At 40.7% G+C, this 57,671-nt stretch carries 50 protein-coding genes, 5 tRNA genes and 1 pseudogene (2 of these 56 cut by a window edge); 40 read left to right on the top strand and 16 right to left on the bottom strand.

Annotation, left to right across the window (positions count from 1 at the left end; all coding sequences use genetic code 11):
* Together H6A27_RS01975 and H6A27_RS01970 are read left to right on the top strand one after the other, a co-directional pair.
* On the top strand, positions 1-352 hold the 3' portion of the coding sequence (locus H6A27_RS01975) for a site-specific integrase (protein ID WP_204507478.1). It extends 899 nt beyond the left edge of the window; the window shows 352 of its 1,251 coding nt (coding positions 900-1,251); its start codon lies beyond the left edge, outside the window; its stop codon occupies positions 350-352.
* 14 nt (positions 353-366) lie between these two features.
* The gene (locus tag H6A27_RS01970; RefSeq protein WP_204507484.1) at positions 367-741 is read left to right on the top strand and encodes a virulence RhuM family protein; all 375 of its coding nucleotides are present in this window, start codon (positions 367-369) and stop codon (positions 739-741) included.
* 78 nt (positions 742-819) lie between these two features.
* Here the strand turns inward: H6A27_RS01970 and H6A27_RS01965 are convergent, their stop codons facing one another.
* Positions 820-1,113, bottom strand: a complete 294-nt coding sequence (locus H6A27_RS01965; protein WP_204404250.1) for a helix-turn-helix domain-containing protein — start codon at positions 1,111-1,113, stop codon at positions 820-822.
* A gap of 30 nt (positions 1,114-1,143) precedes the next feature.
* Positions 1,144-1,440 (bottom strand): helix-turn-helix domain-containing protein, encoded by a 297-nt coding sequence (locus H6A27_RS01960; protein ID WP_204507477.1) that lies wholly within the window; start codon positions 1,438-1,440, stop codon positions 1,144-1,146.
* A gap of 504 nt (positions 1,441-1,944) precedes the next feature.
* Between H6A27_RS01960 and H6A27_RS01955 the strand changes: the two genes are divergently transcribed.
* The 5 genes from H6A27_RS01955 (at position 1,945) to H6A27_RS01935 (ending at position 7,688) form a co-directional block, all read left to right on the top strand.
* A complete protein-coding gene (locus H6A27_RS01955) occupies positions 1,945-2,556 on the top strand; it encodes a TetR/AcrR family transcriptional regulator (protein WP_141427651.1) in 612 nt (203 codons plus the stop codon).
* 130 nt (positions 2,557-2,686) lie between these two features.
* Positions 2,687-3,508, top strand: coding sequence for a class I SAM-dependent methyltransferase (locus H6A27_RS01950; protein ID WP_204507476.1), 822 nt, complete (start codon positions 2,687-2,689; stop codon positions 3,506-3,508).
* A 10-nt stretch (positions 3,509-3,518) separates the two neighbouring features.
* Positions 3,519-5,321, top strand: coding sequence for an ABC transporter ATP-binding protein (locus tag H6A27_RS01945; protein ID WP_204507475.1), 1,803 nt, complete (start codon positions 3,519-3,521; stop codon positions 5,319-5,321).
* Positions 5,322-5,328: 7 nt separating this feature from the next.
* The gene (locus tag H6A27_RS01940; protein WP_122120994.1) at positions 5,329-5,949 is read left to right on the top strand and encodes a class I SAM-dependent methyltransferase; all 621 of its coding nucleotides are present in this window, start codon (positions 5,329-5,331) and stop codon (positions 5,947-5,949) included.
* A gap of 8 nt (positions 5,950-5,957) precedes the next feature.
* Positions 5,958-7,688: an ABC transporter ATP-binding protein gene (locus H6A27_RS01935; protein ID WP_204507474.1), complete on the top strand. Its 1,731-nt coding sequence runs from the start codon at positions 5,958-5,960 to the stop codon at positions 7,686-7,688.
* A gap of 414 nt (positions 7,689-8,102) precedes the next feature.
* On the opposite strand, the gene H6A27_RS01930 is transcribed toward H6A27_RS01935, so the two are convergent.
* Both H6A27_RS01930 and H6A27_RS01925 read right to left on the bottom strand, forming a co-directional pair.
* Complete coding sequence (locus tag H6A27_RS01930; RefSeq protein ID WP_204507473.1) at positions 8,103-8,882, bottom strand: DUF6261 family protein; 780 nt, start codon at positions 8,880-8,882, stop codon at positions 8,103-8,105.
* 278 nt (positions 8,883-9,160) lie between these two features.
* On the bottom strand, positions 9,161-10,117 hold the full coding sequence (locus H6A27_RS01925; protein ID WP_204507472.1) for a hypothetical protein: 957 nt from the start codon (positions 10,115-10,117) through the stop codon (positions 9,161-9,163).
* 29 nt (positions 10,118-10,146) lie between these two features.
* Here H6A27_RS01925 and H6A27_RS01920 point away from each other — a divergent pair, with 29 nt between their 5' ends.
* From H6A27_RS01920 to H6A27_RS01915, 3 genes are all read left to right on the top strand, one after another.
* On the top strand, positions 10,147-10,626 hold the full coding sequence (locus H6A27_RS01920; protein ID WP_338083590.1) for an AAA-type ATPase lid domain-containing protein: 480 nt from the start codon (positions 10,147-10,149) through the stop codon (positions 10,624-10,626).
* Between the two features lie 5 nt (positions 10,627-10,631).
* Positions 10,632-10,772 carry a helix-turn-helix domain-containing protein gene (locus tag H6A27_RS15090; RefSeq protein ID WP_289540518.1) on the top strand — a complete coding sequence of 47 codons (141 nt, stop codon included), beginning with the start codon at positions 10,632-10,634 and terminating at the stop codon, positions 10,770-10,772.
* Positions 10,773-11,524: 752 nt separating this feature from the next.
* Positions 11,525-11,680, top strand: coding sequence for a hypothetical protein (locus tag H6A27_RS01915; RefSeq protein WP_204507471.1), 156 nt, complete (start codon positions 11,525-11,527; stop codon positions 11,678-11,680).
* A 251-nt stretch (positions 11,681-11,931) separates the two neighbouring features.
* Here H6A27_RS01915 and H6A27_RS01910 read toward each other — a convergent pair.
* Positions 11,932-13,038 (bottom strand): annotated as a pseudogene (locus tag H6A27_RS01910) (phage integrase SAM-like domain-containing protein); the annotation flags it as partial.
* A 417-nt stretch (positions 13,039-13,455) separates the two neighbouring features.
* Between H6A27_RS01910 and H6A27_RS01905 the strand changes: the two are divergent.
* Together H6A27_RS01905 and H6A27_RS01900 are read left to right on the top strand one after the other, a co-directional pair.
* Positions 13,456-14,238 carry a 4Fe-4S binding protein gene (locus H6A27_RS01905; protein ID WP_204404311.1) on the top strand — a complete coding sequence of 261 codons (783 nt, stop codon included), beginning with the start codon at positions 13,456-13,458 and terminating at the stop codon, positions 14,236-14,238.
* Between the two features lie 21 nt (positions 14,239-14,259).
* A complete protein-coding gene (locus H6A27_RS01900) occupies positions 14,260-15,147 on the top strand; it encodes a DMT family transporter (protein ID WP_204507470.1) in 888 nt (295 codons plus the stop codon).
* Positions 15,148-15,255: 108 nt separating this feature from the next.
* On the opposite strand, the gene H6A27_RS01895 is transcribed toward H6A27_RS01900, so the two are convergent.
* Positions 15,256-17,034, bottom strand: coding sequence for an aminopeptidase P family protein (locus H6A27_RS01895; protein ID WP_204507469.1), 1,779 nt, complete (start codon positions 17,032-17,034; stop codon positions 15,256-15,258).
* A 171-nt stretch (positions 17,035-17,205) separates the two neighbouring features.
* Here H6A27_RS01895 and rpsU point away from each other — a divergent pair, with 171 nt between their 5' ends.
* From rpsU to rpoC, 17 genes are all read left to right on the top strand, one after another.
* Positions 17,206-17,397: a 30S ribosomal protein S21 gene (gene rpsU, locus H6A27_RS01890; protein ID WP_154043738.1), complete on the top strand. Its 192-nt coding sequence runs from the start codon at positions 17,206-17,208 to the stop codon at positions 17,395-17,397.
* A gap of 76 nt (positions 17,398-17,473) precedes the next feature.
* The gene (locus H6A27_RS01885) at positions 17,474-18,355 is read left to right on the top strand and encodes a tyrosine-type recombinase/integrase (RefSeq protein ID WP_204404317.1); all 882 of its coding nucleotides are present in this window, start codon (positions 17,474-17,476) and stop codon (positions 18,353-18,355) included.
* Between the two features lie 16 nt (positions 18,356-18,371).
* Complete coding sequence (hpf, locus tag H6A27_RS01880) at positions 18,372-18,671, top strand: ribosome hibernation-promoting factor, HPF/YfiA family (RefSeq protein WP_154043740.1); 300 nt, start codon at positions 18,372-18,374, stop codon at positions 18,669-18,671.
* 91 nt (positions 18,672-18,762) lie between these two features.
* A tRNA-Thr gene (locus H6A27_RS01875) sits at positions 18,763-18,836 on the top strand.
* A 12-nt stretch (positions 18,837-18,848) separates the two neighbouring features.
* Positions 18,849-18,931: transfer RNA gene (locus H6A27_RS01870), tRNA-Tyr, on the top strand.
* Positions 18,932-18,944: 13 nt separating this feature from the next.
* Positions 18,945-19,017, top strand: a tRNA-Gly gene (locus H6A27_RS01865).
* Between the two features lie 22 nt (positions 19,018-19,039).
* Positions 19,040-19,111, top strand: a tRNA-Thr gene (locus H6A27_RS01860).
* A 51-nt stretch (positions 19,112-19,162) separates the two neighbouring features.
* Positions 19,163-20,347: an elongation factor Tu gene (gene tuf, locus H6A27_RS01855; RefSeq protein ID WP_204404319.1), complete on the top strand. Its 1,185-nt coding sequence runs from the start codon at positions 19,163-19,165 to the stop codon at positions 20,345-20,347.
* A 57-nt stretch (positions 20,348-20,404) separates the two neighbouring features.
* A tRNA-Trp gene (locus H6A27_RS01850) sits at positions 20,405-20,477 on the top strand.
* A 16-nt stretch (positions 20,478-20,493) separates the two neighbouring features.
* Positions 20,494-20,688 carry a preprotein translocase subunit SecE gene (gene secE / locus H6A27_RS01845; RefSeq protein ID WP_204404321.1) on the top strand — a complete coding sequence of 65 codons (195 nt, stop codon included), beginning with the start codon at positions 20,494-20,496 and terminating at the stop codon, positions 20,686-20,688.
* 12 nt (positions 20,689-20,700) lie between these two features.
* On the top strand, positions 20,701-21,243 hold the full coding sequence (nusG, locus tag H6A27_RS01840) for a transcription termination/antitermination protein NusG (RefSeq protein WP_204404323.1): 543 nt from the start codon (positions 20,701-20,703) through the stop codon (positions 21,241-21,243).
* A gap of 58 nt (positions 21,244-21,301) precedes the next feature.
* Positions 21,302-21,745 carry a 50S ribosomal protein L11 gene (gene rplK, locus H6A27_RS01835; RefSeq protein ID WP_154043744.1) on the top strand — a complete coding sequence of 148 codons (444 nt, stop codon included), beginning with the start codon at positions 21,302-21,304 and terminating at the stop codon, positions 21,743-21,745.
* Positions 21,746-21,761: 16 nt separating this feature from the next.
* Positions 21,762-22,460: a 50S ribosomal protein L1 gene (gene rplA / locus H6A27_RS01830; protein ID WP_204390630.1), complete on the top strand. Its 699-nt coding sequence runs from the start codon at positions 21,762-21,764 to the stop codon at positions 22,458-22,460.
* Between the two features lie 14 nt (positions 22,461-22,474).
* Entirely contained in the window at positions 22,475-22,990 is a 516-nt protein-coding gene (gene rplJ / locus H6A27_RS01825) for a 50S ribosomal protein L10 (protein WP_204404325.1), read from the top strand.
* Between the two features lie 78 nt (positions 22,991-23,068).
* Complete coding sequence (gene rplL / locus H6A27_RS01820; RefSeq protein ID WP_007567329.1) at positions 23,069-23,446, top strand: 50S ribosomal protein L7/L12; 378 nt, start codon at positions 23,069-23,071, stop codon at positions 23,444-23,446.
* A 135-nt stretch (positions 23,447-23,581) separates the two neighbouring features.
* Entirely contained in the window at positions 23,582-27,394 is a 3,813-nt protein-coding gene (gene rpoB, locus H6A27_RS01815) for a DNA-directed RNA polymerase subunit beta (protein ID WP_204404327.1), read from the top strand.
* Positions 27,395-27,415: 21 nt separating this feature from the next.
* Positions 27,416-31,702 carry a DNA-directed RNA polymerase subunit beta' gene (gene rpoC / locus H6A27_RS01810; RefSeq protein WP_204507468.1) on the top strand — a complete coding sequence of 1,429 codons (4,287 nt, stop codon included), beginning with the start codon at positions 27,416-27,418 and terminating at the stop codon, positions 31,700-31,702.
* A gap of 91 nt (positions 31,703-31,793) precedes the next feature.
* Here rpoC and H6A27_RS01805 read toward each other — a convergent pair whose 3' ends face one another.
* Complete coding sequence (locus tag H6A27_RS01805; protein WP_204507467.1) at positions 31,794-32,804, bottom strand: ATP-dependent 6-phosphofructokinase; 1,011 nt, start codon at positions 32,802-32,804, stop codon at positions 31,794-31,796.
* 148 nt (positions 32,805-32,952) lie between these two features.
* Between H6A27_RS01805 and H6A27_RS01800 the strand changes: the two genes are divergently transcribed.
* From H6A27_RS01800 to H6A27_RS01760, 9 genes are all read left to right on the top strand, one after another.
* The gene (locus H6A27_RS01800) at positions 32,953-34,458 is read left to right on the top strand and encodes a GH3 auxin-responsive promoter family protein (RefSeq protein WP_204404333.1); all 1,506 of its coding nucleotides are present in this window, start codon (positions 32,953-32,955) and stop codon (positions 34,456-34,458) included.
* A gap of 46 nt (positions 34,459-34,504) precedes the next feature.
* Entirely contained in the window at positions 34,505-36,442 is a 1,938-nt protein-coding gene (locus tag H6A27_RS01795; protein ID WP_204507466.1) for an Ig-like domain-containing protein, read from the top strand.
* A complete protein-coding gene (locus H6A27_RS01790; RefSeq protein ID WP_204507465.1) occupies positions 36,439-37,245 on the top strand; it encodes a DUF3108 domain-containing protein in 807 nt (268 codons plus the stop codon). Before H6A27_RS01795 ends, H6A27_RS01790 begins: the two co-directional genes overlap by 4 nt.
* 56 nt (positions 37,246-37,301) lie before the next feature.
* Positions 37,302-38,282, top strand: a complete 981-nt coding sequence (locus H6A27_RS01785) for a lytic transglycosylase domain-containing protein (protein WP_204507464.1) — start codon at positions 37,302-37,304, stop codon at positions 38,280-38,282.
* A 49-nt stretch (positions 38,283-38,331) separates the two neighbouring features.
* Positions 38,332-41,442, top strand: coding sequence for a beta-galactosidase, LacZ type (gene lacZ / locus H6A27_RS01780; protein WP_204507463.1), 3,111 nt, complete (start codon positions 38,332-38,334; stop codon positions 41,440-41,442).
* A 329-nt stretch (positions 41,443-41,771) separates the two neighbouring features.
* Positions 41,772-42,902, top strand: a complete 1,131-nt coding sequence (gene glf / locus H6A27_RS01775; protein WP_204507462.1) for a UDP-galactopyranose mutase — start codon at positions 41,772-41,774, stop codon at positions 42,900-42,902.
* A 95-nt stretch (positions 42,903-42,997) separates the two neighbouring features.
* A complete protein-coding gene (locus H6A27_RS01770; protein WP_239469528.1) occupies positions 42,998-44,032 on the top strand; it encodes a glycosyltransferase family 2 protein in 1,035 nt (344 codons plus the stop codon).
* 107 nt (positions 44,033-44,139) lie between these two features.
* Complete coding sequence (locus H6A27_RS01765; protein WP_239469527.1) at positions 44,140-45,015, top strand: lysophospholipid acyltransferase family protein; 876 nt, start codon at positions 44,140-44,142, stop codon at positions 45,013-45,015.
* A 38-nt stretch (positions 45,016-45,053) separates the two neighbouring features.
* The gene (locus H6A27_RS01760; RefSeq protein ID WP_204404345.1) at positions 45,054-46,046 is read left to right on the top strand and encodes a Stealth CR1 domain-containing protein; all 993 of its coding nucleotides are present in this window, start codon (positions 45,054-45,056) and stop codon (positions 46,044-46,046) included.
* 66 nt (positions 46,047-46,112) lie between these two features.
* On the opposite strand, the gene H6A27_RS01755 is transcribed toward H6A27_RS01760, so the two are convergent.
* From H6A27_RS01755 to typA, 7 genes are all read right to left on the bottom strand, one after another.
* A complete protein-coding gene (locus H6A27_RS01755; RefSeq protein ID WP_204404347.1) occupies positions 46,113-47,165 on the bottom strand; it encodes a glycosyltransferase in 1,053 nt (350 codons plus the stop codon).
* 65 nt (positions 47,166-47,230) lie between these two features.
* Positions 47,231-48,031, bottom strand: a complete 801-nt coding sequence (locus tag H6A27_RS01750) for a glycosyltransferase (protein ID WP_204404349.1) — start codon at positions 48,029-48,031, stop codon at positions 47,231-47,233.
* 102 nt (positions 48,032-48,133) lie between these two features.
* Entirely contained in the window at positions 48,134-49,726 is a 1,593-nt protein-coding gene (locus H6A27_RS01745) for an ArnT family glycosyltransferase (RefSeq protein ID WP_204507461.1), read from the bottom strand.
* A 10-nt stretch (positions 49,727-49,736) separates the two neighbouring features.
* Positions 49,737-50,366 carry a lipid-A-disaccharide synthase N-terminal domain-containing protein gene (locus H6A27_RS01740; RefSeq protein ID WP_204404353.1) on the bottom strand — a complete coding sequence of 210 codons (630 nt, stop codon included), beginning with the start codon at positions 50,364-50,366 and terminating at the stop codon, positions 49,737-49,739.
* Positions 50,367-50,378: 12 nt separating this feature from the next.
* The gene (locus H6A27_RS01735; RefSeq protein WP_204404365.1) at positions 50,379-51,110 is read right to left on the bottom strand and encodes a glycosyltransferase; all 732 of its coding nucleotides are present in this window, start codon (positions 51,108-51,110) and stop codon (positions 50,379-50,381) included.
* Between the two features lie 88 nt (positions 51,111-51,198).
* Positions 51,199-52,242: an NAD-dependent epimerase/dehydratase family protein gene (locus tag H6A27_RS01730; protein ID WP_204507460.1), complete on the bottom strand. Its 1,044-nt coding sequence runs from the start codon at positions 52,240-52,242 to the stop codon at positions 51,199-51,201.
* Positions 52,243-52,338: 96 nt separating this feature from the next.
* Positions 52,339-54,141: a translational GTPase TypA gene (gene typA, locus H6A27_RS01725; RefSeq protein ID WP_204507459.1), complete on the bottom strand. Its 1,803-nt coding sequence runs from the start codon at positions 54,139-54,141 to the stop codon at positions 52,339-52,341.
* 159 nt (positions 54,142-54,300) lie between these two features.
* Between typA and rpsO the strand changes: the two genes are divergently transcribed.
* The gene (gene rpsO, locus H6A27_RS01720) at positions 54,301-54,570 is read left to right on the top strand and encodes a 30S ribosomal protein S15 (protein ID WP_204507458.1); all 270 of its coding nucleotides are present in this window, start codon (positions 54,301-54,303) and stop codon (positions 54,568-54,570) included.
* 258 nt (positions 54,571-54,828) lie between these two features.
* Here rpsO and H6A27_RS01715 read toward each other — a convergent pair whose 3' ends face one another.
* Both H6A27_RS01715 and H6A27_RS01710 read right to left on the bottom strand, forming a co-directional pair.
* Positions 54,829-55,308 (bottom strand): S-ribosylhomocysteine lyase, encoded by a 480-nt coding sequence (locus H6A27_RS01715; protein WP_204507457.1) that lies wholly within the window; start codon positions 55,306-55,308, stop codon positions 54,829-54,831.
* A gap of 32 nt (positions 55,309-55,340) precedes the next feature.
* Positions 55,341-56,039: a 5'-methylthioadenosine/adenosylhomocysteine nucleosidase gene (locus H6A27_RS01710; protein WP_204507456.1), complete on the bottom strand. Its 699-nt coding sequence runs from the start codon at positions 56,037-56,039 to the stop codon at positions 55,341-55,343.
* A gap of 122 nt (positions 56,040-56,161) precedes the next feature.
* On the opposite strand from H6A27_RS01710, the gene H6A27_RS01705 reads away from it, so the two are divergent.
* Positions 56,162-57,671, top strand: partial view of a glycosyltransferase family protein gene (locus H6A27_RS01705; protein ID WP_204507455.1) — the 5' portion only. The gene runs 980 nt beyond the window's last position; 1,510 of the gene's 2,490 nt are visible here — the first part of the coding sequence; the start codon lies at positions 56,162-56,164; the stop codon falls past the right edge of the window.

The following is a 57,671-nucleotide window of genomic DNA, read 5'->3' as shown; positions in this document are numbered from 1 at the left end:
CTACAACACGACCGACGACACGAAGCCCGTGTTTCCGCTTCCAAGCCGTGACGAGATGTGGTTCGAGATACACGAGCTGGGCGTGGCGATAGGACGGAAAGAAAACTTGTCCTACCATCAAAGCCGCCATTCGTTCGGAACTTTCTTGATTTCGGAGGGCATACCCATCGAGAGCATTGCCAAGATGATGGGTCACTCAGGTATAAGGACTACCCAGCGGTACGCGGAGGTTACTGACAAGAAGATTTCAAAGGACATGGACAACCTGATGGCGGTCAGAATGATGTACGGAACGGGCAAATGGTACAAAAGACCAGAACTGCCAAAAGAAACAAACATTGATAATAAATAATATGAGGCATGACAATGGAACGGGGAATAATCACAATCACAGAAAACGGGGCGGTCACGATGCCGACCGCTCCCGTTTGGATGACACAACAGGAAATGTCCGATGCGTTCAATGTGTTCGGCTGCGACATCCGCAAGACTATACACACTATCTACAAAAACATGGAATTGTTGGAAAGCGAAACGAAGCGGTACATCAAACAGGACAACGGGATAAACTACGATGTTTACAGCCTTGAAATGGTGATAGCCGTTTCCTTCAAGTTAAGAGGTCGGGAGAGCATGGCTTTCAGACGGTTTATCATGGGCAGGCTGACCATGATAAACAGACAGCCCGTCAACCTTTTCTTTTCGCTCTCCCCGTCGCGTGGAAAGAGAGCGGGAAATTGAGCAGACCTCAGACGGCGTATAAGGCTATCTCTTACGCCGTTTGAGGGTAACACCGTTTTACAGGGGATTTCCGTCAGACTATCTGAACGCTTCCCGGTAATTGGCGGCAAGCATACTTTCGATGTCCGATTCCTTGTATAGAATCTTGCCGCCCAACTGGTAATAGGCGATTATGCCGTTGTTGCGGTAGTCCTGCAAGGTGCGTCGGCTCACTTTCAGCCGCGCCGACACCTCCCTGTCCGTCAGGAAACGTTCACCGCCCAATGTCGGACGACTGTTTGCCATGAAGTTCTCGATGCCGTCCAGCAGACGGTCAAGGCTGTCGCCGAACTCGGCGACAAGCGCATGGTTCTTGGTAATCATTTCACTCATTGTTACGTTGGATTTAGTGGTACATAATAATCAAACGGCTTTGTCTGCCAGCTTACCTTTAACGGGCTTGACGATGCGCAACACATCCTCCGATCGGTAAAACACCTTGTGGTTTATATGCGAATAGGCCAGCGTGCCGTTATCACGCAGCGTCTGTAAGGTGCGCGGACTGATGTTCAACTGTTGGCAGACCTCTTGGTTGTCCATCCAGCGGTTTAATGACTTGCCGCCTTGTTTGGCAAGAAGTTCGTTCACACGGTCTGAGAAACGGCTGAACTTCGCCGCCATTTCCTCAAACGCCTCTTTCTGAAAAATCAATACTTCCATTGTCGATACTGTTTTTAATGTTGATACTCGATTTTGGACGCAAAGTAAATGAGCATTACGCATCAAACGATGGGTTGGCACAATCGTGGCAGCTTGTGGCAGGGAGTGGCGTTATCCGCCGACCCCGTGACGGCTGTTCCAAGCGTCCGTGATGCAAAGGAAAGCGAAGTCCGGCACAATCCAACCGCTTCGCACCTGCGTGGCAGCATTTGGCATCGGTGTGGTAGCCTGTGGCGTTCATCAGGTTCAAATAAGCCTGCTAATAAACCTGAGCTTGATGTAGAATGAAGTATGACTTTATTTTATGGAATACGATTGACTTAAAGAAACAGGAGTATCCATTGGGGCAAAGTTTTTATGGGAGCAGGTTTGTATTTCGGGCATACCGAAACGGTTTGCTCCCCATGTTTTGGAAGACGCAAAATACCTAAAAATAGGTATTGCACGACAATTTCAAGCCTTATACCTTTGCAAAAAATTAAAATCAGACATTGTTCGTTATAAATGCAAGTGCTGAAAGAGGACATAAGGGGTCGGATATTGACGATTGCCAGACAGCAATTCGAGAAGAAAGGCTATTCCAAGACTTCCATGCGCGAAATAGCGGAATTGTCGAGTGTTGGTGTTGGGAATATCTATAACTACTTCACAAGCAAAGATGAATTATTCCGTGAAGTGGTCCGTCCTGTTTTGTGCGCTTTGGAAGCCATGCTGCAAGAACACCACGGCATACGGGGCGAAGATATTATGATGATGCGGTCGGAAAAATACCTGAAATCCTGCATTGACGAATATGTTTCGCTTATAGACAAACACCGTTCGCTAATGGAAATACTGTTGTTCCGTGCGCAAGGTTCTTCATTGGAACGCTTCCGTGAGAATTATACCGACCGTTCCACGGAATTGGTTAAGGCGTGGTTCGCGTCCATGCAGCGGAAACATCCCGAAATCAATACGGCTGTGTCCGATTTTATCATTCATTTGCATACGGTATGGATGTTCACGATGTTCGAGGAGCTATTGATGCATTCCGTACCCCGGCAAGAGATGGAGGCTATTTTGCACGATTATATCCTGTTTGAAATCCAAGGTTGGAGGGCTATTATCAAGATATGAGATACAGACAACGTACATACGAACATTCAACCGCATCAGAACGGTTGGTAAGGAGGAAATCTTCACGGAGGTTTCCTCCTTTTTTTATGAACAATTCTGAATATCGTTCACTATTAAACACTCCAAAAATATGAGACAGAAATACGAGTTTAAGAGTATTGTAGCGGAAACATTGCTTATTCCGCTATACATGAGAGCCAAAGAAAGTCGCCGGAATAATCCCATTCTATATGACAAGGCTGCGGAATGGCTGGCGGACAGTTTGGAATACGATTATTCCCAGTTCGACGGGGCAAAGTTGAGCGAAGTGGGATGTGTGGTGCGTGGATGGTATTTTGACTGCGCTGTGCGCCGATTTATTAAAGCACATTCGCATCCGGTCGTGGTCAATGTGGGATGTGGACTGGATACCCGTTTCCAGCGTATCGGAAGTCAGAAAGCAGTCTTTTATGATTTGGATTTGCCTGAGGTCATTGCTCTACGCCGGGAATTGATACCCGAACAGCCGGACAATGTCTATATTGAAGCGTCTTTGTTGGAGACCGACTGGATGGATGACCTGCGCCGGAAGCACCCCGAAGCAGAATTTATCTTCATCGTGGAGGGGGTACTGATGTACTTCTACGAGAAGCAAGTAAAATCCTTCCTGCATCACGTGGCAAGCCGTTTCGGGGGAGGTGAATTGTGGTTTGACGTGTGCGGCACGATAATGAGCCGACATGGTGTGAAGCCCGATTCGCTCCGCAAACACGAGGCTCAAATCCGTTCCGGCATAAGCAACGGGTATGTGGTGGAACAATGGGAACCGTCTTTAAAGCTCATTGAACAGGCTAACTATATGAAGTTCTTCCGTTCACGCTGGGGATTCTTCTTTGGGCAGATATTGGGGCGCATCCCTTGGCTTTGCTACAAATTCAGTTCATTGCTCGGATATAAAATCATTTCAAAATAGCGTAATAACAATGGAGAAATCAAAAAAGAAAGAAGGCTTGTCCCGTCTGTTCGAGATAGCGGGACAAAGGAAAGGTCTACTTATATTAGCAGGTCTGCTGTCGGCTGGCAGCGCGGTGTGTATGCTTGTGCCTTATTGGGCAGTTTATGAAATTTTGAAAGAGTTGCTGTCGAATGGCTCCAATCTTTCCGCTTTGGACGGAACGGACATGATGCGTTGGGGATGGATTGCATTTGGAGGGCTTGTTGGCGGATTGATATTGCTCTATGCCGCCCTGATGTCCTCACATGTGGCTGCATTCCGTATCTTGTATGGGTTGCGTGTCCGTCTGTCTGAACATATCGGCAAACTGCCTTTGGGATATTTGAACAATACCTCTACGGGAGCCATCAAGAAAACAATGGACCAGAATATCGAGAAAATAGAGGGCTTCATCGCCCATACCATTCCGGATTTGGTCAATGTAGTGGCTACGGTGGCGGTCATGCTGGTCATCTTTTTCTCATTGGATGTATGGCTGACGGTGGTCTGCCTGGCGGTCGTGGTGCTCAGCCTTTTCCTCCAATTCTCCAACTTCATGGGTAAAAGGGCAAGAGAGTTCATGTCCATCTATTACGATGCGCAGGAAAAGATGAGCGCATCTGCCGTGCAGTATGTACGGGGAATGCCCGTAGTCAAGATTTTCGGGCAGAGCGTCCGTTCGTTCCGTCAGTTCAATGCCGAGATTCAGGCGTACAAGACATTCGCCTTGAAATGCTGTGACACCTACCAGAACGGAATGATTGCCTTTACCGTCTTGCTCAATTCGATGGTGACGTTTATTCTTCCTGTTGGCATCCTGCTGATGCAAGCCAGTCCGCAATCCTTGTCATTGGCGGTAGTATGGCTGTTCTTCATTATCATGGGGCCGGGTATGGCTTCTCCCGTTTATAAACTGACATTCTTGGGAGGCAACACGCGCGACATCGATGAAGGTGTAAACCGTATCGACCGCATACTTGAAAAGAAATCTGTGCCGGAGCCGGAACATCCGCAAGTGCCTGCCGCCTACGATGTGGAATTCCGACATGTGTCATTCTCTTACGAAAACACGGAACAGGGCACACGGACGGAAGCCCTGCGTGATGTCAGCTTCAAAGCTCCACAAGGAAAGATAACCGCCCTTGTCGGTCCTTCAGGAAGCGGAAAATCAACGGTTGCCAACCTAATACCCCGGTTCTGGGATGTGGAGCAAGGGGAAATTTGTATAGGAGGCATTGACATTCGTCAGATAGATACGGCAAAACTGATGGACATGGTTTCATTTGTATTTCAAGACACTTTCCTTTTTTACGACACATTATATGAGAACATTGCCGTAGGTTCTCCAGATGCTACAAAAGAAAAGGTAATAGCCGCTGCGAAAGCTGCCCAATGCCACGATTTCATAGAGCGTTTGCCGCAAGGCTACGAAACAAGGATAGGCGATAAAGGTGTATTCCTGTCCGGCGGTGAAGCCCAACGGATATGTGTAGCTCGTGCCATATTGAAGAATGCTCCGATACTGGTGTTGGACGAAGCCACTGCCTTCGCTGACCCTGAAAACGAGCATAAAATGCAGATGGCTTTGCAGTCACTGATAAAGGACAAGACGGTCATTGTGATTGCCCATCGCCTTTCTTCCATCATCTCCGCACATCAGATTGTCGTCATGAAAGAAGGAAGCATTGTGCAATGCGGAAGGCATGAACAATTATCCGTGACGGAGGGTGTATATAAAAATATGTGGGATGCCTATACGAGCGCATACCATTGGACATTGAACAAAAACTAAAAGCAATATGAGAAAGAAGAATTTCTTAAACAAGGTCTTGCAAAACACAAGTTGTCCGCAAGGATTTTGGGGACGGATGATTTTGCGAGGAATGAATTGTTTTCATGCATCTTTAGCTAATCGTGGCATGAAGCAAGTGGAATGGCAGCCGAATTGGAATGTTCTTGATATAGGCTGTGGCGGTGGTGCGAATTTGAAACGTTTATTGAATTTATGTCCGAAAGGAAATATCTACGGCATAGACCTGTCAGAAGAAAGTGTTTCATTCGCCCAAAAGTACAACGAAAAAGACTTGAATAAAAGATGTTTCATACAACAAGGGAATGTTTGTTCATTACCTTATGAGGATGGATTCTTTAATGCTATCACGGCTTTTGAAACGGTCTATTTCTGGTCGCCTGTAAACATAGCGTTGTCTGAAGTGGCGCGTGTTCTCCGAGAAGGAGGTTGTTTCCTTATTAGTCTGGAAGCGAGCGACCCCGAACTTGGAAAAATGTGGACGGAACGGATAGACGGTATGGTTGTCTATACTCCGGCAGAATTGGAAGAACGGTTGCATGAAGTCGGATTTTCATCCATCAGAACAATCCGTAAAAAGGAAGAAATACATATTATAGCATATAAATAAAATAAGATATGAATGCAATAAAGAATATTACAATAGGTCACACGGAAAGACTTTACAAGCCGGTGGGTTACACCATGCTTGCCAACTTAGTGAATATAGTACCGTTTTGTCTTTCTATAGAAGCGATACGTATCATTTTCAGTGCATTTGACAGGAGCGGACAGCCGCTTGACACGACCCGCATGTGGTGGATATTCGGCATTATGGCTGTTTATATGCTGGTCATGGCTTTGGCAGAACGGGCATCCTACCGAGCCAATTTTAGAGGAGCATACGAAATGAGTGCTTCCGGGCGTTTGTCGCTGGCGGAGCACTTGCGGAAACTATCGTTGGGCTTTTTGTCGAAACGTGATCCGGGTGATTTGTCGTCTATGCTTGTTACGGACTTCATGATGGCAGAAACCGGAATTTCGCACCACCTGCCCCAACTTATGGGTGCCATAGTCATGCCCGTACTGGCTTTTGTTTCGCTTGTATGGATAGATTGGAGGATGGCGGTCAGTATGTTTGCCGCCTTGCCGCTTGCCTTGCTCGTCCTGTGGGCAAGCACAAAGGCACAGCGGAAGTTAAGCGGCAGGCAAATTCAAGCGAAAATCAATGCAGGGAACCGGTTGGAAGAATACTTGCAGGGTATTCGTGTAATGAAAGCGTACAATCTGATAGGTGACCGCTTTGTCAGGTTGCGCGATGCTTTTGCGGAACTTCGCCGTGCTTGCATCCGTCAGGAGGCCTTGTTAGGCCCATTCGTCTTGTTGAGCATCACTTTAGTACGTGCCGGGCTGACAATGATGGTGCTATGTGGAACTTACCTTCTGTTGGGAGGGCAACTTTCAATCCTTGTATTCGTGCTGTTCCTTGTAGTCGGTTCTCGTGTGTTCGACCCGCTGACTTCCGCACTGACAAACTTTACCGAGTTCCGCTATTTTTCCATTGCCGGTGGACGCATCCTTTCCTTGATGAACGAGCCGGAGATGAAAGGAGAACGGCAATCCCCGGCAGCGGGCGATATCCGGTTTGAACACGTATCGTTTGCCTATCAAGACAAGGAAGTGTTGCATGATATAAACATTACGCTCCCGAAAAACTCCTTGACGGCTCTTGTCGGACCTTCGGGAAGCGGGAAAAGTACGGTGATGAAGCTTTGCGCCCGTTTCTACGACCCACAGAAAGGATGTATCTTTTTCAATGGTGTTCCGATGAATGAGATAAATCCAGAAAGTCTGATGAGCCACATCTCTATGGTATTTCAGGATGTCTATCTGTTTCAGGACACCATACGCAATAATATCCGCTTTGGTAAAACGGATGCGACGGAAGAAGAAATTATAGCCGCAGCTAAAAAAGCCTGTTGCCATGATTTCATCATGCGGTTGCCCAAAGGATATGACACCTTGGTAGGCGAAGGCGGGTGCACCCTTTCGGGCGGAGAAAAGCAACGCATATCCATAGCCCGTGCCATGCTGAAAGACGCACAAATCATCCTGCTTGACGAAGCGACCGCCTCACTTGACCCCGAAAATGAAGTGGAAGTACAGAAAGCCATAGACACACTCATCAAAGGGCGTACTGTCATCGCCATTGCCCACAGACTTAAAACTATTAAGGGCGCAGACCAAATTATCGTGTTGGATAACGGACGGATAAGGGAAAAAGGTACGCATGAAACATTGATGCAGGCCGATGGGTTGTATGCCCAACTATGGAATATTCAGGAACAAATTTCAGGTTGGAAACTGTAAAAACGGTATAAAAATCAATAGGATGCCTGTTTTTATAGAGCAGGCATCTTTAAAATGATAGATTCTTAAATGAATTTACGGTATAAAGTGTTAGTAGGATATTTTATCTTAATTGTACTTATCGGCTTTATGGCATCAATGTACAGATAGCCTGTTACAAGCATTGAAGTTCCATTGTGCAGCATATGTGTATCCAGCGCAGATAGACACTCTTCGCTCTCTACTGGCAAACAAGGAAGAACATCTGCGGCACATCATGTCGGTATTTGAGCGGCAGGAAGAAGCCGACAGCCTTTTAGTGAATCTCTTGCCAGAAGTAGCTAAACGTGCTACCCGTTTACAGAAAAAGCCCCTGCAAACGCATTGTGGCTTGTAGGGGCTTGCAGGGGCTAATCCTAAATCTTACCCAACGAATCAAAGCTCGCCCGGCTTCTTATCCTCCTTTTTCGCCCGCGTAGTGCGTGCTTTTGAGATAGCTTTCTGACGCTCAATCATTGCGTTCACGTGGTCGATGAAAGTAGCATATTCCGCATCACCATTTATCATTGCCAACGCATTGACGGTATCAACCAATGAACGGTAAGCTGCTTCTGCGGCGGTGCGGGTTTCCTTCACGATACCCACCTGACGGGCAGCGTCGGCTTCCGTGCGCTGGGCGGCTGCAGCGAGGAAGGCATCTTCTTTCGTCTTCAAATCGGTAATCCATACATCGAGATTCAACGCGGTGCGCTTGCTTGAATCAAGAGCTTCCAAGTCCTGCAACAGATTGTGTAATACACCGCTTTCCTCGGTCTGCGCCAGCTTCGTGGGGTCGCCATACTTGTCGAACAATGATTTCGCTTCGGCGGCATTGGCGGCTACTTCGGCGGTCGGATGGGCGCACATCGCCGTCACATAATTGTTCGCACCACGCCAAGATGCGTCACGGGCGTCATCCGTCGCGGTCGCCGTGGCGGTGGCGGGATTCGTGGAGGATGCCTTCAACGCATCGTCGAAAGCATCGACAGCGGTGGTGAAATCGTTAACCTTTGCCTCCAACACGGGATTCGTAGCGGACAGCTGGCTTATCTCGCTTGGGGTTCCTGTCTCCTCGCCGATAGGCAGGTTCGCCGTTTCCGCCACGACCTGTTTCTGATAACCGAACGACTCCTCGGTGCGAAGTTGCTTGATGTTTAATGTGAGAATCTTTTTCATATCCGTGATATTTTAGAATTTCTGTAACAAATGTAGCTAAATCTTTCCGGCGAGCCAAGTTCAGAGCGGGGAAAGTTCCAATCCGTCCCGATTTTGCCTTTCCCCAGCGGGGAAAGTGCTTATCCTGCAGGATTGGCATCGTCCCCGCCGGGGAAAGCGGTTATCCTGACGGATTAGGGCTGTCCCCGCAGGGAAAAGTGGTTATCCGGCAGGATTTGTGTTGTCCCCGCTGGGGAGGGCGGTTGTCGGAGCGGATTGGAGGTGTCGACTGAAATAATTTATCTCACTTTCAGATAGAGGTCTTTGTTCGGCTTGCCGTGCTCGTTGAGAGAATAGTGCAGCACGAAATTGCAGCGGTGCATAAATTCGGCTCCGATATAGTTGGCGTTTACCACGCGACTGTTCACTACCTCACAAGAATCAACCCGTGTTCCGGCAACCGTGACGGGAATCTTGAAAACGGTGAGCGTATCGGTCAATTTCCCTCCGTGCTGTTTGATTTTTTCTTCGTAAGGAAAGTACGTTTTCAGCCGGTCTGCAAGTGCGTTGTTTATCTCCAATACTCCTGTATAACCCAAATCGAGCGTAAAGCGTATTTCTTCATTCAATCCATTCATATAAACCGGAATGGAATCCTCGCGTAATCCTTGAGGGAGATAGGTCATTCCTGCGGTCTCCTTTGCCAGCAGGTCTTTGTTATTGGAATGGAAAAGCGTCATCGTGCCCGCTTCCGTGTCGAATTTCCACGTGCCAATAGCCAACATTTCCGTTCCGAACACGCCTTCATCTATCACATCATATATCACGTTATCTTTGCGAATGCCGTTGAACATCGGTTCTTGGATGCTTGCCTCACCAAAAGCAATAGAAGTGAATGTGTATAACTTAGGAGTATGTTCCTCTTGATACGCATTGGCGCTTGTCATCGGCAGATCCCCCCAGTATTCGCCGCCATAGGCTTGGATGGAATCTTCGCGCATAAGGCTTGTCGCTTGCGTGTCGATACGGAGCGGAACTTTGTGCGTGCCGTTGAGGGTACAATCAATCAGAAACCAACCCTCTTTGCTGTACTGAATCGGATATTGATAGCACGCGTTTTCCGGCAGGGCTGAACGGTATGCAAGCGTATGCGAACTATAACGGATGAAAGGATAAGCAAACCAAGCGGCTCCGGCAGCAATCAAGACTATCACTATCGCTGCGATAATCAAATTACGTTTTGTCTTTTTCTTCATTTCATTTTCTGTTAAATGTTAGTTTTCGGGTGGCGAAGATAACGAAAAGTAAGGAAAGGGGCAAGGTTGTCGCCGAGAAAATACATACGATGAGCAAACGGTACAGACCCATAGGCGGCAACAAGGAAAAGACTGCTGACGTGCGCATCATAGCCGCCACCAACGAGGATATGCAGTCAGCAGTAGCCGAAAAGCGTTTCCGTCAGGACTTGTTTCATCGGATTAAGGAATACACGTTGCACATACCGCCGTTGCGTGAGTGCCGTGAGGACATCATGCCGCTTGCGGAGTTCTTCCGTGAACTTGCAAACAAGGAGTTCGGCAAGCAAGTGAAAGGCTTTAATGCGGAAGCAAGGAAACGGATGCTCGTTCATCCGTGGGCTGGCAACGTAAGGGAGCTGAAAGGTACGGTGCGCTCGGCGGTGCTGTTCACCGACGGGGATTGGGTTACGGCTGAAAACTGGAGTTCGAGGAAAGTCAGTTATCTGGTGAAGCGTCATTATCCCTGAAAAACGTGGAAATAGAAAAGAAGCAGATAATCCGTGCTTTGGAGCAAGCGAATGGCAATCGCTCTTTGGCTGCCGAACTGCTCGGCATCGGGCGCACCACGCTGTACGACAAAATGAAAAAGTATAATATCAGACACAAGGAATAAGACATGATTACCGCAGGTCAGGAACAGGTTGCCCTACTTCGGAGGAGCAACCGCAGCAAGGCTTTCGGGGAGTAACCCGTAAGGTTTTGAGTAACTCAAAACATACCTTGCTGCTGCCACTTTTCGGCAGTAACCGAAAAGCCTTCGGGTAACTCGAAGGACACCTTGCTGTGCTTTTGAGAGCACAAGAAATCCGTCAATAAACGGATTTGAACAAGTGTTGTAATTTCGGCTTTCAAAGCATCGTTTCCCGATGCCCAAACTGCCCAAAAGAAGAAAGGGAATGAGGGCAGTGTGCAAGCCTGCACTTTATTGAGCTTACAGAGAACAAAGCCGGATTTTCATCCATCTGAGAAACAGACAATAGTGTCAATTCGATGTCGATATGTGCCAATCACAGCCAAAACAGACATTAGACCAATAAGGAAATGCTATTTTGGGCAAATACAGCCTCGCTTGTTTACAAGCTCAGCGAACCAATGGTTTGCTAAAACAATGAAGAACAGAACCCGACAACCAAGAAAGTAATTCAATGCAGATAGGAAGCAACATAGTTTCAATGATATGCTGGTTTGCTGTCGTGTTGTTGTGCAGGTTTACAACAGCGAAACTTCAAATAAAGGTATCAGCAATGGATTGTGGCTTTAGAGAGGTGGAGTTTGAATGATATAAATCGGTGGTACAATACATCCGTCTATCAACGTAGTAATGAAGCAACAAAGGAATGGTGCAATAAACAAAAGCGTATAGGCATGGCATACACACACTGGCCTGCAAGCATGACCGCGCTCCAACCTGCCTGCCGTCCTGCTTGCCTGCCGACCGGTCTGCCGGCACGCCTGCCTGTCGGCACACAGACAGGCAAACCTACCAACGGGCTATTCGCAAACGGGCAGGCTCAAATATAATGTAGAAACGGTATGGAATTAAAAGCAGGACAGTACTACTGATTTTCATCACCAAGATGTGCAACAAATATACAATAATGATAAGATGTTTGATTTTCTCTATTTTTCAGAGGAATAGCTTTGGTTATAAGGAAGAAAAACATTATTTTTGCAAATGAGAAAAGCGTTCTTTTGATTGATGCAGAACATTGCAGAATAGAGAAGCCCGCTGGTTTCCAAATCGTTACCTGTTAAGCTGACAATCTTTGTAAGTTTCTTATTTTTAGCAAATAAGAGAAAGTGATATGTCTTGCGACATGCCAGCTTATGTGCTTATCTATCCCGGCTCTTTTCACCCAACGCTTGACGGATTTGCAGCAACTTTCATACGAAGGCAGGTTGAAGATGAGAGCGTCTTTGTTACCGTCTGCCGGCGGTTCTCCCACAAGCGAAAGAAGACCGTCATTGAGCGGAATGACCACACCGCTACTGGCGGAATGACCTTTGGTCTTGTTCTGCTCAAATTTTAGCAGCTTATTAGCGTAGTCGATATTCTTATAGGTAAGGTCTTTCACATCACAGAAGCGCAAGCCACAATACAGGCAAAAGATAAACGCACGCCTTACGTTGGGGTTCTCGTTGTCATAATGGCACGCAATCAACCGCTGGATTTCTTCCGGCGAAAGCACGTCCTTGCGTAGTATCTGGCTATCCGCCTTGCAGGTAACGCCTTTGCAGGGGTCTTTCAGCATCACATCGTGGTCAATCGCATAGTGGATAACCTTCTTGAAACGCTGGAAGATGCTTTTAGCCCCTTCGCCCACGCTCCGGGATTGCAGATAAGCTACGAACTGTTCCATCATGTCTTTCGTGATAAGTTCCGGCTTGATGCCGAACTCGTGCATCGGGTAATGCTCCTTCAAAAAGTCCTTGAAACGGCTTAGGGCGATTTGCACCATCCGAATGTCTTTCTTGGTATAGTCATTGATATAGGCTTGAAAATAATCCAAGAAATTCACGTTCCGGTCTTTTTTCAGGCGAGAGCCCAACATACTTTCCTTAAACTCCTGTTCACGTTCGGCACGTATTTTTACAGCAAGCTCCAGTGTTTCCTTGTTCTGCTGGCGTTCCGAGGGGTACGTGGCTTCTCTATCAGATACAGGCTGAGGTTCTCTTTTCGCCTGTGATGCTTGATAGCGAACTTCGGCTTTCCCTGCATCTTACCGCTTTCATAATACACCTGATTACCGTTTTCATCCAATACAGGCTTTTCCTCTCTACCCAAATAATACTCCAGATACAAACTAATTCTGCCGTCCGACAGCCTGTTTTGCTCCAATTTAGGGTTTTCTTTCGTTTTTATTTTCTAACTTTGCCATTGTTTAGAGGTTTTATCCCGATTTAGATACCGTAACCGGGTGATTACACTAAATAATTGATTTTCTTTTGTTTTCCGATATTGCAAAGGTACAAAAGAAAATGGAATTTCAAAGTGTACTAAAAGTGTACTGAATAACAGGAAATGGGCAAAATATGGCAAAAATGGAGAAAATAAGAAATATACAAATGGCTGATAATAAGGAAAATAAATTCTTTTGTTTTCCTATGATTTCTATGCCTTGTACCGGGTCTGGGTACAGAAGTTGAAGGAGTTGTGATTACAACTCCTTTTTTTGTGATATATTATTTATTCTCGTAAAAAAATTCCTCTTTTGTTTTTTCATTGTATAATTTGTTTACTTTTGTGCTATGAAATTATTTCTATAAAATAAACCCTAAAAAATGATAGCTTCATTATGAACAAGATAATAAAGGCTGTAAATCTGATATATTATTCTCCGACGGGTACCTCAAAAAAAATTGCTCATGCCATAGGTGACGGATTGAAGGTTAATAATTTGCTTGAGTATGACATTACTTTTGGTGATATTTCAATTTCATCTGTTCCTGCAGACTCTCTTTCAGTGTTTGTTACACCTGTTTACGGCGGTAGGGTGCCGGCTCAGTTTCTTGAGCGCCTGAGCTCACTGAATGGCGATGGGGCGATGTGTGTGCCGGTGGTAGTATATGGAAACAGGCATTATGATGATGCGTTGCTTGAGCTGAAGAATGAGGCTGTCCGACGTGGCTTCCGTCCGGTGGCTGCAGCGGCTTTCATAGGTGAGCATAGTTATAGCCGACCTGAAATGCCTGTCGCCCAGGGACGGCCTGATTATTTCGACCTCAGCATGGCCGAGCATTTCGGTAAAGAGGTCATCGACAAGATTGTGTCTGTGCCTGAAATAGGAGAACTGTCTGTCCCGGGAAATTTCCCATACAAGGAACTTAAGCCTAAACAGCCTGTGGCTCCTGTCAGTACTGATGCCTGCTGTTCATGTGGAGTGTGCATAGCGTCATGTCCTACGCATGCTATTTCGGAAACTTCTGCCGGTGAGATTATAACTGACGTTGATAAATGTACATTATGTTGTGCATGCGTTAAGGTGTGTCCCAATGCGGCAAGAAAGTTTGATACTCCTTTTACGAAATTCCTTTATGATAATTTCAGTGAAAGGAAGATTCCGGAGTTTTTCTTTTAAAATGTATTTTGTTGGGATCGTATGGATGGTGTGATGAAAGGGAATGGTGATATTCGGTTTCACGTACTCGCTTTAGGTATTGTTTTCGTCTGGTCTGTAACCTTTATATCAACTAAGATATTGTTGATGTCGGGGCTATCACCGTCTGATATACTTTTCTATAGATTCGTATTGGCTTATATCGGGCTTTGCATATTCAGTCGTCCTTTTGTGCTTATGGCCAAAAGCATTAGGGATGAATTTATGATGTTTCTTTGTGGGCTGTTCGGTGGAACTCTGTATTTTATAACGGAGAATACGGCGCTTGAGTTTACCATGATTTCCAATGTGGCTCTTATATGCAGTACCACGCCTTTGATAACGCTACTTCTGCAGTCTGTTATTGAAAGAAAAAAGCCAAGAGCCGGACTTGTTACGGGCTCATTGTTGTCATTGTTAGGGGTTTCAGCTGTAATATTCAATACTAATTTTATTATAAAGATTAGTCCGTTGGGTGATTTGTTATGTCTTGCGTCGGCTTTGTCGTGGACTTTATACACTCTTATTATAAAAAGATTGAGTACAAGATATTCGGCCTTGTTTATTACAAGGAAAACTTTCTTCTATGGCATTTTGACATTGATTCCGGTCTTGGCCTCACGAGGGCTTAATGTCTCTACCGATATTTTGTTTTCTTCGGCTGTAATATCGCGCTTGGTATTTCTCGGGCTGATAGCGTCTTTTGCCTGTTTCATGTTGTGGAGTGTTTGTCTGAAAAAGCTTAATGCGGTAGTGGTGTCAAACTATATATATTTAATGCCTGTTATTTCAATTCTTGCATCTGCCATTGTGTTGGGGGAGACCTTGAATTATATGGTCTTTATAGGTGCTTTTTTCGTGCTGTTGGGGATGATAGTAGCAGGCAAGTAGGCGTTTTAAAAAAACGACAGGACGTTTAAGTTAAAACGTCATGTCGTTTAAGGTCAAATGACAGCTCATTTTGGTTAACAGAATTTAGCATTCTGGAGCGGCTGTCGTTTATAACGGTAAAGTTTTGGCTTTTAGCCAGTTATTTTCTTCGTCTGTCAGAAATGGCGAAAGCTTCAAGTAAACCATATTATGATAATTGTTTAACCATGAAATTTCTTCATGCGACAGCATTTCCGGAATTATAGGCTCCTTGTTTATCGGACATAGTGTAAGTTGCTCGAACTTATAAAAAGCTCCATACTCGGTAACTTTTCCTGGAACTATCAGCATTGTGTTTTCTGTACGTATTCCGTATCGTCCGTCTCTGTATATTCCCGGTTCGTTTGTTATGGTCATTCCCGGTCGTAATATAGCCGGAACATTGTTCATCCTTATCTGATGAGGACCTTCGTGGACATTAAGGAAATGTCCTACTCCATGCCCTGTTCCGTGTCCGTAGTTTATTCCTTCGTTCCACATCGCTATCCTGGCCAGTACGTCGAGTTGTGTGCCGCATGTCCCTTCCGGAAATTCTGCCATAGCGAGTCGTATGAATCCTTTCAGAACTAAAGTGTAGTCTTTTTTCTGCTCTTCTGAAACCGGGCCGAGTGGTATGGTGCGCGTAATGTCGGTCGTCCCGTCAAGGTATTGTGCTCCGCTGTCAAGCAGGAGGAAGCCTTCAGGCTTGAGCTTTGATGCGGTCTCTTCTGTCGCTTCGTAATGTACTATAGCTCCGTGTTCCTGATATCCGGCAATTGTATCAAAGCTGATGCTTCGAAAATGTTCCATCTCGGAGCGGAACTTGTATAGTTGTCTGTCTATGCTTGTTTCTGTCAGTTCGGTTTTTGATACCGACTCTTCCAGCCACTTCAAGAATCTTGTCATTGCCACTCCGTCGCGTATCATTGCCGCATGAAATCCGTTTATTTCGGTGCTGTTCTTTACCGATTTGAAATTACATACAGGCGAGTTTGCTATATTTACATTATTGTGATTGGCTGCGGCATTGTATATTGCAAAATTTATAGTAGGGGACATCCATATATTACAGCCATGACATTCGTTAAGGTCAAACTCTATTTCGCCGTATTCCTTTATATTTATACCGTGTGAATGGAGATAGGATGTTGCGGCTTCAGATAATTTCTCTTTATCTATATATAATGTTGCCGACTCGTTATATATAATAAGGTATGATACAAATAGAGGGTTGCAGTGAATGTCTTCACCTCGCATGTTTAGTGTCCATGCTATTTCGTCTAAAGATGATAACAGCACTGAGCTGTTTTTATCCAAAGACAATGCTTCCCTTATTCTTGACAGTTTGGAGCCAGTGTCTTCGCCGGAGAATTTTTCGTCTAAAACGAAAGGTTTGGATTTCGGAATTTCAGGACGGTCGCTCCAGATGTATTGGTATGGGTCTTCAGTCATTACAAGCTCAAGCCCTTTTTCTGACAGTTTATTCTTCAGACTGCTTATTGTGTCAAGTGATGTGGTATATCCGTCGAACCCTATTTTATCTCCTTTTTGTAAGATTTCTACCAGCCATTCGCTTATGGATGGCGTTTCCGGAAGCCGTTCCTTGAAGAGTTTTAGCCCGGTCCCGTTGAGTTGTTCTTCTGCCTGAAGGAAGTATCTCGAGTCAGTCCAAACCCCTCCGGCGTTTGTGGTGATTACTGCAGTGCCTGCCGAGCCGGTGAAGCCTGTAACCCATTTTCGTGATTCCCAATGTTCGGGGACATATTCTCCTGAATGAGGGTCTGTGCTGAAGGTGATATATGCCGATAGGCCTTTTTTATCCATAAAGTGTCTCAATGAGGCTATTCTTCCTATAATAGTATCTTTCATGTGTATATATAATTGTTGTGGGTTATTATACCTACAAAGATAATGCTAATTATGCGTTTTCAGGAAAAAATGCATGGAAAGTTTTGTATATTAAGAAAGTATGTGTAATTTTGCACCGCAAATTTTACTGCAGAAAAATATTTAACAACAACATAATTAATTTTTTAAAACATGATCGTAGTTCCAGTAAAAGAAGGCGAAAACATTGAAAAAGCGCTGAAAAAATTTAAGAGAAAATTCGAAAAAACAGGTGTTGTAAAAGAACTTAGAAGCAGACAGCAGTTTGACAAACCGTCTGTTTTGAAAAGATTGAAGATGGAACGTGCTATTTACGTTCAGAAATTGCATCAGGTAGAAGAGTAATAATTTCGCGGAATTTTTTTTGAATTATTGAATTCTTTTCATATATTCGTTGCTGAATTAATATTGCAATGTTTCTATGATATTAGAATCTTTTCTGCAATACCTAAGGTATGAACGTAACTATTCTGAAAAGACTGTTGTCTCTTATGGAATAGATTTAAGGGAGTTCCAAAGGTATTTAAGCGGACTTGATGGCGGATTAAGGCTTGAGACTGCCGACTCCGATGTTGTTCGTGGGTGGGTCGTCCGGCTTATGGAAAGCGGAGTGTCCGGGTCTTCTGTTAATAGGAAGCTCAGTGCTTTGCGGACATTTTATAAGTATCTCTTGAAAAGAAGGCTTATAACGGTAGATCCCGTTTCTGTCGTTAAAGGTCCGAAGCGCAAGAAACCGTTGCCGGCTTTCGTAAAGGAAGCTGATATGGATAAATTATTGGATGGCGGTTTTTTTGACGATACTTTCGAAGGTGTTCGTGATAAACTTGTGCTGACAATGTTTTATGAAACCGGCATAAGACTTTCTGAATTAATATCCTTGGGGGATGCTGACGTTGATTTGTTCTCTTGCGCGCTTAAAGTGACGGGAAAACGTAATAAGCAAAGAATAATCCCTTTTGGCGGTGAACTGAAATCGGCTATTGAAGCTTATCTCAAGTGCAGGAATGTTGCGGTGGGCGGCGTATGTGAGGCTTTTTTCGTAAGAAAGAATGGTAAAAAGCTGTATCCGATGCTTGTCTATAAATTAGTGAAGCAAAACCTGTCGAAGGTTGTTGTGATGAAGAAGAGAAGTCCTCACGTGCTGAGACACTCGTTTGCGACTGCGATGCTTAATAATGAAGCGGAGCTTGAAGTTGTAAAAGAATTGTTGGGGCATGAGAGTGTTACTACAACTGAAATCTATACTCATACGACCTTTGAGGAATTAAAGAAAGTTTATAAACATGCTCATCCAAGAGCGTAAAGAAAAGGAGGTTTTTATGGAAGTAAGAATTCAATCAATTCATTTCGATGCATCAGAAAAATTGGAGGCTTTTATTCAGAAAAAAGCTGAAAAGCTCGAGAAGTTTTGCGACGATATAAAGAAAGTTGAGGTGTCTCTAAAAGTAGTAAAACCGGAAACGGCTATGAATAAAGAAGCCGGAGTGAGAATATTGGCACTGAATTCCGAGTTTTACGCAGAAAAAGTATGCGATACATTCGAAGAAGCGATAGATACATGTATGGATGCTCTGTCGAAACAATTGCAGAAAACAAAAGAAAAACAGCAAATTAAATAAAAAAATAAGAGTATTTATTTTGTGATTTAAAAATTATATCTAACTTTGCAGCCGCAAACTTACCGCTTTGCGGTTGCAAAGTTTGTGATAAGCCTCTTTAGCTCAGTTGGCCAGAGCACGTGATTTGTAATCTCGGGGTCGTTGGTTCGAATCCGACAAGAGGCTCAAAAAAACAAAGGGCAAATACCAGAGTGGCCAAATGGGGCAGACTGTAAATCTGCTGGCTTACGCCTTCGGTGGTTCGAATCCATCTTTGCCCACAATAAAGCAGATGCGGAAGTAGCTCAGTTGATAGAGCATTAGCCTTCCAAGCTGAGGGTCGCGGGTTTGAGTCCCGTCTTCCGCTCTCTTTTGGTTATAGAAAAATCGCTGTTATAGCTCAGCGGTAGAGCACTTCCTTGGTAAGGAAGAGGTCCCGGGTTCAAGTCCCGGTAACAGCTCTTAAGAATAGAAAAGCTGATTATTAATCAAAATAAATAACAAGTAAAGCTATGGCTAAAGAGAAATTTGAACGTTCGAAACCGCATGTAAACATCGGTACAATTGGTCACGTTGACCACGGTAAAACTACTTTGACAGCTGCTATCACAACAGTTTTGGCAAAGAAAGGTCTTTCAGAAATGCGCTCATTCGATTCTATCGATAACGCTCCTGAAGAAAAGGAAAGAGGTATCACTATCAATACTTCTCACGTAGAATATCAGACTGCTAACCGTCACTATGCACACGTTGACTGTCCGGGACACGCCGACTACGTTAAGAACATGGTTACTGGTGCTGCTCAGATGGATGGTGCTATCATCGTAGTTGCTGCTACTGATGGTCCTATGCCTCAGACTCGTGAACATATCCTTTTGGCTCGTCAGGTAAACGTTCCACGTCTTGTTGTATTCTTGAACAAGTGTGATATGGTTGACGATGAAGAAATGTTGGAACTTGTAGAAATGGAAATGCGTGAATTGCTTTCATTCTACGAATTTGACGGTGACAACACTCCTATCATCCGTGGTTCTGCACTTGGTGCATTGAACGGCGTTCCACAGTGGGAAGAAAAGATTATGGAACTTATGGATGCAGTTGATACATGGATTCCACTTCCTCCACGTGATATCGATAAACCATTCTTGATGCCTGTTGAAGACGTATTCTCAATCACTGGTCGTGGTACAGTTGCTACAGGTCGTATCGAAGCTGGTGTTATCAAGGTAGGTGACGAAGTTGAAATCCTTGGTCTTGGTGAAGACAAGAAATCAGTTGTAACTGGTGTTGAAATGTTCCGTAAATTGTTGGATCAGGGTGAAGCTGGTGATAACGTAGGTTTGTTGCTTCGTGGTATCGACAAGAACGAAATCAAACGTGGTATGATTCTTTGCCACCCAGGACAGGTTAAAGCTCACTCAAAATTCAAAGCTGAGGTTTATATCTTGAAGAAAGAAGAAGGTGGTCGTCACACTCCATTCCACAACAAATACCGTCCTCAGTTCTACTTGCGTACTATGGACTGTACTGGTGAAATCACATTGCCAGAAGGTGTTGAAATGGTAATGCCAGGTGATAACGTTACAATCAACGTTGAACTTATCTACCCAGTAGCATTGAACGTAGGTCTTCGTTTCGCTATCCGTGAAGGTGGACGTACTGTAGGTGCTGGTCAGATTACAGAACTTCTTGACTAATACAAGTAGTAAAATATAGTTTATAGTTCCCGAGATTGATTTTCGGGAACTATTTTTACGGGAATAGCTCAGTTGGTAGAGCATCGGTCTCCAAAACCGAGTGTCGGGAGTTCGAGCCTCTCTTCCCGTGCTAAAATTGATAGGATATGTTTAAAAAGATAGCTAATAGTTTTAAGGAATCATACAACGAACTAGTCCATAAAGTTACATGGCCTACAAGTAAAGAGCTTTCTAGCAGTGCAGTGGTTGTTTTAACTGCTTCCCTACTCATTGCACTGGTTGTTTTTCTTATGGATTCTGCTTTCCAGTTTTTAATGGAAGATATTATCTATCCGCACTAAAAATAAGAAAAGATGTCTGAGATTATTAAAAAATGGTACGTACTTCGTGCTGTAAGCGGAAAAGAAGCTAAGGTTAAAGAATATCTTGATGCCGATTTGAGGCACAACGGACTTAGCGAATTCGTTTCTCAGGTATTGATTCCTACCGAAAAATATGTTCAGGTTCGCAATGGAAAGAAAATTGTGAAAGAAAGAAGTTATCTTCCTGGATATGTTTTGGTTGAAGCTGCGTTAGTAGGTGAGGTCGCTCATTATTTGAGAAACATCCCTAATGTAATCGGCTTCCTTGGTGGACAGGAAAATCCGGTGCCACTAAGACAATCGGAGGTAAATCGTATTTTAGGTACGGTGGATGAATTGCAGGAAGTGGAACAGGATTTGAGTATCCCGTACACAGTAGGAGAAACAGTGAAAGTTTGCGTTGGACCGTTTACAGGTTTCAGTGGATTCATTGAAGAAGTTAACACTGAAAAACGCAAGTTGAAAGTAATGGTCAAAATTTTCGGGCGTAAAACTCCCCTTGAATTAGGCTTTACGGATGTGGAAAAGGAATAATTCATTCTGTTACGTGAATATTCCATTCGTTATTCAATTATATTAAATCTAAAAAAAAATGGCTAAAGAAGTTGCTGGACTAATCAAATTACAGATTAAAGGAGGCGCTGCAAATCCATCACCTCCCGTTGGACCTGCTTTGGGTTCTAAGGGTATTAATATCATGGAATTTTGCAAGCAATTCAACGCCAGAACCCAGGACAAGGCAGGTAAAGTATTGCCTGTTATCATTACCTACTACACAGACAAGTCTTTTGATTTCGTAATCAAGACTCCTCCTGTTGCAATACAGTTGTTGGAGATGACTAAATTGAAGAGCGGTTCTGCTGAACCTAACCGTAAGAAAGTTGCTGAACTGACTTGGGATCAGATTCGTACTATCGCTCAGGACAAGATGGTTGACTTGAACTGCTTTACTATTGAAGCTGCTATGAGAATGGTAGCTGGAACAGCTAGAAGTATGGGTATCGCTGTAAAAGGTGACTTCCCGGGTAATAACTAATTAACTTCAATTGAGAATGGGTAAACTGACAAAAAATCAAAAGTTAGCTGCAGAAAAAATTGAAGCAGGGAAAGCATACTCACTAAAGGAAGCTTCTCAGTTGGTAAAGGAAATTACTTTTACAAAATTTGATGCTTCATTAGATATTGACGTACGTTTAGGTGTTGACCCTCGTAAGGCTAACCAGATGGTAAGAGGCGTTGTTTCTCTTCCTCATGGTACAGGTAAGCAGGTAAGAGTGCTTGTTTTGTGTACACCTGATGCTGAAGCTGCTGCAAAGGAAGCTGGTGCTGACTATGTAGGTCTTGACGAATATATTGAAAAGATCAAAGGTGGATGGACAGATATTGATGTAATCATCACTATGCCGTCTATCATGGGTAAGATCGGTGCTCTCGGTCGTGTGCTCGGTCCTCGTGGATTGATGCCAAACCCGAAGAGTGGAACTGTAACTATGGATGTAGCTAAGGCTGTTAAGGAAGTTAAGCAAGGCAAGATTGATTTCAAGGTTGATAAGAGCGGTATCGTTCATACTTCAATCGGTAAAGTATCATTCACTGCTGACCAGATCCGTGAAAATGCGAAAGAATTTATCGCTACAATCATAAAACTGAAACCTACTACAGCTAAAGGTACTTATATAAAGAGTATTTATCTTTCAAGTACAATGAGTAAGGGTATCAAAGTTGACCCTAAATCAGTGGACGAAATTTAAAATAAGGAGTAATCATGAGAAAGGAAGATAAAGGCGCAATTATAAGTCAGTTGGCTGAAACCGTTAAGCAGTATGGACATTTTTACCTTGTAGATACAACTGCAATGGATGCAGCTTCTACAAGCGAACTTCGTAGAAAATGTTTCAACGCCGGTATTAAGCTGATGGTTGTGAAGAATTCTTTGCTTCACAAAGCATTGATGAGTTTGGATGTTGATTTCTCTCCATTGTATGGCTCTTTGAAGGGTACAACTTCAATCATGTTTACAGAAACTGCTAATGTTCCTGCTAAACTTTTGAAGGAATACAAAGATGGAGTTCCTGCATTGAAGGCTGCATACGCAGAAGAAGGATTCTATGTAGGTGCAGATCAACTTGAAGCACTCGCTACTATCAAGAGCAAGAACGAAGTTATCGCAGATATCATTGCATTGTTGCAGTCGCCTGCGAAGAACGTTATCTCAGCTCTTCAGTCTGGTGGTAACACCATTCACGGAGTTCTTAAGACTTTGGGTGAACGTGCTGAATAATTCAGTGGCTCAACCTTTAAGAACAAAAAATAATTATTTATATTCAATTTAGTAACAAACAATTAAATTCATACAAAAATGGCAGATTTGAAAGCTTTTGCAGAACAATTAGTTAACTTGACAGTAAAAGAAGTTAATGAACTTGCAACTATCCTTAAAGAAGAATATGGTATTGAACCTGCTGCTGCAGCTGTAGCTGTTGCTGCTGGTCCTGCTGCTGCTGGTGCAGCTGCTGCTGAAGAAAAAACATCTTTCGATGTAGTTTTGAAGAGCGCAGGTGCTGCTAAATTGCAGGTAGTTAAGGCCGTTAAAGAAGCTTGTGGTCTTGGCTTGAAAGAAGCAAAAGACATGGTTGACGGTGCTCCTAGCGTAGTTAAAGAAGGTTTGGCTAAAGATGAAGCTGAATCTTTGAAGAAAGTATTGGAAGAAGCTGGAGCTGAAGTTGAGCTTAAATAAGATTATCCTGTAAATCAGGTAGTTCGGTTAAGAGTCCTCAGTATTGAGGATTCTTAACCTTTTTGCGTCTCACAGCGTATAGTTGTCTTAACAACAGAAAAATATAATTATTTTTAATTCATAATTGAATTACAGATGTCTTTAAACACTCAAAATCAAAGAATTAATTTTGCTTCTATTAAGAATCCGATGCAGTATCCGGATTTCCTGGAAGTGCAATTGAAGTCGTTTCATGACTTCATGCAACTGGACACACCGCCTGAATTGCGTAAGAAGGATGGACTCTACAAAGTATTCTCTGAGAATTTCCCTATTGCAGACACCCGCAACAATTTCGTGCTCGAGTTCCTTGACTACTATGTTGATCCGCCACAATATTCAATAGACGAATGTTTGGAAAGAGGTCTTACATATAGTGTCCCTTTGAAAGCTAAGATGAAGCTTTATTGTACAGACCCCGATCACGAAGATTTTGACACAGTGATTCAGGATGTATTCTTGGGTCCGATTCCATATATGACACCTAAAGGTACATTCGTAATAAATGGTGCTGAACGTGTGGTTGTTTCTCAGCTTCACCGTTCTCCAGGTGTATTTTTCGGACAGAGCGTTCATGCTAATGGTACAAAACTATATTCCGCACGTATCATCCCATTCAAGGGGTCATGGATTGAGTTCGCTACAGATATAAACAATGTCATGTATGCTTACATTGACCGTAAGAAAAAGTTGCCTGTTACAACTTTGCTTCGTGCTGTCGGTTTTGAAAATGATAAAGACATTCTTGAAATCTTCAATCTCGCAGAAGAAATTAAGGTTAACAAACAGAACCTTAAGAAAATTGTAGGAAGAAAGCTTGCTGCACGTGTTCTCAAAACATGGACTGAAGATTTCGTTGATGAAGATACTGGTGAAGTAGTATCTATCGAACGTAATGAGGTAGTTATAGACCGTGAAACAGTTATTGAGCCAGACCATATTGAAGTAATTCTGGAATCTGGAGTGCAGAACATTCTTGTTCACAATGACAATGCTAACGCTTCTGACTACTCAATTATATATAATACACTACAGAAAGACCCGTCTAACTCTGAGAAGGAAGCTGTATTGTACATATACAGACAGTTGAGAAATGCTGATCCAGCTGATGATGCAAGTGCAAGAGAGGTTATAAACAACCTGTTCTTCTCTGAAAAACGTTATGATTTGGGTGATGTAGGTCGCTACAGAATAAACAAGAAGTTATCACTTGACACTTCTATGGATGTCAGAGTGCTGACTAAACAAGATATTATCGAAATCATCAAATACCTTATCGAGCTTATTAACTCTAAGGCTGACGTTGATGATATCGACCACTTGAGTAACCGTCGTGTACGTACTGTGGGCGAACAGCTTTCAAACCAGTTCTCCATTGCGTTGGCACGTATGAGCCGTACTATCCGCGAACGTATGAACGTACGTGATAATGAGGTGTTTACTCCGATTGATTTGATCAATGCCAAGACTATTTCGTCTGTTATCAACTCATTCTTCGGAACTAACGCTTTGTCACAGTTCATGGATCAGACTAACCCATTGGCTGAGATTACTCATAAACGTCGTCTTTCTGCCCTTGGTCCTGGTGGTCTTTCACGTGACCGTGCTGGTTTTGAGGTACGTGACGTACACTATACTCACTACGGACGTTTGTGTCCTATCGAGACTCCTGAAGGTCCGAACATCGGTTTGATTTCATCTTTGTGTGTGTATGCGAAGATAAATGACCTTGGATTTATCGTGACTCCTTATCGTAAAGTTAAGGACAGTGTCGTTGACTTGTCGCCGGAAGGTATTGAATACTTGTCAGCCGAAGAGGAAGAAGATGTAATCATTGCCCAGGGTAATGCTCCTCTTAATGATGATGGAACATTTATCCGCGAAAAGGTGAAGGCTCGTCGTGATGCTGATTATCCTGTTGTCACTCCTGATCAGGTACAGTTGATGGACGTATCTCCTCAGCAGATTGCATCTATCGCTGCATCATTGATTCCATTCCTTGAACATGATGACGCCAACCGTGCGTTGATGGGATCTAACATGATGCGTCAGGCAGTTCCATTGTTGCGTACAGAAGCTCCTATCGTTGGTACTGGTATCGAAAAACAGCTTTGTGAGGATTCAAGAACTCAGATTGCTGCCGAAGGTGATGGTGTAATTGACTTTGTTGACGCTACAACAATCCGTATCCTTTACGACCGTACTGATGATGAAGAATTTGTAAGCTTTGATTCAGCTTTAGTGGAATATAAGATACCTAAGTTCCGCAAGACTAACCAGAGTATGACTATTGACTTGCGTCCAATATGCTCAAAAGGACAGCGTGTCAAGAAGGGTGATATCCTTACTGAAGGATATTCTACTGCTAACGGTGAGCTGGCTTTGGGTAAGAACTTGCTTGTAGCATACATGCCGTGGAAAGGATATAACTATGAGGATGCTATCGTATTGAATGAACGTGTAGTAAGAGAAGATATCCTTACTTCTGTTCACGTAGATGAATACATCCTTGAGGTCCGCGAAACAAAACGCGGTATGGAAGAGCTTACTGCTGATATTCCTAACGTAAGCGAAGAAGCTACTAAAGACCTTGATGAAACAGGTATCGTACGTATTGGTGCACGTATTGAGCCGGGAGACATTCTTATTGGTAAGATTACTCCTAAGGGTGAATCAGATCCTTCTCCGGAAGAGAAACTGTTGCGTGCTATATTCGGTGATAAGGCCGGTGATGTTAAGGATGCTTCTCTTAAGGCTTCTCCATCATTGAGAGGTGTGGTTATAGACAAGAAACTGTATTCACGTGTAGTAAAGACTCGTAGTGAAAAGAATGCAGACAAGCTTATCTTGCCTAAACTGAATGAAGAGTTTGAAGAAAAAGCAGCTAAACTTAAAGATATTCTTGTTGAAAAATTGATGGTTCTCACTAACAACCTTGTATCGCAGGGTGTTAAGGATTATCTTGGCACAGAGGTAATTGCTAAGGGAGCTAAATTCAACAAGCGTGATCTTGAAGTATTAGATTATACAGTTATACAGTTGAGCTCATGGACTTCTGATGAACATAAGAACGGTATGATTCGCTCATTGATTATGAACTATATCAAGAAGTACAAAGAACTTGACGCAGATTTGAAACGTAAGAAATTTGCCCTTACAATCGGTGATGAGTTGCCATCAGGTATTATGCAGATGGCTAAAGTATATATCGCCAAGAAACGTAAGATCGGTGTCGGTGATAAGATGGCCGGTCGTCACGGTAATAAGGGTATTGTATCAAGAGTCGTTAGACAGGAAGATATGCCATTCCTTGCTGATGGTACTCCGGTAGATATAGTATTGAACCCATTGGGTGTGCCTTCACGTATGAACATCGGACAGATATTCGAAGCTGTTTTGGGACGTGCCGGTAGAGAATTAGGACTTAAGTTCGCGACTCCTATCTTTGACGGTGCCACACTTGATGATCTTGATAAATGGACAGACAAGGCAGGATTACCTCGCTATTGTAAGACTTATTTGTATGATGGTGGAACCGGTGAACAGTTTGACCAGCCTGCAACAGTTGGTGTAACTTACATGCTTAAACTTGGTCACATGGTTGAAGACAAGATGCATGCTCGTTCAATCGGTCCATATTCGTTGATTACGCAGCAGCCACTTGGTGGTAAAGCTCAGTTCGGTGGTCAGCGTTTCGGAGAAATGGAGGTTTGGGCTATCGAAGCATTCGGTGCCGCTCATATCCTTCAGGAAATTCTGACAATCAAGTCGGATGACGTTGTAGGACGTTCTAAGGCTTATGAAGCTATTGTTAAAGGTGAACCAATGCCTACACCGGGTATCCCTGAGTCACTGAACGTATTGCTTCATGAATTGAGAGGTCTGTGCTTGAGCATAACAATGGAATAAAACAACAAAACAAATTTAAGTATGGCTTTTAGAAAAGATACTAAAATAAAAAGTAATTTCTCAAAGATTACTATTGGTTTGGCTTCGCCAGAAGAGATTCTTGAAAACTCTTACGGTGAGGTTCTGAAACCTGAAACCATTAACTACCGTACCTATAAGCCTGAACGTGATGGCTTGTTCTGCGAGCGTATATTCGGTCCGGTAAAGGATTACGAATGTCACTGTGGTAAATACAAACGTATTCGATATAAAGGTATTGTCTGCGACCGTTGCGGTGTTGAAGTTACAGAAAAGAAAGTGCGTCGTGAACGTAGCGGACATATCCAGCTGGTTGTACCGGTAGCCCATATCTGGTATTTCCGTTCTTTGCCTAACAAAATAGGTTATTTGTTGGGATTGCCGACTAAGAAGCTTGATGCTATCATCTATTATGAACGATATGTCGTAATACAACCAGGTATCAAGGCTGAAGACGGACTTAGCAAATATGATTTGCTTGAAGAAGGCGAATATCTTGATATCATGGAATCACTTCCAAAGGATAACCAGTTCCTTGATGATTCTGATCCTAATAAGTTTATTGCCAAGATGGGTGCTGAAGCTATTTATGATCTTCTGGCAGGACTTGATCTTGATGCACTTTCATACGAACTCCGTCATAAAGCTAACAATGATTCATCTCAGCAGCGTAAGAATGAAGCTTTGAAGCGTTTGCAGGTTGTTGAATCATTCCGTTCTTCTAAGGGAAGAAACAAGCCTGAATGGATGATTATCAAGAACGTTCCGGTCATACCGCCAGAATTACGCCCTCTTGTACCATTGGATGGTGGACGTTTCGCGACATCCGACTTGAATGACCTTTATCGTCGTGTTATTATACGTAATAACCGTCTGAAGAGACTTATCGAAATCAAGGCTCCGGACGTAATCTTGCGTAATGAAAAACGTATGCTTCAGGAAGCAGTGGATTCATTGTTCGATAACTCTCGTAAGGCAAGTGCCGTTAAGACAGATGCTAACCGTCCTCTTAAGTCTCTGTCTGACAGTCTGAAAGGTAAGCAGGGACGTTTCCGTCAGAACTTGTTGGGTAAACGTGTTGACTATTCTGCACGTTCTGTAATCGTTGTAGGTCCTGAATTGAAGATGGGTGAGTGCGGTATTCCTAAATTGATGGCTGCCGAACTTTACAAACCGTTTATCATAAGAAAACTTATCGAAAGAGGTATTGTCAAGACTGTTAAGTCTGCCAAGAAGATTGTTGACAGTAAGGAACCGGTTATCTGGGATATCCTGGAACATGTAATGAAAGGACACCCTGTATTGCTGAACCGTGCTCCGACACTTCACCGTCTTGGTATCCAGGCATTCCAGCCTAAGATGATTGAAGGTAAGGCTATCCAGCTGCATCCATTGGCATGTACTGCGTTCAACGCCGACTTCGACGGTGACCAGATGGCCGTTCACTTGCCTTTGAGCAATGAAGCTATTCTGGAAGCACAGATGTTGATGTTGCAGTCACACAATATCCTTAACCCTGCAAACGGTGCGCCTATCACTGTGCCTGCACAGGATATGGTACTCGGTCTTTACTATATCACTAAGTTGCGTAAGGGAGCTAAAGGTGAAGGACTTATATTCTACGGACCGGAAGAAGCTCTTATCGCATACAATGAAGGTAAAGTAGATATTCATGCAATAGTTAGTGTAGTGGCTAATGACTTGGATGAAAATGGAAATATTGTCAAGAAGATGATTAAGGAAACTTCTGTAGGACGTGTAATCGTAAACGAAATCGTTCCTGACGAATGTGGTTACCTTAATACTATCATATCTAAGAAGTCATTGCGTGACATCATCAGCGACGTAATCAAGGCTGTGGGTGTTGCACGTGCTTGTGAATTCCTTGACGGTATCAAGAACCTTGGTTATAAGATGGCATTCGAAGGTGGTTTGTCATTCAACCTTGGTGATATTATCATACCAAAAGAGAAGGAAGAACTTGTTAAACGTGGTAACGAAGAAATTGAACAGATCATGATGAACTATAACATGGGTTTCATCACTGACAATGAACGTTACAATCAGGTTATTGATACATGGACACACGTTAACAGTGATTTGTCTGACATTCTATATAAGACTATTAAGAACGACGACCAGGGATTCAACTCAGTATTTATGATGCTTGATTCCGGAGCCCGTGGTTCTAAGGAACAGATCCGTCAGTTGTCTGGTATGCGTGGTTTGATGGCTAAACCTCAGAAAGCAGGTGCCGAAGGTGCTCAGATCATTGAAAACCCTATCCTTTCTAACTTTAAGGAAGGTCTTTCCGTGTTGGAGTACTTTATTTCAACTCACGGTGCTCGTAAGGGTCTTGCCGATACTGCGTTGAAGACTGCCGATGCCGGATATTTGACTCGTCGTCTTGTCGATGTTTCACACGACGTGATTATCAATGAAGAAGACTGTGGTACATTGCGCGGACTTGTTTGTACAGCATTGAAGAATAACGATGAAGTTATTGCTACACTTTATGAACGTATTTTGGGACGTGTTTCTGTACACGACATTATACATCCTACAACTGGTGAACTTATTGTTGCTGCCGGTGAGGAAATTACTGAAGCAATAGCTGAAGAAATAGAAAAATCACCTATTGAAAGCGTAGAAATCCGTTCTGTGCTTACTTGTGAATCGAAGAAGGGTGTTTGTGCTAAATGTTACGGACGTAACCTTGCTTCAAGTAAGATGGTTCAGAAAGGTGAAGCTGTCGGAGTTATTGCTGCACAGTCAATTGGTGAGCCAGGAACTCAGCTTACTCTTCGTACATTCCATGCCGGAGGTATCGCAGGTAACATGGCTGCTAATGCGTCAATCGTTGCTAAGAATCCTGCTCGTCTGGAATTTGAAGAATTGCGTACTGTCGACGCTGTAGAAGAAACAGGCGAACCAGTTAAGATTGTTGTTGGTCGTTTGGCTGAAGTTCGTTTCGTTGATATTAATACTGGTATAATATTGTCAACTCACAACGTACCTTACGGTTCAAAACTTTATGCTGCTGATGGAGAAATTGTTGAAAAGGGCAAACTTATTGCTAAATGGGACCCATTCAACGCCGTAATCGTAACAGAAGTTGGTGGTAAGATAGACTTTGAGTCTGTAATTGAAAACGTAACATATAAGGTTGAATCAGACGAAGCTACAGGTTTACGCGAAATCATTATTACTGAGTCTAAAGATAAGAATAAGATTCCTTCATTACACATCCTAGATGAAAATGGCGGTATCTTACGTACATACAACTTGCCGGTAGGTGGTCACGTAGTAGTAGAAGATAAAGAAAACGTTAAGGCTGGTGATATTCTTGTCAAGATACCTCGTGCTGTAGGTAAGGCTGGTGATATTACCGGTGGTCTTCCACGTGTAACAGAGTTGTTCGAAGCTCGTAATCCATCTAATCCTGCAGTGGTTTCTGAAATCGACGGTGAGATAACAATGGGTAAGATTAAGCGTGGTAATCGTGAAATCATCGTTACATCTAAGACTGGTGAAGTACGTAAGTATCTGGTTGCATTGTCTAAGCAGATTCTTGTACAGGAAAATGACTATGTACGTGCCGGAACTCCATTGTCTGATGGTGCTATTACTCCTGCTGATATCCTTGCCATTAAGGGTCCTACAGCAGTACAGGAATACATCGTTAACGAAATCCAGGACGTTTATCGTCTGCAGGGTGTGAAGATTAACGATAAGCACTTTGAAATCATCGTACGTCAGATGATGCGTAAGGTACAGATTGACGAACCGGGTGATACTAGATTCCTTGAACTTCAGGTAGTAGACCGTATGGAATTCAATGAAGAGAACGATAGAATCTGGGGTAAGAAAGTTGTTGTTGATGCTGGCGACTCTCAGAACCTTAAACCAGGTCAGATTGTAACAGCTCGTAAATTGAGAGATGAAAACAGCTTGTTGAAACGTCGTGACCTTAAATTGGTTGAAGTTCGTGATGCTGTTCCTGCTACATCTACTCAGATACTTCAGGGTATCACAAGAGCTGCCCTTCAGACATCAAGCTTCATGTCTGCTGCTTCCTTCCAGGAAACTACTAAGGTGCTTAACGAGGCTGCAATCAACGGTAAGGTTGACCGTCTTGAAGGTATGAAGGAGAATGTAATCTGCGGTCATTTGATACCTGCTGGTACAGGTCAGCGTGAATTCGAGAAGATTGTTGTAGGCTCAAAAGACGAATACGACAGAATATTGGCTAACAAGAAGAATATATTAGACTATAATGATGTAGAATAATTTATTTTTAACCATATAAAAAGAGCAGTAACTCAAGTGATAAAGTTGAAGTTACTGCTCTTTTGTTGTATATATATGTCTATTGTTCTTATTATCCGAAACAAATTCCCATTCGCCTACCTTGTACCACTAATTCATGGTTTTCTGTAACAAGGCGTAATTTCCCGGCAGTTTCAGAAAGAGGTATTGAAGATATCTTGTTGCCTTGTAATGCCACCATTCTGCCGTATTGCTTATTTGAAATCAACTCTACAGCATGACCACCCATCAGAGTTGCAAGATTTCTGTCGAAAGCAGTTGGGCTTCCTCCACGCTGGATATATCCTAAAACAGTTTCTCTCGTTTCAAATCCGGTTTCGTATTCTATTTCTTCTGCTATATACTGTGCCGCTTTCTTGCCTTCAGGGGTGTTTATGCCTTCTGCAACAACTACGATTGAGTATGGTTTGCCTTTCTTTAAACGGTTGATAATTGTGTCGCCTATGCTATGTATATTGAATGGTATTTCAGGCATTAGTATTATATCTCCACCACCAGCCATACCCGAGTATAAAGCTAACCAACCGGCTTTGTGTCCCATTACTTCAATTACCATAACCCTTTGATGCGAACTTGCCGTTGAATGCAACCTGTCTATGGCATCGGCTGCAATTGAAACTGCAGAGTCGAAACCGAAAGAAATGTCTGTACCCCAAACATCATTGTCTATCGTTTTAGGAATAGTAATCACATTGATTCCCACTTCCATAAGTTTGGCGGCAGTTTTTTGTGTTCCATTACCACCAATACATACAAGACAATCAAGACCATAGCTCTGTATTGTTTTTATAATCATTGAAGGTCTTTCGTTATTTATGTTTGTTGAAGTTTTTTTGAAAGGTTTCTCACGTGAAGTCCCGAGTATAGTGCCTCCTAATGTAAGCAAACCTGATGTAGAGTCTTCTGTTAGTCTGTTTACATGTCCATCCATTAATCCGCGGAATCCATTATGAATACCGTAAACCTCCATCCCATAGTGGTTTAAGGCACTTTTGCAAACACCTCTTATCGTTGCATTTATGCCTGGACAATCGCCTCCTGATGTCAATATTCCTATTTTCATATTGTGAACAATTAATTTATGATGTAAAGTTATTAAAAAAACAAGATTTACTCGATTTTAATAAAAAATAATCCTGTCATCTATCTATATAATAAGAAAAAACATACCTTTGCAATAGTATAAAATAGAAGAAAATTGTAATAAAAATATGAACCCAACTAAATTGATTGACAGAATATTTGTATCACGTAGAAAGCAAATTGAAAAATATTCTGCCAATGCGGAAGAAATACAGGAAAATGTTTTGAGACGACTTGTCAACTCGGCTTCATATACAGAATGGGGGAAACGTTATGATTACAAGAACATAAATAAATATTCTGATTTTAATAAGGTCCCAATTCAAACATACGAAAATGTAAAAGAATATATTGACCGCATGCGTCATGGTGAAAAAGATATATTATGGCCTGGTCTGATTAAATGGTATGCTAAATCTTCGGGGACTACAAATGATAAGAGTAAATTCATCCCTGTATCGAACGAAGGATTGCATAATATTCATTACAATGGTGGGAGAGACGCAGTTGCATTATATTTGGGAGAAAACCCTAAAAGTCGTTTTTTTAATGGTAAGGGACTCATACTTGGTGGTAGTCATTCGCCTAATTATAACCTGAAAAACAGTCTTGTCGGAGATTTGTCTGCTATATTGATTCAGAATGTTAATCCATTGGTGAATTTTATCCGTGTACCAAGTAAGAAAATAGCGTTGTTAAGTGAGTTTGAAGAAAAAGTTGAAAAAATAGCAGATTCTACAATAAATAAGAATATTACCAATATTTCTGGTGTCCCATCGTGGATGCTTGCTGTAATAAAAAGAATATTGGAGAAAACAGGGGCTGAGACATTGGATGAGGTATGGCCCGGGTTAGAGGTGTTTTTCCACGGTGGAGTCTGTTTTACTCCTTATAGGGAACAATATAAGAGTCTTATAAAATCAGACAGAATGCATTATATGGAAACTTATAATGCCAGTGAAGGTTTTTTTGGACTTCAAAGTTCGTTGACCGATCCTTCTTTGTTGCTGATGATTGATTATGACGTATTCTATGAGTTTATTCCATTGGAAGAATTTGATAAAGAGAATCCTACAATAGTTCCATTGTGGGGAGTAGAAGTCGGAAAAAATTATGCAATGGTAATAAGTACTTCTTGTGGATTATGGAGATATATAATTGGTGACACAGTAAAATTTACACAGAAAAATCCATATAAATTTATTATAACAGGACGAACAAAGCATTTTATAAATGCATTTGGTGAGGAACTTATGGTGGATAATGCTGAAAAAGGATTGCAAGTCGCTTGTCGTGAAACAGGGGCACAGGTACTTGAATACTCAGCTGCACCGGTATTTATGGATGCTAATGCTAAATGCCGTCATCAATGGCTGATAGAATTCAGTCGTATGCCTGATTCTGTGGAGCATTTCCGTCACGTACTCGATAAAGCATTACAGAGTATAAATTCTGATTATGAAGCTAAAAGGCATAAAGATATTACTCTGCAGGAATTAGAAATTATTGTAGCTCGTCCTGGATTGTTCCATGATTGGTTAAAACAGAAGGGTAAATTGGGTGGACAGCATAAAATCCCTCGTTTAAGTAATAATCGTGAGAATATTGATAGCATGTTGGGCTTTAACCAATAATATTACATCGAATTAATGTCATTTACACTATAGCAAAGTTTATAAGATGAAATTATCTACATTACATATTTTGCCATTAACAGTTTTAATCTTGATGATATATGCATGTGCAAGTACAGGCACACCTGATGGTGGACCTTATGATGAAACGCCTCCAAAGTTTGTACGTGCTACTCCAGAACCTAATGCTATAAACAATACACGAAAGAAAATAGCAATTGAATTTGATGAGTTCATCAAGATTGAAAATGCCGCTGAAAAGGTAATAATTTCACCTCCTCAAGCCGAAGCTCCGGAGGTAAAGGCAAGTGGAAAAAGAGTCCTTGTGGAATTTTTTGACTCGTTAAAGCATAATACAACATATACAATAGATTTTGGTGATGCGATTGTAGATAATAATGAAGGAAATCCTATGGGTAACTTTGCCTATGCATTTTCTACAGGAGAGACAATAGATACCATGGAAGTATCGGGAACTGTACTTAATGCTCAGGACCTGGAACCAATCAAGGGGATTCAGGTGGGACTGCATAAGAACCTTAATGATTCTGCTTTCACAAAGTTGCCTTTCGACAGAATATCCCGTACAGACAGTAGGGGAAGATTTACAATAAAGGGTGTAGCTCCTGGGGAATATAGAATATATGCGCTGAAGGATGGAAACCAGAATTATTTATTCGATTCAAAAACAGAAATAATCGCTTATAACGATTCTCTTATTCTCCCTTCACAAGAGCCTGCTGTTAGGCAGGATACAACGTGGAATGCTATTGATACATTAAAAATAGATACTATCAAGACGGTGCATTATACTCATTTTATGCCTGATAATATAGTATTGAGGGCTTTTAAGGAGGTTAATACAATGCAATATCTTGCCAAAAGTGAAAGAGAGCAGTTAAACAGATTTTCTCTTTATTTCAGTGCTCAGGCTGATAGTCTTCCAACTGTTGTCGGACTTGATTTTGACGAAAAGGATGCTTTTGTAATTGAACCGTCTATCAATAATGATACAATAAGATATTGGATAAAAGATACAGTCCTTTGTGAGAGGGATACACTTACTCTACAGGTTGATTATCTTTATACCGATACTTTGGGGAAACTTGTGCCAAAACGTGATACTTTAACCATGATGAATAAGGTTGATAAAGCTAAGCGTTTGGCTATGGCAAAGGAAGAAATGGAGAAGAAAGAAAAAGAACAGCAGAAAAAACGTAAGAAAGGTGATACTTTAAATAATGTAGTTGAAACAAAATTCTTTAATATGAATGTTGATGCTCCTTCGTCAATGGACATAAATAAAAATATATGTCTGAAGTTTGACGAACCGGTATTCAGTATAGATACTTCTGCCATTCATGTTGATGTGAAAGTCGATACATTATGGGAGAAGGAGCGTTTTATATTTATGGCAGACAGTCTTGTGCCAAGACAATATTATATTCTTAGCGACTGGAAACCTGGTAATGAATATAGACTTACAGTTGATTCTGCGGCGATAAAAAGTATTTATGGCTTGCACACCAATAAGACAGAGAATACGGTTAAGGTGAAAACATTGGAGGAATATGGTACTCTCTATTTGAATATAAGCGGAGTTGAAGGTAATGCTATAGTGCAATTATTGAACTCAAGTGATGCAGTTGTTAGAGAACAGAAAGTTAAAGATAATAATACCTGTGATTTTTATTTCCTACAGCCAAATACAAAATATTACATAAGAATGTATATTGACAGAAATGGTAATGGAAAATGGGATACAGGTGAGTATGATAAGAAGGTACAGCCGGAAGAAGTATATTATTTCCCTAAGGTCTGGGAGATGAAGGCGAACTTTGAGTTTGAAGAGAACTGGGATGTCAGGTCCATTCCGTTGGATAAACAGAAACTTGATGAAATAAAGAAACAGAAGCCTGAAGAGGCGAAGAAAATAAAAGATAGAAATAAGGAACGAGCAAAAAAATTAGGACGAACATCATGATAAAACGTATATATATATGCATATTCTTGTTCCTTTTTGCTGGAATATGCGCTAAAGCACAGTGTGGGGCTGTAAATGATGCGATAAAGCCCGGAGAAGAACTTTCGTATGAACTGAAATTTAACTGGAAGTTTATATGGATTAATGCCGGTTGGGCTAAAATGACAGTTGATACTACCACGTATAATGGTAAAAAATGCCTTAGGACAGATCTTGAGTCATTCACGAATAAGAAAATAGATATGTTTTTCAGAATGCGTGACACTCTTACTTGTATTACTTCTGAAGAACTTGTGCCTTTATATTTCCGTAAAGGAGCTGCTGAGGGTAAAAGATATAGTGTAGATGATGTAAAGTTCGGTTATAGGAATGGTAAGTGTATTGTAGATCAGCATAGAGTAGTAAATGGAAATATAAGAAAGAATTTTCAAGAGTCATCAGTGTGTGTATATGATATGTTAAGCATACTTCTTCAGGCGCGTTCTTATGATGCTACAAGTTATAAGGTCGGAGATAAAATATTATTTTCAATGGCTACAGGTAAAGATATAGATAAGCAAACTCTTATTTATAGGGGTAAGGATATTTATAAAGCAGAAGATGGAAATAAATATCGCTGTCTCGTTTTTTCGCTTGTAGAATATGTAAAAGGAGAGGAAAAGGAAGTTATCACATTTTATGTGACAGACGATAGAAATCATTTACCGGTACGTCTTGACATGTATTTGAATTTTGGATCTGCTAAAGCATTCCTCTCAGGAATAAAGGGTAACAAATATCCTTTGGATTCTTTGGTAAAATAGGCCGATTAATTAATTTTGTTGATTTAATTATATATTGAACATTAAATTCTAATATAATGATAAGCAGATTAAAAAAGCATTTGTCAGGAATATCTGTTGCTGTGGTATTATTATGCGTTTCTCCGTTCTTGTTGAGTGCGCATTGCATTGGCAGCGATAAAGAAAAAGAGAAAGTGGACAACAACAGATATTCTTGTGTTGAAGTTCCTGAATATGTAGTGTTTTGCGGTGATACAATAGATTTAACCAGATATGACCGACATGAACGCATGGATAGGGAACTTATGGCTTTTTCGTATATGCATAGTACATCAATTCAGACCATTAAAAGAGCTAACAGATATTTCCCTATTATTGTACCTATACTTAAGGAAAAAGGCATCCCGGAAGATTTCAAGTATCTTATGGCTATAGAAAGTGCTTGTAACCCATTGGCACGTTCCGGAGCCGGTGCTGCTGGTTTGTGGCAATTTATGCCTACTACGGGAAAAGAATATGGCTTGGAAGTTGATTCTCATATTGATGAAAGATATAATGTAGTAAAAGCTACTTATGCGGCATGTAAATATTTAAAAAACGCTTATGAAAAATTTGGTGATTGGGTAAGCGTAGCTGCATCATATAATGCAGGTCAAAGAAGAATTTCACAGCAGCAGGAGAGGCAATACACGGATGAGACGTTAGACCTTTATCTTGTGGAGGAAACCGCAAGATATATATATAGAATATTTGCTGTCAAACTGTTATTTGACGACCCTTCTGAGTTTGGTTTTTATCTAAGGTCTTCAGACTTATATCCTCAAATTCATTATAGAACTGTTAAGATATCAGAGACAATAACAGATTTGGCACGTTTTGCTAAAAGCCAGGGAACAACGTATGCTCTACTGAAAAATCTTAACCCTTGGCTTAGAGATACTTCACTTCCATGTAGGAATGGAAAGGAATATGAGATAATGATTCCTGAAAAAGATAAAATGAATTACAAGCGGGAATTCACTATGCCTTATAGTAGGAACTGGGTTGTTGACAAGTAATAGATATTGATAAGGAAACTTCATATCATAAATTTAAATTATATAATTCATGAAAAACTTGTTATTGTTAAGCACAATGTGCGCATGTGCGTTATCAGTTTCTGCACAATCATTTAAAGAGTGGCAGGACCCGAATGTTAATGCAATCAATCGTGCCCCAATGCATACCAGTTTCTTCGCTTACGAAGATGTTGAGACTGCTGATAGAGGGATTAAAGAAGAGTCTGATAACTATATGACTCTAAATGGGAAGTGGAAATTCCTGTGGGTTGAGAGTGCTGATAAAAGACCGAAGGATTTTTTCCGTTTGGGATATGATGATAACGGGTGGGATGATTTCCGTGTTCCTGCCGTTTGGGAACTTAACGGATACGGTGATCCTATTTATGTCAATATAGGATATGCTTGGCGGAACCAGTACAAGAATAATCCTCCTTATGTTCCAGTGGAGAAAAATCATGTGGGTTCCTATCGTAAGGAAATAGTAGTTCCTGCCAATTGGAAAGGAAAAGATATCATTGCTCATTTCGGCTCTGTTACTTCAAATATGTACTTATGGGTAAATGGTAAGTTTGTGGGTTACAGCGAGGACAGTAAGCTGGAAGCTGAATTCGATATAACCAAATATCTTGTTCCAGGTAAGAAAAACCTTATAGCATTCCAAGTATTCAGATGGTGCGACGGGTCGTATCTTGAAGATCAGGATTTCTTCCGTTATAGCGGTGTAGCTCGCGATAGCTACTTATACACTCGCAATCGCAACCGTATAGACGATATACGTGTCATTCCTTCGCTTGATGATGAGTATGTGAATGGAACACTTGGTGTGGAATTGAGCCTGAAAGGAAATAATAAAGTAAGTCTGGAACTTATTGACGCAGATAATAACGTTATCCAAACTAAAGAAGTTAAAGGTTCTGGTACTGTAAAGACTGAGTTCAATGTAGAGAAGCCAAATAAATGGACTGCTGAAACTCCTTATCTTTATACTCTACGTGCAAGTGTGATTAATGGTAGTAATAAGACAGAAGTTGTTCCGCTTAAAGTAGGATTCAGAAAAATTGAAATAAAGAATGCTCAAGTGCTTGTAAACGGACAGCCTGTATTGTTCAAAGGTGCCAACAGACATGAGATGGATCCTGATGGTGGTTATGTTGTTTCACGCGAGCGTATGATACAGGATATCCAGATAATGAAGGAATTCAATATTAATGCAGTAAGAACATGTCATTATCCAGATGATCCGTACTGGTATGAACTGTGTGATAAATATGGTATATATATGGTAGCCGAGGCAAATGTTGAATCACACGGTATGGGTTATCGCGAGAGTACGCTGGCAAAAGTGGATTCGTATGCCAAAGCTCACATGGAAAGAAATATGCGTAATATACAGCGTAATTTCAATCATCCAAGTATAATATTCTGGTCTTTGGGTAACGAAGCCGGATACGGTCCTAACTTTGAGGCGGCATATCATTGGGCGAAGAAAGAAGACCCAAGTCGTCCGGTACAGTATGAACGCGCAGATTATTCAGGATTGACTGATATCTTCTGCCCAATGTATTATGGATATGATGCTTGCGAAAAATATTCTTTGGATGAAAGTAAGACTAAACCTCTTATACAGTGTGAATATGCTCATGCTATGGGTAATTCAGAAGGAGGTTTCAAGGAATATTGGGATTTGATACGTAAGTATCCGAAATATCAGGGTGGCTTTATTTGGGACTTTGTAGATCAGTCATGTCGCTGGACAGGTAAGAACGGAGAAATGATATATGCTTATGGAGGTGATTTCAACCGTTTCGATGCCAGTGACAATAATTTCTGCGACAATGGATTGATAAGTCCTGATCGAGTTCCTAATCCGCACATGTATGAAGTAGGCTATTTCTATCAGAACATTTGGACCACTCCTGGTGACTTGAGTAAGGGGGAAGTAAAGATCTTTAATGAGAATTTCTTCCGCGACCTTGCTGCTTACCGTATGGAATGGGAAGTAGTTTATAATGGTAAACCTGTGCGTAACGGAGTTGTTGAAAATATTAATGTAGCTCCACGCCAGACTGTATCACAGAAATTGGATTTAGGTAATATTGGCGAGGATGGTGAATGGTTACTCAATGTCAGATATGTACAGAAGTATAGTGAAAGTCTTGTTCCTGCAGGTCATGTAGTTGCTAAAAACCAGATTGTTTTGAAGGAATATAAAACTTCGGAACTTAAGTTCGCAAATGTAGTAGAGAAGAATATTCCTGTTGTAGTTCCTGTAGCTAATGATGCAAATTCAAATTGTCTTGAGATTATTGGCGAAACATTCAATATTCAGTTCAATAAGTATAATGGCTTTATGGACAGCTATTGTGTAAACGGAACTCAAATGATTGACGAAGGCGCACAGCTCACTCCAAACTTCTGGCGTGCTCCGACAGACAATGATTATGGAGCAGGTCTTCAGAAAAAATATGCTGTATGGAAGAATCCTGAGATTAAACTCGTTTCAATGAAACACGAAACAGCAGATGATATGATTGTTGTTTCTGCAGAATATGATATCGTAAGTGTCTCAGCTAAGTTGTATCTCACATACACAATTAATAATGAGGGTGCTGTAAAAGTAACTCAGAAGATGATTGCTGATAAATCGGCTAAGGTATCTGATATGTTCCGTTTCGGTATGCAGATGCCAATGCCTGTTTCATTTGAAAACATTCTGTATTATGGTCGTGGCCCTGTTGAGAATTATATTGATAGAAAATACACTACAGATTTGGGAATTTATAATCAGACTGTGACTGAACAGTTCTATCCTTATATCCGCCCTCAGGAAAATGGAAACAAGACTGATATCCGTTGGTGGAAATTATCAAATGCTGAAGGTAAAGGTTTGATGTTTGTTGCATCAGAGCCTTTCTCTGCATCTGCTTTGCATTACACTATTGAGTCTTTAGATGATGGCAGTGATAAACGTCAGAGTCATTCCAATGAGGTCTCTCCTGCAAATCTTACAAACTTCCTTATCGATAAGGTTCAACAAGGTTTGGCATGTGTTGATAGCTGGGGTGCAATACCTCTTCCTGAATATAGGATACCTTATGGAGATTATGAATTTACATTCATTATGACCCCAATACAAGATGTTATAACTATTAAATAATGATAATGAAAGGCTGTCTCGGTAATGAGATGGCCTTTCTTGTAGTATTTTCTAAAATATACCATGAGCTTATTTTTTATATATTGAAAAAACGTAAGAAGTTTTGAAATGAGCAAGTAATAAACTATATTTGAAGTCGATTTATATATTAATAAAATAAAAGTTAGACAAATCATTGTATCATTAATCATTGATGTACCATGTTAATCACGTTAAAATAGTAAACTTTAATATTAAAAATAGAGTTTAGAATTAAAACAATATTTCTTGTCCCATTACTTTTTTAGTTTAAACATTGTATTTATAGTTTTTATTTAATTCATTCACACATGTATAAATTTGATTATTTAATAGTAGGTAGTGGCCTGTTCGGCGCTACTTTTGCTTATAAGGCAAAACAGGCTAATAAGAAATGTTTGGTTATAGACAAGCGTGATCATATTGGTGGTAATATATATTGTGAGAATAGGCATGGTATAAATGTTCATAAATATGGTGCTCATATCTTCCATACATCAAATAAAAAAGTATGGGATTTTGTAAATGGCATAGTTGAATTCAATAGATATACAAACTCTCCGATAGCCAATTATAAAGGGCAGTTATTCAATTTACCTTTTAATATGAATACATTCTATCAGATGTGGGGAGTTACAACACCTGCCGAAGCTATAGATAAGATTAACACCCAACGAAAGGAAATGTTGGATAAAATATCATTATCCGAAACAAAGGAACCCGCCAATCTTGAGGAACAGGCAATATCTCTGATAGGTGTTGATCTTTACGAGAAACTCATTAAAGGCTATACTGAAAAACAATGGGGAAGGAAATGTACCGAGCTGCCGTCTTTTATCATCAAGAGACTTCCTGTGAGATTTGTTTACGACAATAATTATTTTAGTGATAAATACCAGGGAATTCCAATAGGAGGATACAATAAACTGATAGAAGGATTATTGAAGGATGTTGAAGTCATTACAAATACAGATTTCTTTGAAAACAGAGAATATTGGGAACAGATAGCAGAGAAGATAGTCTTTACAGGAAAAATTGATGAATTCTATAACTATCAGTTTGGAAAACTTGAATATAGAACAGTGTATTTTGAGGAAGAAGAGTTGGACTGCTCGAATTACCAGGGAAATGCCGTCGTAAATTATACAGACAAGGATATTCCATATACCAGAGTGATTGAGCATAAACATTTTGAGATGTTTGGAGAAGATGTTGACAGATGTAAGAAAACAATTATTTCTAAGGAATACTCTATTGAATGGAATGAAAATCTGGAACCGTATTATCCCATTAATGATTTCAAAAACAATGAGTTACATCAGAAATATAAATCATTGTCAGACAAGGAATCAAGAGTTATTTTTGGCGGTAGGTTGGCGGAATATAAATATTATGATATGGCTCCAATCATAGAAAAGGTTCTTAATATGGATATTGACTAATAGAATAAAATATTAATCATCAAGGCAGTAAATATAAATATTCTGCATTTAGATTATATTAAGTATTTTGTAGTAATTTAATATCGGTAAAATATATGAAGTTATTATCATTAGTTGTCCCAACCTATAATATGGAGAAATATATAGCAAGATGTCTGGATACAGTGACAGATGCTATGGTTCCATCTACTCTTGAAGTTATTGTCGTTAATGACGGAAGTAAGGATAAATCGCTTGAGATTATTCGTGAATACGAGAAAAAGCGTCCGGACATAATAACGGTTATTGATAAAGCTAATGGTCATTATGGGTCGTGTATTAATGCTGCACTTGCTATTGCTAAGGGTAAATATTTAAGAATGCTTGATGCGGATGACTGGTTTGACACAGGGGCTCTGATAGAACTTTTAAAGAGATTGGAAACTTGTGATACAGATTTGTTTATTACATTGAGAACTGAATATAGGGTAAAGAAAAATGGTAGTATAGAAGTAAAGCAATTCCCTTTCAGCACTGTAGAATATAATAAAGTATATCAGATGCAGGATTTCGAGATTGAGTCTCATGTAACTGGCAGAGAGTTTAATATGCATAGTATGGCATATAAGACTGAGGTCCTGCGCAAGGTCGGCCTGAAACATATAGAAGGTATTTGTTATACTGATATTCAATACTGTTTCCTCCCGATAGACAGAATAAAGGACTTCATCGTTTTTGATTTGTATTTATATTATTATTTTATTGGACGTGATGATCAGTCAACGAGTGCAGTTTCGTTATTAAGAAATTACAATCATGTAATTAAAGTTATCAGTTTTGTGCTTGACTACATGGACAAATCGTATAGTAACAATAGTAAAATAACAGTTTCGAATCAAAGATATTTTCTGTCTGAAATCTATAATATGTTCATAAATAGTCTTAGATGGCATAAGCAGCTGACTAAAGATGAATATGCTGTTGTTGAAGATATTATAAAAAGAGCTGAGAAGTATAAGACGGAAAGCAAGATTATGAATAAGTTCTATTTTAAACTATATAAGAGAGTTAAGAGCAAAAAAGTTCTGAATATGATTATCGGTTCTTATCAGAAGGTTCATTTCCAGAAGAGAAAACGTTTCAAAATATAGAACTTATATCAGCTCTCTGTCCTTTTAGAATTGGTGTATTTGTGCATTTGATATGATTGAAAAATAATGCAGTTGTGTAACTATATATAAGCTATAAAATTTTTATTATGTATTATTTGCTCTATTCTATTATTAGAATCTTATCTCACATTCCATTCCGTGTGATGTATTTTATATCTGACTGTTTGTTTTATTTAGTATATTATGTGTTCAGATATAGGAGACGTATTGTACGCAAGAACCTGACAGAATCATTTACCTCAAAAAGTGAGAAAGAAATAATAAAGATAGAAAAGCAGTTTTACCATTTCTTTGTTGATATGATTCTTGAGAGTGTCAAACTTGCTTCAGCATCAAAGGATGAAATAAAGCGACGCATGAGTTTCAAGAATATTGAAGAAGTGAACGAAACATTGAAACAAGGTAAATCTATCAGTCTATATCTTGGTCATTATGCTAATTGGGAATGGTGTTCATCCATACCTTTACATCTGGAAAGTGATGTAACGAGTGCTCAAATATATCATAAATTGAGTAATCAGAATATGGATAGGTTGATGCTTTACATTCGTGAGAGAATGGGAGCTGTGTGTGTGGATATGCGCAAGACGGCACGTTATGCCACTGAACTTGTTGCCAATCGTAAAGTCTGTATAATAGGTTTTATAGCCGATCAGTCTCCCAAGAAAGTTGAATCACATCATTTCTTGCATTTTCTTAATCACAACACCCCTGTATTGACAGGTACAGAGAAGATTACAAAACATTATGGATTTGAGGCTTTTTTCCTTAATGTGAAAAGAGTAAAAAGAGGATATTATGAGGCAGAGTTTATAAAGCTTCACGATAATCCTCAATCATTGCCTGATTATGAATTGACTTCTCTTTATTATAGAATGTTGGAAAAATGTATTAATACTCATCCTGAATTGTATTTGTGGTCTCATAATCGTTTCAGAAATGCGGAAATACTGAATAAATAAGAAAGTTACAGGACAGAATAATCATTAAAAAACTTATTATGGATATTGATTTTGTAATCACGTGGGTTAATATGGATGACCCTGAATGGCAAGCTGAATTTGCAAAGTATTCTGGTAAGAAAGAAAATACTAAAAATGGAGTCTCTAAGGCTCGCTTTCGCGATTACGGTTTTTTGAAATATTGGTTCAGGGGGGTAGAAAAGTTTGCTCCATGGGTACGTAAGATACATTTTGTTACAAGTGGGCAAAAACCTGAATGGCTTGATGAAAATAATCCTAAGATTAATTTAGTAAACCATAAGGACTACATTCCTGAAGAGTTCTTGCCTACGTATAATTCTGTAGTTATAGAAAGATACATACACAAAATTCCGGGACTTGCCGACCATTTTGTGTATTTCAATGATGATTTCTATATTATAAACAGAATAGATAAGGAGCGTTTCTTTAAGAACGGTTTACCATGTGATATTGCTGCTTTCCTTTACAATCCGTCCTGGTCACAATGGTATAAAAGGATAAAGAATAACCTTAGAATAATAAATAAGCATTTTGATAAGAAAGAAGTTATTGCCCGCGATTATGATAAGTGGTTTAACAAAAGTTATGGTTCTAAGGCTCGTTGGAATTATATTTTAAAGCCATATAGTAAGTTTATAACTTTACGCACACCTCATAATGCACAGCCATATCTTAAGAGTACATTTGAGGAAGTATGGTCCGTGGCAGGTAAGGAACTTACTGAAACTTCTGTTAACAAGTTCCGCGCATTAAACGATTATACTCCTGAGTTATTTCGTACATGGCAAATATGTAAGGGTAATTTTGAGCCTTATAATACTTACAAGGATACTAAAATGTTCCCATTGATGATTAAGCCTAAACAGGCAATAAAGGCAATATATAATCAGTCTTATAAACTAATATGCCTGAATGATAACGTTCATATTCGTAATTATGAACAGGTTATGGAGAATATTAATAGTGCTTTTGAAAGCATATTGCCTGAAAAGTCAAGTTTCGAATTATAATCTGCTTATCCCCAATAAAATTAAAACCACTAATCCTCGATTTAGGTTAGTGGTTTTAATTTTAAATCAAATACCTTTTTTGAGTAGTGAGGCAACTTCTGATATTGCCGTTTTACAATACCATCCTTCTGAAAGTCGTTTGCTTATTCGCTGCACGTTGTCACACATCTTTTTATATTCATCTTTTGTCAGATGCTTGTATATATTGTTTATATCGCGTAACGAATCTACACATATACCTATCTCATTGGTCTTTATAAATTCAGCCATTGCGGCTTTACTCCATATTATAAGAGGTAATCCACAACGTATATATAATGATATTTTATGGGGTGTATTTATTTTAAGATATTCTCCCCAGTTACCATCGCAGCTATTGATGTCTCCACCATCCCATACCAGCCCAAAATCTCCTTCTGCTGAGTTTATTAATTTGTCTGGTAGCATAAATCCTTTTACGTCGAACTTATCCGGACGAGCGGCTGTTGATTCGTCAAATCCTTTCCCATAGACATTAAGAATGAAATTCTCTATATGATTGCCAAACTCATATAAGAAACTGTTTTTTATACGTGCAAGCTGTCCTGCATAAGCAATCTTATGTGATGGCCATGAATCTTCTCTGTTTTTACATTCAGCATCAGATAGAAAATCAAACACTTTTAGAGTTACTATGATTTGTTTTTTGTTATATCCCTTAAATCCATTGTCGCAGAGCCATTTTTTCATCGTCGGATTATGGCATATAATTGCGTCGGAAAGATTCATTAGGCTTATTTCTTTTTTTACTGAATTTCGCTTATTTCTGAAACATTCCAGGTCGTGTATTATTGTAACAACATTAGCCTTGCGTAAGTGAGCCAAGAAACATAGTATTCGATAGTATTTTACAGGATATTGCAGAATAAGTATATCGTCTTTCTTTATGTAAGTCGGCATTCTTGCGACTATGAAAAATGTCTGTATAAAATGTAATATACGGTTTTTGCTTATCGTTTTTTCCTTGCCTGCTGGCATGAACCCTGAAAGATTCATGGTTTGTTCAATATCCATCCTGGCTTTACTGCCGGCATCATTTATACGTTTGAATTTGTAATCTTTGGGTAAATAGTATATCATGTACAGATTTTATTTTAATTGGTATCTCGGTAATATATAATTAATTCTAATAGATACAGAGATGGTTATTGATGTTCTGTTCCGTAATTGATTTTTTCTCTGATATTAGGAAACTCTTTTAGAATTGCGGCTAATGCTGCTGCGTTTCTATCAACTCCGGACTTAAAATTTGTGGTTTTCAACGATAAACTACGTGGCTTATTAAGGCTTTTGGGCTTGTTGTAACCGAAAGGTACAGGTATTACTTTTCTATTGTTTGCAACAGCTGCTGCCCAGAACCATATATCATCCGTTGTAGGGGCTATTTTTGTAAATAAGTTAATGTCAAGCATTTCAGCCTTTAATGAATGTGGAGGGTATAGTACTCCACCTACTCCGGTTTGTATATTCCTAAAATCGGAGTGAATTCTTTTCATGACAAAGTTATACCATCTATACTTTTTCCATTTACGATATGGCTTGCCAGGTTTCATAAGTTTAGCTCTATGGGCAAGCACGGAGTCAGGATATTGCGTGTGTAGATTTAACAACTCCCGCAACATATTCTTGTGGTATGCCACATCATCATCAACAGTAACAATCACTGAATCAGGAAAGTCAATTAATGCGGGGATTAATTTGCGGTATGAGCGAATGTCTATGTCGTAATTTCGTATCTCGAATATAGGGTTGTTATGTGATAGATTCAATAAATCTTCTGGTATTCCGCTTTTATCAAATTGAGAATAAGTAAGGTAAAGTATTACTTTATCAGGAAGTACCGTACCATTTAAAATTGATTCAACAGCTTTTATGGCGTATGGAATTGCTGCTGGGAACGAAGTCATAGATACTATAACTTGTTGTTTTGACGTGTTAGTATTCATATTTCAGAATTTACTATTGGGCTTTTCATTTAAGTATATGGCAAAGATATGTATGTTTTGAGGAATATATAATATAACCTTATGTTTTTTATAACATATCTTTTACGGTATTCTTACCAGAATATATTTGCCGTCTAAAATTTCAACTTGTTCTTTATTGTCAATAAACGGCTTTATATTATCCTCATTCTTGTATTTGCTGTCCAGTATCAACAGACTGTTATTGACATTCTTCAGTGAGTCTGCCTCCTGTAATGAATATACGTCCAGTCTGTCCGGGAAATATACATCCATGTTCTGCGCTCTCCATACTCCTAATGTTGTGACTCTTGATACATCCCATTCCTTTTCTTTCTCCTGAGCTTTACGGCATAGTTCGCCATATCCTATTTGAGAATTGAATTCGGGCATCGTAAATCCTGCAATGAAAGCTGTTATTAGGAAGCCTGAACAGAAAGTAACTATTGTCATTCTGATGTTTTTGTTTTTCCATGCCATTATCATTGATACGGCTCCTGTCGCTGTAAGTAATATGGAGCATATCATAATAAGTGGTGAAGAAATCTCAGGCATAATTCTTATGGCTACAATATATGCCGGCAGTGCAAACAAGATCAGAAATCCGGGAAGACAGGAAGCTATGGCCTGCCATTTGTTCCATGCCAATTTCTCCATACACATCAGGCTCAGATAAGTCATGAATGGGAATATAGGTACAAGGTATATTGCCAGCTTGCTTCCAAAGCATGAAAGCATTATAAAGGTTGAAAATATCTCTATGATGAACAGTTTTTGCAAGTCGCTTTTAAATATTCTGTTCTTGATACCCCATATAATGTTGCCAACGTAGAGCAGTGTCCAGGGAGCTACACCGTAGCTGAGGTATATTAAATAAAAGTAGAATGGATGTTTGTGTACAGAGACTTTTACAGAACGGTTTACTGTCTGTCCTACTGTAAGATTGTAAAGGTATTCTCCGCCTGCTTCCACCCATACCATGCCAAACCATAATGCTATACCGCCGAGCACTATAGTCCATACCTTCCAGTTCCAGTAACGGAAGAATGTCTTTGTCTCGCGCTTTGTTATAAGGAACACTAATGAAGTTACCAGCGGTATCAATATACCCATGAATGCCTTTGAGTAAAATCCAAGTAGAATATATATGCCGAAAAATATCTGATGGCGTTTGAAATTTCCTTCATTTGTGTACATCCTGTAGAATTCACGCAGGGCAAGTATTATGAACCATACCATGAGCATGTCCATACGCAAAACCATGGCTGTTCCGACAAAATATCCGGTTGTTATCAACAATAGTGGAGCAATACTTCTGTATTTTGAGTCAAGTTCGTTTCTGCACCATTTATCCATTGTAAATATACAGCCTAATGCCGGAATAATAGAATACATCATTAATAACCATATATGATATTCTCCCGTAAGCATCTTGCTTATCATTATCAGCCAGAAGTAGAAAGGAGGTTTGTCGCTATACGGTTCGCCGTTGTTGGTCAGCATGAACCAGTGTCCGTTTCTGATTGCCTCGTCGGCAATGCTTATATATCTTAGCTCGTTGGCTGGTGTAAAATCGCGTAATGCGCTGATTGGTATAAGGCAAATAAAGATAAATACCAGCCATTTGAGAAAGCTGATGCTGTCTATTCTGTCCAGAACGTTCTTGGTATTGTACATCTTAATTCTGTTATAATTTTGCTGATTTGTTTTTTCTTACTCCCAGGATGATATTCCTGATGTATGCGATAAAGCCTACAGATTGTCCTAATATAAGCACAGGATCGAGTCTGAATATACCGTAGCTGACAATTATGCTGCTACCTACAAGGCTTATAATCCAAAATCCTATAGGTAGTTTAGATTCATGTTTACGGTATGAGTATATCAGTTGGTATATAAATCTCAGTGTGAATATTACCTGTCCGGCGGAACCGAATATCAGCAACCAGATAGGAATATCTTCATTCTTGAAAAATTGGCTTATGAATTGTTCTGGAGATTTCAGAAGAAACGCACACGCCACTAAAGGAGTAATAAACAGTATTATTCTCAACAGAATATTTACATTCCTCCAAATACCTTTTTCATTAAGGTTCCAGATGTATATATAATATGATATGATTTGTCCCAATATTATTGAAAAATCATCCCTACACCATCCGTATATAAACAAAAGGTATGATCCTGCTATACTCAGAATCCAGAAAATGGATGGAGAAACAATTTCTTTTGCTCTCTCTGACAATATCCATTGTACAAGAATTCTTGCCGAGAAAAATATCTGTGCCAGAAAGCCTATTATATAAACAATAGTCATCAGAGGAAATGGTTAGATGTTGTTTTCTTTAATTTGATAGTTAATGTATCTGTGTTTCATCCATCTGTAAGCGAAACAGTCCTTGAATGGGGAGATAAGTCTGTTCCAAAGGTTGAATTTTGACTGGCCGGCCACTCTTGGAAAGTGCCTTACAGGGATTTCCTTATAGCATCCTCCGTCCTGAAGCAATATAAGCGCAGGAAGAAATCTGTGCATTCCTGTAAAAAACGGGATACGTTTGGCATAATCTGTATGGAGAATTTTCAGCGGACATCCGGTGTCGGTAGCGCCGTCGTGAGTCATCATGCGACGGAAGCTGTTGGCTATTTTCGATTGCAGGCGTTTGAAACCGGAGTCTTTTCTGTTTGCGCGGATACCCATCACTAATTTATAGTCGTTGATATAGTCCAATAACAGGTTAAAATCGTCTGGCGCAGTCTGTAGGTCGGCATCAATATATCCTACATACTTAGATTGTGCTGTGTCGAAACCTGCTTTTATGGCTGCGCTAAGTCCCGCGTTTTTTACAAAACTGATATAGAAGAAATCATTATGTCTTTTGCATAAATCCTGTATTCCTGCCAGGCTTTTGTCTTTAGAACCATCGTTTACGAACAATATACATGTTGGACATTTCGCTATTGAAGTAAAGGCAGACAGCTTTTCTTCCAGCATTGCCATGTTATCTTCTTCATTATATACTGGTACTACGACTGTTAAGTCATATTCCGATGTCTTGTTTATGGCAAGTAACGTTTGCGCAAATTCTCTCATATCGTTGTTTAATTAGTGATTTTGCAAAGTTATCCAAAACTTTCAGAAAACAATTATTTTATTGTCCTTTTAATGGGTTTGAGTCTGATTTATACCATTCGATAAATCTATTTATACCTTCATGCAGTCCAATCTGAGGCTTGTAGCCGGTTTCATTTTCTAATTTTGTGGTGTCGGCGTATGTCTGGTACACGTCTCCCTGTTGCATTGGAAGATATTCTTTGATGGCTTCTTTACCTAAAGCCTGCTCCATCTCTTTGATGAAGTCCATAAGCTTTACAGGTTTCGAACATCCGATGTTATAAATTTTATATGCCACACCGTTTTCGCATTCTTCTGCTTTTGGGGTATTGTTGATTACCCTTATTGTGCCTTCAACTATATCGTCTATGTAAGTGAAATCTCTGCTCAGGTTACCGTTGTTGAATATCTTTATAGGTTCGTTTTTTGAGATGGCTTGAGCGAAAAGCATCGGAGCCATGTCAGGTCGTCCCCACGGGCCATAAACAGTGAAATATCTTAATCCTGTTACGGCAAAACCATATAGTTTGCTGTAGGCATGTGCCATCAGTTCATTCGATTTCTTACTGGCGGCATAAAGACTTACCGGGCTGTCCACCTTATCTTCTTCAGAGTAAGGTACCTTGGAGTTAAGACCGTAAACTGAGCTTGACGAGGCGAAAATAAGATGTCCCACACTGTTGTTACGGCAGGCTTCGAGTATATTCAGAAAACCGGTGATGTTGCTGTTCAGGTATGCGTATGGATTACTTATGGAATATCTTACACCGGCTTGTGCCGCAAGGTTCATTACCTTGTCGAATTTCTCTTCAGCAAATAATTTATCTATTGAAGGTTTGTCGTCTATTGACATTTTTATGAATGTGCAGTTGGGAAAAATCGTACTTTTCACCTTTTCATTGTAGAAAAAGAAATTATCAGGAACAGTAATTCCGCATTCTTTCAGCCTGGCGAATTTCATGCGTACGTCGTAATAGTTGTTTATTTCGTCTATTCCAACTACGGTTTCTCCTTTTTTAGATAAAACATGCATAAGTCTTGAGCCGATGAAACCGGCCGCACCGGTGATCAGGATTTTCATAATTGATTAGTTTGTAGGATAAATCTTATTTAAATAACAATTCCATTGGACCGGTGAGCCCAATGGAATTGACTTATTATAGAATTGATGTTATAATCAGTTTTTGTTTGCACGTTTGCGCTCAGTCTCGTCAAGAATAATCTTACGCATACGCATGCTTTTTGGAGTAACTTCTACGTATTCGTCTTCCTTGATGTATTCCAATGCTTCTTCAAGTGAGAATATTACCGGAGGGATGATTCGTGCCTTGTCGTCCGAACCGGAAGCACGCATATTGGTAAGTTTCTTTGATTTTGTAACGTTGATTACCAAGTCGTTTTCGTGTACGTGTTCACCTACCACCTGTCCTGCATAGACCTCATCCTGTGGATAGATAAAGAACTTGCCTCTATCCTGAAGCTTGTCTATGGCGTATGCAAATGCTGTACCCGATTCCATGGCTATCATCGAACCGTTGGTACGGCGGTCTATCTCACCCTTGTATGGCTGGTATTCCTTGAAGCGGTGTGCCATTATGGCTTCTCCCTGTGATGCGGTAAGCACATTTGTACGCAGACCGATGATTCCGCGCGAAGGCATGTTGAATTCTATGTTTACACGGTCGCCCTGAGTTTCCATTGATGTAAGCTCTCCTTTACGGCGGGTAACCATATCAATCATCTTGCTTGAGAATTCTTCTGGCACGCTGATTGTAAGTTCCTCGATAGGTTCGCATTTCACACCGTCTATTTCCTTGAAGATAACCTGTGGCTGACCTACCTGAAGCTCGTAGCCTTCGCGGCGCATTGTTTCGATAAGTACGGACAAATGGAGCACGCCACGTCCTGAGACAATCCATTTACCATCCTCGTTTTCTGTCTTTCTCACACGGAGTGCAAGATTCTTGTCGAGTTCCTTCATCAGACGGTCGTGTATGTGGCGTGAAGTCACATATTTCCCTTCTTTACCGAAGAAAGGTGAGTCGTTTATGGTGAAAAGCATGCTCATTGTAGGCTCGTCGATGGCGATTGGCGGAAGTGGCTCCGGATTTTCGAAATCGCATATAGTATCTCCGATTTCAAAACCTTCTATACCTACTATGGCACAGATGTCGCCGGATGAAACAGATTCTACTTTCTTGCGTCCGAGACCTTCGAATGTATGTACTTCTTTTATTTTTGATTTTACCATTGTGCCGTCACGTTTGGCCAATGTAATGTTCATACCTTCTGTAATTGTACCTCTGTGTACACGTCCCACAGCGATACGTCCTGTATATGAAGAGTAGTCCAGTGATGTGATAAGCATCTGTGGAGTACCTTCCAGCATCTGTGGAGCAGGAATATATTTCACGATTGCATCAAGCAGAGGTGTAATGCTGTCTGTCGGAGTTTTCCAGTCTTCACCCATCCAGTTGTTTTTGGCCGAACCGTACAGAACCGGGAAGTCAAGCTGGTCTTCTGTTGCGTTGAGGCTGAACATCAGATCGAAGACCATTTCATATACTTCTTCAGGACGGCAGTTGGGTTTGTCCACCTTGTTTACTACTACGATTGGTTTCAATCCTATCTGGAGAGCCTTTTGCAGTACGAAGCGGGTCTGTGGCATAGGACCTTCGAATGCGTCCACAAGCAGGATACAGCCGTCTGCCATATTCAGCACACGTTCTACCTCACCACCGAAATCGGCGTGTCCCGGAGTGTCTATAATGTTGATTTTTGTACCCTTGTAATTGATTGATACGTTCTTTGAAAGGATTGTTATACCTCTTTCACGTTCCAAATCGTTGTTATCCAATACCAGTTCACCGTTTGTCTGGTCTCCGCGGAACAGGTGTCCCGCCAACATCATCTTGTCCACTAATGTTGTTTTACCATGGTCAACGTGGGCAATGATGGCAATGTTTCTAATGTCTTGCATACTATACCTATATATTATTGGCTGCAAATTTACTATTTTTCGTTGAAAGTCATTCAAAAAAACAGGAAAAAAAGTCCATGATATTTTGTCTAATATAAAGATTGTTAGTATCTTTGCACCCGCAAATCAAATTTATACATTTTAAAAACTGTCAAAATTATGTATTTAGACGCAGCTAAAAAACAAGAAATCTTTGAAAAGTACGGAAAGTCTAACACTGATACTGGATCATCAGAATCTCAGATAGCATTGTTTTCATACCGTATTTCTCACCTGACTGAGCACATGAAGCTCAACAGAAAAGATTATAGTACTGAAAGAGCTCTTACAAAGTTAGTTGGTAAGCGTCGTGCTTTACTTAACTATCTGAAGGAACGCGACATCGAAAGATATCGTGCTATCGTTAAAGAGCTTGGCTTGCGTAAGTAATTATTACTTGCTGCACGGAAATTTAAAATGAGTTATCTCCTTGTAAATAGGTGATAACTCATTTTTTTAAACGTCCTGTCGTTTGATTAAATGTCTTGTTATTTTAATTTAAACGCCGAGGCGTTTTTTTATTAATATTATCTTTGCTAATAGCATGTTCTCTGTTATTGGGATAATATATGGAAATCTGTAGTATCATTTTAAATTAAAGCCGTTCAGCGAACATTCACTAAACGTTTACTGAACGGCTTTTTCTCATTATGCAGGATAATTCAGATTTTCCTCAGTTGCCTGTTCCAGAACTTCTTCCAGATATTTCTTTGATTCCCATTTTGCCATAGGAAGATTCATCATCAGATAGTTGCCGCAGTCTTTGGCTGTCGCTCCCGGAACTTCGCCTTCATAATCGGCAATGAAACGGAAAGTCTCAATCATCAGCGGAAGTATGTCTGCCGATTTCAGGTCACCTTTTACTACGAGATAGTTACCAGTGAGGCAGCCCATAGGCCCCCAGTATATAATCTTGTCTGCCCATACAGGGTGGTTGCGAAGGAATGTAGCGGCCAGGTGCTCAATTGTGTGGATGGCAGAAGGGCTTAATGCCGGTTCTCGGTTAGGCTCCTTCATGCGGACATCGAATGTGGTTACTGTTTCTGTTCCTACTTTGTCTTGTCTTGATACGTATATTCCGCGCAGCAGACGGATATGGTCTATTGTAAAGCTTGGTATTTTTTCCATGAATGAAGAATTAAAAAATTAATAATTAAGAGTTATCCAATTCTGTTAGGCAATGCCTTAAGGAATGTTTCTGTCACCTTGAACGAGCGGTTAGCCATTTCGCCCCAGAAGTTAAGATACTGGTCGAAGTGGTTTTCTGCTCCCGGAGTGTCGCTGATGATTCTGAAGCTGATGAACGGGACTTTATACAGATAGCAAATCTGAGCTATAGACGCTGATTCCATATCTACAGCCAGACCTTCGTGGAAGTTTGACTTTATTTCGTCTAACTCCTTGCGGTCGGTGATGAATTTGTCGCCTGTACAGATGAGGCCTCCGTGGATAGCTGTTTCAGTATCAAGAGACATTGCTGTATTGTAGAGGGTTTCGTTGCCTTCGAAGAAAGTAGGGAGTCCCTGAATCTGTCCGTAGGCATTACCTTCGCCGCACCATACATCGTGATATACAATATTGCGGCTCACCACTACATCCATCACCTTCAGGCAAGTGTCTATACCTCCTGCCACACCGGTGCTGATGATACAGTCAGGCTGGAAGTTGTTTATCATTTCCACTGTTCCGGCAGCTGCGTTTACTTTTCCTATACCGCACTGCATCAGTACTATTTCGTTGTTGTTTATTTTCCCTTCTATATAGTTGAAAGGACCTTTGCTTGTTTCTTTTATTTCCGTAAGTTGGTTTGCCAGTTGCTTCTGTTCGGAAGACATGGCTGTGATAATTCCTATTTTCATTCGGTAAATTTGTTCTGATTTTGATTTTCGGTGGCAAATTTACAACATTTCAAGCAGTATTATGTTATCTTTGCCGACTGAATACTAATAGTTTATTTAATTTTTCAATTCTTTGATATAGTATGAATTTATTCAAGAAACTTATTCCGGACATTGTGGCTGTGGTATTGTTTGCGGTAATATCGTTCGCATACTTCTTCCCGGCAGTCACTGAAGGACGAATATTGGCCCAGCATGATGCCGTAGCGGGTATCGGTTCCGGTCAGGAACAAAAGGAGTATATGGAGAAGACAGGTGAGCGTACCCGCTGGACAAACTCTATTTTCGGAGGTATGCCTACCTACCAGATGTCGCCAAGTTATGATTCTACCGAAGCGTTGGGATTCATACAGAAGGTGTATCATCTGTTCCTGCCTACGTACGTGTGGTATGTGTTTGTGATGCTTCTTGGATTTTATATCCTTCTGCGTGCCTTTAATTTTAAGGTATGGCTCTCGGCATTAGGGGCAATAATATGGGCTTTCTCATCCTATTTCTTCATTATCATTGCGGCGGGACATATATGGAAGTTTGTCACTCTGGCTTATATCCCGCCTACAATAGCAGGTATGGTGCTTGTTTATCGTGGAAAATATCTCGTAGGAGGGCTTGTTACAGCATTGTTTGTCGCTCTGCAGATTATGGCTAATCATCCGCAGATGAGTTATTACTTCCTGTTCGTTATGCTGTTTATGGCTATCGCTTACGGCGTGATGGCTTATAAGGAAAATAAACTTAAAGACTTTTTTAAGGCAACCGGAGTGCTTGTTGTGGCAGGTGTGATAGGTGTCTGTATTAATCTTTCCAATCTTTATCACACATATCAGTACAGCAAGGAGAGTATGCGAGGCAAGAGTGAACTCGTGAAGGAAAACTCAGCCAATCAGACAGGAAGCGGACTTGAGCGCGACTATATCACCCAGTGGAGCTATGGCATAGGCGAAACATTCTCGCTGCTTGTTCCAAACGTTAAGGGTGGCGCGTCTGTTCCACTCGCGGCAAATGAGGATGCCATGAAGAAGGCCAATCCTATGTATCGCGGACTGTATTCGCAGTTGGGACAGTACTGGGGCGAACAGCCGGGCACTTCAGGTCCGGTTTATGTAGGTGCATTTGTGATGTTCCTTTTCATTTTGGGATGTTTCATAGTGAAAGGTCCTATGAAGTGGGCTCTTATAGTTGGAACTGTATTCTCAATAGTATTGTCGTGGGGAAAGAACTTCATGGGTGTGACAGACTTCTTCATAGACTATGTTCCTATGTACAATAAGTTCCGTGCCGTTTCGTCTATTCTGGTAATTGCGGAATTCACTATTCCTCTGCTTGCCATAATGGCGCTGAAGGAGATTATGGAGCGTCCTGCTGTTATTAAGGAGAATGCAAAAGGCTTCTATATCAGTCTTGCGCTTACCGGAGGATTGTCGCTTCTGTTTGCTGTTGCTCCTCAGGTGTTCTTCCCTTCGTATATTTCCACAATGGAGATGTCAGCTCTTCAGAATGCTATTCCTCAGGATCAGCTTGTTTCTATATTGACAAATCTTGAAGAGGTTCGTGTTTCAATATTTACTTCCGATGCATGGCGCAGCCTTGTAA

The sequence above is a fragment of the Bacteroides caecigallinarum genome, from assembly GCF_016902295.1.
Lineage (GTDB): Bacteria > Bacteroidota > Bacteroidia > Bacteroidales > Bacteroidaceae > Phocaeicola > Phocaeicola caecigallinarum_A.
This window is presented reverse-complemented; position numbering and strand designations above follow the sequence as displayed.

Excerpts from the sequence above, each read along its gene's own strand:
- H6A27_RS01925 (WP_204507472.1), bottom strand. The coding sequence starts at position 10,117 with ATGAAGAAAAAGACAAAACGTAATTTGATTATCGCAGCGATAGTGATA.
- H6A27_RS01800 (WP_204404333.1), top strand. The coding sequence starts at position 32,953 with ATGAACCCAACTAAATTGATTGACAGAATATTTGTATCACGTAGAAAG.
- H6A27_RS01750 (WP_204404349.1), bottom strand. The coding sequence starts at position 48,031 with ATGAATACTAACACGTCAAAACAACAAGTTATAGTATCTATGACTTCG.
- H6A27_RS01960 (WP_204507477.1), bottom strand. The coding sequence starts at position 1,440 with ATGGAAGTATTGATTTTTCAGAAAGAGGCGTTTGAGGAAATGGCGGCG.
- H6A27_RS01710 (WP_204507456.1), bottom strand. The coding sequence starts at position 56,039 with ATGAAAATAGGAATTATCACAGCCATGTCTTCCGAACAGAAGCAACTG.
- rpsU (WP_154043738.1), top strand. The coding sequence starts at position 17,206 with ATGATCGTAGTTCCAGTAAAAGAAGGCGAAAACATTGAAAAAGCGCTG.
- H6A27_RS01915 (WP_204507471.1), top strand. The coding sequence starts at position 11,525 with ATGGCATACACACACTGGCCTGCAAGCATGACCGCGCTCCAACCTGCC.
- H6A27_RS01745 (WP_204507461.1), bottom strand. The coding sequence starts at position 49,726 with ATGTACAATACCAAGAACGTTCTGGACAGAATAGACAGCATCAGCTTT.
- H6A27_RS01795 (WP_204507466.1), top strand. The coding sequence starts at position 34,505 with ATGAAATTATCTACATTACATATTTTGCCATTAACAGTTTTAATCTTG.
- typA (WP_204507459.1), bottom strand. The coding sequence starts at position 54,141 with ATGCAAGACATTAGAAACATTGCCATCATTGCCCACGTTGACCATGGT.
- H6A27_RS01785 (WP_204507464.1), top strand. The coding sequence starts at position 37,302 with ATGATAAGCAGATTAAAAAAGCATTTGTCAGGAATATCTGTTGCTGTG.
- tuf (WP_204404319.1), top strand. The coding sequence starts at position 19,163 with ATGGCTAAAGAGAAATTTGAACGTTCGAAACCGCATGTAAACATCGGT.
- H6A27_RS01790 (WP_204507465.1), top strand. The coding sequence starts at position 36,439 with ATGATAAAACGTATATATATATGCATATTCTTGTTCCTTTTTGCTGGA.
- H6A27_RS01970 (WP_204507484.1), top strand. The coding sequence starts at position 367 with ATGGAACGGGGAATAATCACAATCACAGAAAACGGGGCGGTCACGATG.
- rpsO (WP_204507458.1), top strand. The coding sequence starts at position 54,301 with ATGTATTTAGACGCAGCTAAAAAACAAGAAATCTTTGAAAAGTACGGA.
- H6A27_RS01950 (WP_204507476.1), top strand. The coding sequence starts at position 2,687 with ATGAGACAGAAATACGAGTTTAAGAGTATTGTAGCGGAAACATTGCTT.
- H6A27_RS01930 (WP_204507473.1), bottom strand. The coding sequence starts at position 8,882 with ATGAAAAAGATTCTCACATTAAACATCAAGCAACTTCGCACCGAGGAG.
- H6A27_RS01805 (WP_204507467.1), bottom strand. The coding sequence starts at position 32,804 with ATGAAAATAGGAATATTGACATCAGGAGGCGATTGTCCAGGCATAAAT.
- H6A27_RS01905 (WP_204404311.1), top strand. The coding sequence starts at position 13,456 with ATGAACAAGATAATAAAGGCTGTAAATCTGATATATTATTCTCCGACG.
- H6A27_RS01935 (WP_204507474.1), top strand. The coding sequence starts at position 5,958 with ATGAATGCAATAAAGAATATTACAATAGGTCACACGGAAAGACTTTAC.
- lacZ (WP_204507463.1), top strand. The coding sequence starts at position 38,332 with ATGAAAAACTTGTTATTGTTAAGCACAATGTGCGCATGTGCGTTATCA.
- H6A27_RS01945 (WP_204507475.1), top strand. The coding sequence starts at position 3,519 with ATGGAGAAATCAAAAAAGAAAGAAGGCTTGTCCCGTCTGTTCGAGATA.
- H6A27_RS01715 (WP_204507457.1), bottom strand. The coding sequence starts at position 55,308 with ATGGAAAAAATACCAAGCTTTACAATAGACCATATCCGTCTGCTGCGC.
- H6A27_RS01760 (WP_204404345.1), top strand. The coding sequence starts at position 45,054 with ATGGATATTGATTTTGTAATCACGTGGGTTAATATGGATGACCCTGAA.
- rplA (WP_204390630.1), top strand. The coding sequence starts at position 21,762 with ATGGGTAAACTGACAAAAAATCAAAAGTTAGCTGCAGAAAAAATTGAA.
- rpoB (WP_204404327.1), top strand. The coding sequence starts at position 23,582 with ATGTCTTTAAACACTCAAAATCAAAGAATTAATTTTGCTTCTATTAAG.
- H6A27_RS01900 (WP_204507470.1), top strand. The coding sequence starts at position 14,260 with ATGGATGGTGTGATGAAAGGGAATGGTGATATTCGGTTTCACGTACTC.
- H6A27_RS01730 (WP_204507460.1), bottom strand. The coding sequence starts at position 52,242 with ATGAAAATCCTGATCACCGGTGCGGCCGGTTTCATCGGCTCAAGACTT.
- H6A27_RS01940 (WP_122120994.1), top strand. The coding sequence starts at position 5,329 with ATGAGAAAGAAGAATTTCTTAAACAAGGTCTTGCAAAACACAAGTTGT.
- H6A27_RS01755 (WP_204404347.1), bottom strand. The coding sequence starts at position 47,165 with ATGATATACTATTTACCCAAAGATTACAAATTCAAACGTATAAATGAT.
- H6A27_RS01770 (WP_239469528.1), top strand. The coding sequence starts at position 42,998 with ATGAAGTTATTATCATTAGTTGTCCCAACCTATAATATGGAGAAATAT.
- H6A27_RS01885 (WP_204404317.1), top strand. The coding sequence starts at position 17,474 with ATGATATTAGAATCTTTTCTGCAATACCTAAGGTATGAACGTAACTAT.
- secE (WP_204404321.1), top strand. The coding sequence starts at position 20,494 with ATGTTTAAAAAGATAGCTAATAGTTTTAAGGAATCATACAACGAACTA.
- rplJ (WP_204404325.1), top strand. The coding sequence starts at position 22,475 with ATGAGAAAGGAAGATAAAGGCGCAATTATAAGTCAGTTGGCTGAAACC.
- rplK (WP_154043744.1), top strand. The coding sequence starts at position 21,302 with ATGGCTAAAGAAGTTGCTGGACTAATCAAATTACAGATTAAAGGAGGC.
- H6A27_RS01765 (WP_239469527.1), top strand. The coding sequence starts at position 44,140 with ATGTATTATTTGCTCTATTCTATTATTAGAATCTTATCTCACATTCCA.
- hpf (WP_154043740.1), top strand. The coding sequence starts at position 18,372 with ATGGAAGTAAGAATTCAATCAATTCATTTCGATGCATCAGAAAAATTG.
- rplL (WP_007567329.1), top strand. The coding sequence starts at position 23,069 with ATGGCAGATTTGAAAGCTTTTGCAGAACAATTAGTTAACTTGACAGTA.
- H6A27_RS01895 (WP_204507469.1), bottom strand. The coding sequence starts at position 17,034 with ATGAAAGATACTATTATAGGAAGAATAGCCTCATTGAGACACTTTATG.
- H6A27_RS01965 (WP_204404250.1), bottom strand. The coding sequence starts at position 1,113 with ATGAGTGAAATGATTACCAAGAACCATGCGCTTGTCGCCGAGTTCGGC.
- H6A27_RS01955 (WP_141427651.1), top strand. The coding sequence starts at position 1,945 with ATGCAAGTGCTGAAAGAGGACATAAGGGGTCGGATATTGACGATTGCC.
- rpoC (WP_204507468.1), top strand. The coding sequence starts at position 27,416 with ATGGCTTTTAGAAAAGATACTAAAATAAAAAGTAATTTCTCAAAGATT.
- nusG (WP_204404323.1), top strand. The coding sequence starts at position 20,701 with ATGTCTGAGATTATTAAAAAATGGTACGTACTTCGTGCTGTAAGCGGA.
- H6A27_RS01740 (WP_204404353.1), bottom strand. The coding sequence starts at position 50,366 with ATGACTATTGTTTATATAATAGGCTTTCTGGCACAGATATTTTTCTCG.
- glf (WP_204507462.1), top strand. The coding sequence starts at position 41,772 with ATGTATAAATTTGATTATTTAATAGTAGGTAGTGGCCTGTTCGGCGCT.